Origin of the sequence: Pelagibacterium sediminicola, from assembly GCF_003390885.1 — a bacterium.
Taxonomy (GTDB): Bacteria; Pseudomonadota; Alphaproteobacteria; order Rhizobiales; family Devosiaceae; genus Pelagibacterium; species Pelagibacterium sediminicola.
In genome coordinates, this window is the sequence record NZ_QMEL01000002.1 from 451,319 (window position 1) to 506,372 (window position 55,054).

The 55,054-nt window shown below is 63.4% G+C and carries 55 protein-coding genes, 1 tRNA gene and 1 riboswitch (2 of these 57 cut by a window edge); of the genes, 17 read left to right on the forward strand and 39 right to left on the reverse strand.

Translation table 11 applies throughout. The annotated features are described in order from the left end of the window. Positions 1-273, reverse strand: partial view of a glucosamine kinase nucleotide-binding domain-containing protein gene (locus DQG18_RS05370; protein WP_157970012.1) — the 5' portion only. It extends 606 nt beyond the left edge of the window; the window shows 273 of its 879 coding nt (coding positions 1-273); the start codon lies at positions 271-273; its stop codon lies beyond the left edge, outside the window. A 157-nt stretch (positions 274-430) separates the two neighbouring features. Here DQG18_RS05370 and cobU point away from each other — a divergent pair, with 157 nt between their 5' ends. Continuing rightward, positions 431-961 carry a bifunctional adenosylcobinamide kinase/adenosylcobinamide-phosphate guanylyltransferase gene (gene cobU, locus DQG18_RS05375; RefSeq protein WP_116653197.1) on the forward strand — a complete coding sequence of 177 codons (531 nt, stop codon included), beginning with the start codon at positions 431-433 and terminating at the stop codon, positions 959-961. 147 nt (positions 962-1,108) lie between these two features. Here the strand turns inward: cobU and cbiB are convergent, their stop codons facing one another. From cbiB to cobA, 4 genes are all read right to left on the reverse strand, one after another. Further along, positions 1,109-2,068: an adenosylcobinamide-phosphate synthase CbiB gene (cbiB, locus tag DQG18_RS05380; RefSeq protein ID WP_116653198.1), complete on the reverse strand. Its 960-nt coding sequence runs from the start codon at positions 2,066-2,068 to the stop codon at positions 1,109-1,111. Next, positions 2,065-3,537: a cobyric acid synthase gene (locus DQG18_RS05385; protein WP_116653386.1), complete on the reverse strand. Its 1,473-nt coding sequence runs from the start codon at positions 3,535-3,537 to the stop codon at positions 2,065-2,067. The genes cbiB and DQG18_RS05385 overlap by 4 nt, the downstream gene beginning before the upstream one ends. A gap of 193 nt (positions 3,538-3,730) precedes the next feature. After that, positions 3,731-5,029: a cobyrinic acid a,c-diamide synthase CobB gene (locus DQG18_RS05390; RefSeq protein WP_116653199.1), complete on the reverse strand. Its 1,299-nt coding sequence runs from the start codon at positions 5,027-5,029 to the stop codon at positions 3,731-3,733. A gap of 173 nt (positions 5,030-5,202) precedes the next feature. Continuing rightward, positions 5,203-6,033: a uroporphyrinogen-III C-methyltransferase gene (gene cobA / locus DQG18_RS05395; protein ID WP_116653200.1), complete on the reverse strand. Its 831-nt coding sequence runs from the start codon at positions 6,031-6,033 to the stop codon at positions 5,203-5,205. Positions 6,034-6,113: 80 nt separating this feature from the next. Between cobA and DQG18_RS05400 the strand changes: the two genes are divergently transcribed. Further along, the gene (locus DQG18_RS05400) at positions 6,114-6,842 is read left to right on the forward strand and encodes a cobalt-precorrin-6A reductase (protein ID WP_198669666.1); all 729 of its coding nucleotides are present in this window, start codon (positions 6,114-6,116) and stop codon (positions 6,840-6,842) included. 204 nt (positions 6,843-7,046) lie between these two features. Here DQG18_RS05400 and DQG18_RS05405 read toward each other — a convergent pair whose 3' ends face one another. Both DQG18_RS05405 and DQG18_RS05410 read right to left on the reverse strand, forming a co-directional pair. Continuing rightward, the gene (locus tag DQG18_RS05405) at positions 7,047-8,036 is read right to left on the reverse strand and encodes a cobalamin biosynthesis protein (protein WP_157970013.1); all 990 of its coding nucleotides are present in this window, start codon (positions 8,034-8,036) and stop codon (positions 7,047-7,049) included. A gap of 81 nt (positions 8,037-8,117) precedes the next feature. Next, positions 8,118-9,140, reverse strand: coding sequence for a LacI family DNA-binding transcriptional regulator (locus DQG18_RS05410; protein ID WP_116653202.1), 1,023 nt, complete (start codon positions 9,138-9,140; stop codon positions 8,118-8,120). Positions 9,141-9,255: 115 nt separating this feature from the next. Between DQG18_RS05410 and DQG18_RS05415 the strand changes: the two genes are divergently transcribed. Further along, positions 9,256-9,738, forward strand: a complete 483-nt coding sequence (locus tag DQG18_RS05415) for a hypothetical protein (protein ID WP_157970014.1) — start codon at positions 9,256-9,258, stop codon at positions 9,736-9,738. Between the two features lie 85 nt (positions 9,739-9,823). Continuing rightward, positions 9,824-10,117 carry a DUF4282 domain-containing protein gene (locus tag DQG18_RS05420; protein ID WP_116653204.1) on the forward strand — a complete coding sequence of 98 codons (294 nt, stop codon included), beginning with the start codon at positions 9,824-9,826 and terminating at the stop codon, positions 10,115-10,117. A gap of 84 nt (positions 10,118-10,201) precedes the next feature. Here the strand turns inward: DQG18_RS05420 and cobO are convergent, their stop codons facing one another. From cobO to cobW, 3 genes are read right to left on the reverse strand one after another with little or no spacing between them, the layout of a single operon-like run. After that, positions 10,202-10,846: a cob(I)yrinic acid a,c-diamide adenosyltransferase gene (cobO, locus tag DQG18_RS05425; protein ID WP_116653205.1), complete on the reverse strand. Its 645-nt coding sequence runs from the start codon at positions 10,844-10,846 to the stop codon at positions 10,202-10,204. A gap of 16 nt (positions 10,847-10,862) precedes the next feature. Next, entirely contained in the window at positions 10,863-14,855 is a 3,993-nt protein-coding gene (gene cobN, locus DQG18_RS05430; protein ID WP_245958372.1) for a cobaltochelatase subunit CobN, read from the reverse strand. 4 nt (positions 14,856-14,859) lie between these two features. After that, a complete protein-coding gene (gene cobW, locus DQG18_RS05435) occupies positions 14,860-15,915 on the reverse strand; it encodes a cobalamin biosynthesis protein CobW (protein WP_116653206.1) in 1,056 nt (351 codons plus the stop codon). Positions 15,916-15,976: 61 nt separating this feature from the next. Beyond that, a riboswitch (cobalamin riboswitch) is annotated at positions 15,977-16,209 on the reverse strand. A gap of 92 nt (positions 16,210-16,301) precedes the next feature. On the opposite strand from cobW, the gene DQG18_RS05440 reads away from it, so the two are divergent. After that, a complete protein-coding gene (locus tag DQG18_RS05440) occupies positions 16,302-17,279 on the forward strand; it encodes an aldo/keto reductase (protein ID WP_116653389.1) in 978 nt (325 codons plus the stop codon). A gap of 77 nt (positions 17,280-17,356) precedes the next feature. Continuing rightward, the gene (locus DQG18_RS05445) at positions 17,357-18,082 is read left to right on the forward strand and encodes an SIMPL domain-containing protein (protein WP_116653207.1); all 726 of its coding nucleotides are present in this window, start codon (positions 17,357-17,359) and stop codon (positions 18,080-18,082) included. A gap of 24 nt (positions 18,083-18,106) precedes the next feature. Here DQG18_RS05445 and DQG18_RS05450 read toward each other — a convergent pair whose 3' ends face one another. From DQG18_RS05450 to DQG18_RS05460, 3 genes are read right to left on the reverse strand one after another with little or no spacing between them, the layout of a single operon-like run. Then, a complete protein-coding gene (locus tag DQG18_RS05450; RefSeq protein WP_116653208.1) occupies positions 18,107-18,502 on the reverse strand; it encodes a Fur family transcriptional regulator in 396 nt (131 codons plus the stop codon). Further along, positions 18,499-19,302: a metal ABC transporter permease gene (locus tag DQG18_RS05455; RefSeq protein ID WP_116653209.1), complete on the reverse strand. Its 804-nt coding sequence runs from the start codon at positions 19,300-19,302 to the stop codon at positions 18,499-18,501. Before DQG18_RS05455 ends, DQG18_RS05450 begins: the two co-directional genes overlap by 4 nt. Further along, entirely contained in the window at positions 19,295-20,134 is an 840-nt protein-coding gene (locus tag DQG18_RS05460) for an ATP-binding cassette domain-containing protein (RefSeq protein WP_116653210.1), read from the reverse strand. Before DQG18_RS05460 ends, DQG18_RS05455 begins: the two co-directional genes overlap by 8 nt. A gap of 97 nt (positions 20,135-20,231) precedes the next feature. On the opposite strand from DQG18_RS05460, the gene DQG18_RS05465 reads away from it, so the two are divergent. Then, entirely contained in the window at positions 20,232-21,272 is a 1,041-nt protein-coding gene (locus DQG18_RS05465) for a zinc ABC transporter substrate-binding protein (RefSeq protein WP_116653211.1), read from the forward strand. Between the two features lie 142 nt (positions 21,273-21,414). On the opposite strand, the gene DQG18_RS05470 is transcribed toward DQG18_RS05465, so the two are convergent. The 6 genes from DQG18_RS05470 to DQG18_RS05495 form a co-directional block, all read right to left on the reverse strand. After that, positions 21,415-23,076, reverse strand: a complete 1,662-nt coding sequence (locus DQG18_RS05470) for an ABC transporter ATP-binding protein (protein ID WP_116653212.1) — start codon at positions 23,074-23,076, stop codon at positions 21,415-21,417. Then, the gene (locus DQG18_RS05475) at positions 23,076-24,017 is read right to left on the reverse strand and encodes an ABC transporter permease (RefSeq protein WP_116653213.1); all 942 of its coding nucleotides are present in this window, start codon (positions 24,015-24,017) and stop codon (positions 23,076-23,078) included. The genes DQG18_RS05470 and DQG18_RS05475 overlap by 1 nt, the downstream gene beginning before the upstream one ends. Positions 24,018-24,020: 3 nt before the next feature. Further along, positions 24,021-24,995 carry an ABC transporter permease gene (locus DQG18_RS05480; protein ID WP_116653214.1) on the reverse strand — a complete coding sequence of 325 codons (975 nt, stop codon included), beginning with the start codon at positions 24,993-24,995 and terminating at the stop codon, positions 24,021-24,023. 76 nt (positions 24,996-25,071) lie between these two features. Further along, complete coding sequence (locus DQG18_RS05485) at positions 25,072-26,664, reverse strand: ABC transporter substrate-binding protein (protein WP_116653215.1); 1,593 nt, start codon at positions 26,662-26,664, stop codon at positions 25,072-25,074. Positions 26,665-27,176: 512 nt separating this feature from the next. After that, positions 27,177-27,920, reverse strand: coding sequence for a J domain-containing protein (locus tag DQG18_RS05490; RefSeq protein WP_116653216.1), 744 nt, complete (start codon positions 27,918-27,920; stop codon positions 27,177-27,179). Next, positions 27,917-28,642, reverse strand: a complete 726-nt coding sequence (locus DQG18_RS05495) for a VWA domain-containing protein (protein ID WP_116653217.1) — start codon at positions 28,640-28,642, stop codon at positions 27,917-27,919. Before DQG18_RS05495 ends, DQG18_RS05490 begins: the two co-directional genes overlap by 4 nt. 205 nt (positions 28,643-28,847) lie before the next feature. Between DQG18_RS05495 and DQG18_RS05500 the strand changes: the two genes are divergently transcribed. The 3 genes from DQG18_RS05500 to DQG18_RS05510 are packed head-to-tail and all read left to right on the forward strand — an operon-like array spanning position 28,848 to position 31,774. Then, positions 28,848-30,284 (forward strand): sensor histidine kinase, encoded by a 1,437-nt coding sequence (locus DQG18_RS05500; RefSeq protein WP_245958373.1) that lies wholly within the window; start codon positions 28,848-28,850, stop codon positions 30,282-30,284. Between the two features lie 3 nt (positions 30,285-30,287). Beyond that, a complete protein-coding gene (locus DQG18_RS05505; RefSeq protein ID WP_116653219.1) occupies positions 30,288-30,734 on the forward strand; it encodes a response regulator in 447 nt (148 codons plus the stop codon). Positions 30,735-30,736: 2 nt separating this feature from the next. Next, the gene (locus DQG18_RS05510) at positions 30,737-31,774 is read left to right on the forward strand and encodes a histidine kinase dimerization/phosphoacceptor domain -containing protein (RefSeq protein WP_116653220.1); all 1,038 of its coding nucleotides are present in this window, start codon (positions 30,737-30,739) and stop codon (positions 31,772-31,774) included. 257 nt (positions 31,775-32,031) lie between these two features. Here the strand turns inward: DQG18_RS05510 and DQG18_RS05515 are convergent, their stop codons facing one another. Beyond that, the gene (locus tag DQG18_RS05515; RefSeq protein WP_116653221.1) at positions 32,032-32,391 is read right to left on the reverse strand and encodes a YegP family protein; all 360 of its coding nucleotides are present in this window, start codon (positions 32,389-32,391) and stop codon (positions 32,032-32,034) included. Positions 32,392-32,507: 116 nt separating this feature from the next. Here DQG18_RS05515 and DQG18_RS05520 point away from each other — a divergent pair, with 116 nt between their 5' ends. Together DQG18_RS05520 and DQG18_RS05525 are read left to right on the forward strand one after the other, a co-directional pair. Continuing rightward, entirely contained in the window at positions 32,508-32,786 is a 279-nt protein-coding gene (locus DQG18_RS05520; protein ID WP_116653222.1) for an Rdx family protein, read from the forward strand. Between the two features lie 174 nt (positions 32,787-32,960). Beyond that, positions 32,961-33,593: a peroxiredoxin gene (locus DQG18_RS05525; RefSeq protein ID WP_116653223.1), complete on the forward strand. Its 633-nt coding sequence runs from the start codon at positions 32,961-32,963 to the stop codon at positions 33,591-33,593. 85 nt (positions 33,594-33,678) lie between these two features. Here the strand turns inward: DQG18_RS05525 and msrA are convergent, their stop codons facing one another. Together msrA and DQG18_RS05535 are read right to left on the reverse strand one after the other, a co-directional pair. Continuing rightward, positions 33,679-34,332, reverse strand: coding sequence for a peptide-methionine (S)-S-oxide reductase MsrA (msrA, locus tag DQG18_RS05530; protein WP_116653224.1), 654 nt, complete (start codon positions 34,330-34,332; stop codon positions 33,679-33,681). Positions 34,333-34,365: 33 nt separating this feature from the next. Beyond that, the gene (locus DQG18_RS05535; protein WP_157970015.1) at positions 34,366-34,689 is read right to left on the reverse strand and encodes a hypothetical protein; all 324 of its coding nucleotides are present in this window, start codon (positions 34,687-34,689) and stop codon (positions 34,366-34,368) included. Between the two features lie 212 nt (positions 34,690-34,901). Between DQG18_RS05535 and DQG18_RS05540 the strand changes: the two genes are divergently transcribed. The 3 genes from DQG18_RS05540 (at position 34,902) to DQG18_RS05550 (ending at position 36,959) form a co-directional block, all read left to right on the forward strand. Next, positions 34,902-34,991: transfer RNA gene (locus tag DQG18_RS05540), tRNA-Ser, on the forward strand. Positions 34,992-35,352: 361 nt separating this feature from the next. Continuing rightward, complete coding sequence (locus DQG18_RS05545) at positions 35,353-35,823, forward strand: MarR family winged helix-turn-helix transcriptional regulator (RefSeq protein ID WP_116653226.1); 471 nt, start codon at positions 35,353-35,355, stop codon at positions 35,821-35,823. Continuing rightward, positions 35,820-36,959, forward strand: a complete 1,140-nt coding sequence (locus DQG18_RS05550) for an FUSC family protein (protein ID WP_116653227.1) — start codon at positions 35,820-35,822, stop codon at positions 36,957-36,959. Before DQG18_RS05545 ends, DQG18_RS05550 begins: the two co-directional genes overlap by 4 nt. Before the next feature lie 7 nt (positions 36,960-36,966). Here the strand turns inward: DQG18_RS05550 and DQG18_RS05555 are convergent, their stop codons facing one another. From DQG18_RS05555 to DQG18_RS05570, 4 genes are read right to left on the reverse strand one after another with little or no spacing between them, the layout of a single operon-like run. Further along, positions 36,967-38,178, reverse strand: coding sequence for an NnrS family protein (locus DQG18_RS05555; protein WP_116653228.1), 1,212 nt, complete (start codon positions 38,176-38,178; stop codon positions 36,967-36,969). Then, positions 38,175-38,924: an ABC transporter ATP-binding protein gene (locus DQG18_RS05560; RefSeq protein ID WP_116653229.1), complete on the reverse strand. Its 750-nt coding sequence runs from the start codon at positions 38,922-38,924 to the stop codon at positions 38,175-38,177. Before DQG18_RS05560 ends, DQG18_RS05555 begins: the two co-directional genes overlap by 4 nt. Further along, complete coding sequence (locus DQG18_RS05565) at positions 38,921-39,718, reverse strand: ABC transporter permease (RefSeq protein ID WP_116653390.1); 798 nt, start codon at positions 39,716-39,718, stop codon at positions 38,921-38,923. The genes DQG18_RS05560 and DQG18_RS05565 overlap by 4 nt, the downstream gene beginning before the upstream one ends. A 41-nt stretch (positions 39,719-39,759) precedes the next feature. Next, positions 39,760-40,752: an ABC transporter substrate-binding protein gene (locus DQG18_RS05570; protein ID WP_116653230.1), complete on the reverse strand. Its 993-nt coding sequence runs from the start codon at positions 40,750-40,752 to the stop codon at positions 39,760-39,762. A 203-nt stretch (positions 40,753-40,955) separates the two neighbouring features. Between DQG18_RS05570 and DQG18_RS05575 the strand changes: the two genes are divergently transcribed. Next, positions 40,956-41,807 carry a LysR family transcriptional regulator gene (locus DQG18_RS05575; protein ID WP_116653231.1) on the forward strand — a complete coding sequence of 284 codons (852 nt, stop codon included), beginning with the start codon at positions 40,956-40,958 and terminating at the stop codon, positions 41,805-41,807. A 4-nt stretch (positions 41,808-41,811) separates the two neighbouring features. Here the strand turns inward: DQG18_RS05575 and DQG18_RS05580 are convergent, their stop codons facing one another. The 12 genes from DQG18_RS05580 to DQG18_RS15985 form a co-directional block, all read right to left on the reverse strand. Then, a complete protein-coding gene (locus DQG18_RS05580) occupies positions 41,812-43,194 on the reverse strand; it encodes an NAD(P)H-dependent flavin oxidoreductase (protein WP_116653232.1) in 1,383 nt (460 codons plus the stop codon). Next, positions 43,191-43,547, reverse strand: coding sequence for a DUF488 domain-containing protein (locus DQG18_RS05585; protein ID WP_116653233.1), 357 nt, complete (start codon positions 43,545-43,547; stop codon positions 43,191-43,193). The genes DQG18_RS05580 and DQG18_RS05585 overlap by 4 nt, the downstream gene beginning before the upstream one ends. Next, positions 43,544-44,164: a Tim44/TimA family putative adaptor protein gene (locus DQG18_RS05590; protein WP_157970016.1), complete on the reverse strand. Its 621-nt coding sequence runs from the start codon at positions 44,162-44,164 to the stop codon at positions 43,544-43,546. Before DQG18_RS05590 ends, DQG18_RS05585 begins: the two co-directional genes overlap by 4 nt. Beyond that, the gene (gene ctaD / locus DQG18_RS05595) at positions 44,164-45,765 is read right to left on the reverse strand and encodes a cytochrome c oxidase subunit I (RefSeq protein ID WP_116653235.1); all 1,602 of its coding nucleotides are present in this window, start codon (positions 45,763-45,765) and stop codon (positions 44,164-44,166) included. Before ctaD ends, DQG18_RS05590 begins: the two co-directional genes overlap by 1 nt. Positions 45,766-45,901: 136 nt before the next feature. Next, a complete protein-coding gene (locus DQG18_RS05600; RefSeq protein ID WP_116653236.1) occupies positions 45,902-47,092 on the reverse strand; it encodes an MFS transporter in 1,191 nt (396 codons plus the stop codon). 126 nt (positions 47,093-47,218) lie between these two features. Continuing rightward, positions 47,219-47,353, reverse strand: a complete 135-nt coding sequence (locus DQG18_RS16625; RefSeq protein ID WP_281270396.1) for a hypothetical protein — start codon at positions 47,351-47,353, stop codon at positions 47,219-47,221. 138 nt (positions 47,354-47,491) lie between these two features. Next, positions 47,492-48,544, reverse strand: coding sequence for a sn-glycerol-3-phosphate ABC transporter ATP-binding protein UgpC (ugpC, locus tag DQG18_RS05605; RefSeq protein ID WP_116653237.1), 1,053 nt, complete (start codon positions 48,542-48,544; stop codon positions 47,492-47,494). Positions 48,545-48,549: 5 nt separating this feature from the next. Next, positions 48,550-49,389, reverse strand: a complete 840-nt coding sequence (gene ugpE, locus DQG18_RS05610; RefSeq protein WP_116653238.1) for a sn-glycerol-3-phosphate ABC transporter permease UgpE — start codon at positions 49,387-49,389, stop codon at positions 48,550-48,552. Between the two features lie 14 nt (positions 49,390-49,403). Continuing rightward, a complete protein-coding gene (ugpA, locus tag DQG18_RS05615) occupies positions 49,404-50,288 on the reverse strand; it encodes a sn-glycerol-3-phosphate ABC transporter permease UgpA (protein ID WP_116653239.1) in 885 nt (294 codons plus the stop codon). A gap of 68 nt (positions 50,289-50,356) precedes the next feature. Beyond that, the gene (gene ugpB / locus DQG18_RS05620) at positions 50,357-51,688 is read right to left on the reverse strand and encodes a sn-glycerol-3-phosphate ABC transporter substrate-binding protein UgpB (protein WP_116653240.1); all 1,332 of its coding nucleotides are present in this window, start codon (positions 51,686-51,688) and stop codon (positions 50,357-50,359) included. Between the two features lie 196 nt (positions 51,689-51,884). After that, on the reverse strand, positions 51,885-52,790 hold the full coding sequence (locus tag DQG18_RS05625) for a ribokinase (protein WP_116653241.1): 906 nt from the start codon (positions 52,788-52,790) through the stop codon (positions 51,885-51,887). A 70-nt stretch (positions 52,791-52,860) separates the two neighbouring features. Continuing rightward, the gene (locus DQG18_RS15985; protein WP_157970017.1) at positions 52,861-54,024 is read right to left on the reverse strand and encodes a hypothetical protein; all 1,164 of its coding nucleotides are present in this window, start codon (positions 54,022-54,024) and stop codon (positions 52,861-52,863) included. A gap of 90 nt (positions 54,025-54,114) precedes the next feature. On the opposite strand from DQG18_RS15985, the gene DQG18_RS15990 reads away from it, so the two are divergent. Beyond that, complete coding sequence (locus tag DQG18_RS15990) at positions 54,115-54,702, forward strand: helix-turn-helix domain-containing protein (protein WP_157970018.1); 588 nt, start codon at positions 54,115-54,117, stop codon at positions 54,700-54,702. A gap of 84 nt (positions 54,703-54,786) precedes the next feature. Here the strand turns inward: DQG18_RS15990 and DQG18_RS05640 are convergent, their stop codons facing one another. Continuing rightward, a protein-coding gene (locus DQG18_RS05640; RefSeq protein ID WP_157970019.1) for a hypothetical protein crosses the window boundary here: on the reverse strand, positions 54,787-55,054 show its 3' portion. 176 nt of this gene lie beyond the right edge of the window; 268 of the gene's 444 nt are visible here — the last part of the coding sequence; its start codon lies beyond the right edge, outside the window — the gene reads right to left on this strand; it ends in the stop codon at positions 54,787-54,789.

Here is a 55,054-nt window from a genome sequence, read left to right on the forward strand (position 1 = left end):
GCGCTGCGTGAACGCTTCACGCGCCGATATCAGCCGCCCCCCGGCCATGCCGAAGCAGGCATGGGTCCTCGCCGTCTCGGCAAGGTCGAGCCCGGCCTTTGCGAACACCTCGCGCGTGCCGTCGGTGATCGAGCGATAAGCCATCTCGCCCCCTTCGAGCTGAAGGTTGGCGCGCCCGCCGGACACTTCGGCGATGATATTGAGTTCGGTATCGGCGAGGCGCACGCGGCAGTTGGTGCCGCCGCCGTCAACTCCGAGATAATAGTGCGGCAATCGCGATGGCTCCCCTGATGGCGGTCGCGGACATGACACGGGACTAAGACAAAAGTATTATATGGTCAAATCGTAATTGCGCGAACACCTTGAACCCAAGCGCAGGAACGGGCAAGCCTGCCGGGCGTTTACCTTGGAATCTGGAGCGGATTTGACCATGAGCCAACACATTCTGGTGCTGGGCGGCGCGCGGTCCGGCAAGACGACGCTGGCCGAGCGCCTTGCCATGCGGCTGGGCTCACACCCGGCCTATCTCGCCACCGCCGAGGCGCTGGACGACGAGATGGCCGAACGCGTCGCCGCCCATCAGCGCCAGCGCGAGGGCCGGTTCGCGACCATCGAGGAGCCGATGGAGCTTGCCCAGAGCCTGTTCGCCGCCGCCCAGACCCATGACGTGATCCTCGTCGACTGCCTGACGCTGTGGATCACCAATCTCTTGAGCATGGAACGCGACGTTGCCGACGAGGTCGAAAGCCTTGTCGAAATGCTCGAAGGGATCGAATCGAGCCGGGTGATCCTCGTTTCCAACGAGGTGGGCCTGGGCATCGTCCCCGACAACCCCCTCGCCCGCTCCTTCCGCGACCTCGCCGGCACGGCCCACCAGCGGCTCGCCGAAACCTGCGGGTCGGTCTATTTCGTGGTGGCGGGGATTCCCGTGGTGGTCAAGGGAACCGCGCCCGAGATCTGAGGGAGACATGCGATTGGCCCGGGTGGATCGGTGCCCCTGTTATGCGCCCCCGGCTCCATTGCCCTTAAGATATGTCCTGAGGCCGCCAAACCTCAACCCGCAAAAAATAACTGAACGAATTGAACGCAATCCGTACAATTCGTTCAGTTATGAGGCCAAAAGCCACCACCAGACGAGCGAGGCCCCGCCCAACAGAGTCCAAACAGCGAACAATGCCCGCTTATAGAGCCCGATTGCGCGAACAATATCTTCTGCGCCAAGGTCGCGCCGCCCGCGTCCCATCGGCGCAAGATCGAGCATTCGGCCCTGATAGGCGCGCGGCCCGCCCAGCCCGATACCGAGCGCGCCCGCCATCGCCGCTTCAGGCCAGCCCGCATTGGGGGAGGCGTGATGGCGCGCATCGCGCCTTGCAGCTTCAAATGCGATGGTCTTGTCCCGGGCCATGACGATCAGGAAGCCGGCGGTCAGGCGGGCGGGGAGGAAATTGACCAGATCGTCGAGCCTTGCCGCCGCCCAGCCAAAGGCTTCGTAGCGTTCCGAGCGGTGCCCGATCATCGAATCGGCGGTGTTGATGGCCTTGTAGAGCGCAGCGCCGGGCAGGCCGAAAAGGACGAGATAAAAGAGCGGCGCGATGCCCCCGTCCGATGCGTTTTCCGCCAGCGTCTCGATGGCCGCCCTTGCCACACCGGCCTCGTCAAGCGTTGAGGTATCGCGCCCTACGATATGGGAAACCGCCTCGCGCGCGGCGGCGATGTCGCCTGCCCGAAGCGGGGCAACGACGCGCAGCACCGCGTCATGCAGGCCCTTGTGCGCCAGCAGCGCGGAGGCCAGCACCGCCTCCCCGATCCAGCCGAACGGCAGGGAACGCAAAAGCACGGTGATCGCCCCACTCGCAGCCAGCACGGCCAGCAGGACAACGCCCAGCGCGATCATCCCTCCCCTTCTGCGGGTGGCAAAGTCGCGTTCGGGGTCGTTGAAACGAGCCTCCAGCCGGTCGATCAGCCAGCCCATCCACATCACCGGATGGCCGATGGCGGCGACCAGCCTTTGCGGGTAGCCGAACAGCCATTCGCACCCCATCGCGATGAGTGCCACCCACAAATTCATGCGATAACCGGCTCCCGCGCCATCGCCAGCAGCGCGTCGAGATCGAGATGGGTTTCGATATGGGCCGCGAGCGCATCGAGCGTTGCATCGATATCGGCCTCGAAATCCAATAGCGGATCGGTGGCGATGCCCAGACGGGCCAGAAAATCGCGCCGGAACGCATCGGAGGCGAAAAGACCGTGGAGATAGGTACCCATCACCCGCCCCGATGGCCCGCGCGCGCCCTCGGCCTCTCCCGCGACATGGGCGAAGGGGCGGGCGGTGTCGGGGCCCGATGTCGTGCCCATATGCATGTGGTAGCCGGCAAGCGGCAGACCGGAGATCGCATCGATGGCGTTTTCGGGCCGCAACTGCTTTTGCGGACCGAGCACGGTTTGTACATCGAGAAGGCCCAGCCCTTCGCTGACGCCGGAAGCGCTTTCCAGCCCCCCGGGATCGGCCACGGTCCGCCCCAGCATCTGATAGCCTCCGCAAATGCCCAGCACGTGTCCGCTGGCTCGCACATGGGCCGCGATATCGATGTCCCACCCTTGCGCCCGCATGAACGCAAGGTCGGCGCGCGTTGCTTTCGAGCCGGGCAGGATGACCAGCCTTGCCTCGCGCGGAATGGGCTGGCCGGGCTGGACGATAACCAGCCTTGCCCCCGGCTCGCGCTTGAGCGGATCGAGATCGTCGAAATTGGCGATGCGTTCGAGCCGGGGCACGGCGATCACCGTTTCGCCCCCCGCTGCCCCAAACGTTTCCAGCCCCAGCACGTCCTCGGCAGGGAGGCGGTGGGCGCGGTCGAAATGGGGAATCGGGCCGAGGCAGGGTTGACCGGTCCACCCGGCGATCAGCTTCCTGCCGTCATCGAAAAGGGAAGGATCGCCGTGGAACTTGTTGATGAGCGTAGCGGCGACGAGTTCTGCATCCTCCGGATCGATCACCGCAAACGTCCCGATCAGCGAGGCGATGACCCCGCCGCGGTGAATATCCCCGATGAGGACAACCGGTACGCCTGCCGCGCGCGCGAAGCCGAAATTGGCGATGTCGGTCTCGCGCAGATTGACCTCGGACGCGCTGCCCGCGCCTTCGACAAGCACGAGATCGTTTTTCCCCGCCAGTTCGGAAAAGGCCGCCAGCACGTCGGGCATGAATGTCTGGCGTTTGCTGAAATAATCCCGCGCGCTCATCGAGGCGACGCGCCTGCCCCGCACTACCACCTGCGAGCCGGTTTCGCGCTCTGGCTTGAGCAGCACCGGGTTCATCGCCGTCACCGGCTCCCGCCGCGCCGCCCGCGCCTGCAAGGCCTGCGCCCGCCCGATCTCCCCGCCATCGGCGGTAACGGCGGCGTTGTTGGACATGTTCTGTGGCTTGAAGGGCGCGACCCTCAGCCCGCGATTGGCAAAGGCGCGGCACAACCCGGCAACGATCAGCGATTTGCCGACATCGGAACCCGTGCCCATGAACATCAGTGCGCGGGCGGTCATGGCGCCCCCCCCCCTCCCCTTGCTGCGCTCGCAGGGCTCCACTGGAGCCCTGCGTTCCGGCGTTGCCGGAACCGCTTGCAAGTCCCCCACAAGGGGGGAGGTGCTGGTCTTGTGCGTAGGAGAGACCCAGGCAAAGGAAACACCCTCCCCTTGATGGGGAGGGTTGGGGAGGGGTGAAGCCAAGAGCACGGGATCATCGGAACGTCTCCCCTGCAATCACATGCGCATAAGACCCCATCACCCGCCCCGATTGCACGCCCATCGGCGCCAGCGCCTCTCCTGCCGCGTCTCTTGCCTCGAACAACACAGGCAAACCGGAAGGCCCGGCGGAGGAATAATGAAACTCGTGTCCGTTGAGCCTTTCCGGCCATGGCAAGGGTGATGCGTGGGTGAGCCTGCGATAGCCCAGCACGCGTTTCGGCCGGTCGATGCGGGAGTGGACGGGTAAAAGGCCGGACATCGGGTGCACCTTGCCATCGCGGTCGGCAAGGGTTTCGCCCAGCACCATGAAGCCCCCGCATTCGCCGTAGATCAGCGCCCCGCTATCCTTTGCCGCCCGGAGGCTAGGCGTGAATTTTTTCGCATGGCCGAGCGTTTCGGCGTGCAGTTCGGGATAGCCGCCGGGAAGGAATATGGCGTCGGCATCCCCGGGGACCGGTTCGTCGGCCAGCGGGGAAAAGAGGCGGATCGATGCGCCCGCCTCGTGCCAGCCCGAAAGGATATGCGGGTAGGCAAAGGCGAAGGCCGCGTCGTGCGCGACCGCGATGGTCTGGCCCAGCGGCGGCAGGGCCTGCATGGTGCCGGAACCATCGAGCGGTTCGGCGATGGCGTCCAGAAGCTCGAAGTTGATATGGGTTTCGGCCACCGCTCCGGCGCGGGCGAGATAGTCTTCGATCCCCTCGATGTCACCGGGCAGGACCAGCCCCAGATGGCGCGCGGGCAATTCGAGATCGGCGCGGCGCGGGATGACGCCGAGAACCGGCAGTCCGGTCTCCCCGATAGCCGCGCGCAGCATGGTCTCGTGGCGGTCGGAAGCGACCTTGTTGAGAACGACCCCCGCCACCCGCACGTCCTCGCGCCAGGTCGCGAACCCCCTCGCCAGCGCGCCGACCGACTGGGCCTGCCGTTCGCAATCGATGACGAGGATGACGGGCAGAGCGAGCGTGGCGGCAAGATCGGCGGTCGATCCTCCGCCCGAAATCGCCCCGTCGAACAGTCCCATCACGCCCTCGATCAGCACGAGATCGTGCCCCTTCCCATGCGCCTTTGCCAGCCCCCGGAGCATGGCGGGAGGCATGGCCCAGGGGTCGAGATTGATGGCCGGCGAGCCTGCGGCGGCGGCGAGAAAGGCGGGGTCGATATAGTCCGGGCCTGTCTTGGCGGGCGCCACCGCCCTGCCCCTTTCCGCCAGTGCGCGCGCCACGCCGAGGGTGATGGCGGTCTTGCCCGATCCCGAGCGCGGGGCGGCGATGATGAGGGCTTTAGCGGGCATGGCTGCGCCCGGCGTTGTGGGGTTGGCATCGCGGCCCCCTCATCCGACCCGGCTTCGCCGGGCCACCTTCTCCCACGAGGGGAGAAGGGGATTCGGTGGATATATCGACTCTTGAGCCCCCCTCTCCCCTCGGGGGGGAGGGGTTGGGGGTGAAGGGGCCAGCGATGGTGCAGCTATCCAAAATCGTTCTCCCGCCTTGCGCCGAGATACCAGTCGAGCTGCTCGCGATATTTCGAGACCGGCCCCAGGACGACGATCGCCGGCGTCGGCAACTCTTGCGCCTGCACCAGCCCGCCCGCTTCACCGAGCGTTGTTTCGATAACCGTCTGATCGGGCCCGGTGGCGCGGGCGACGATGGCGAGGCGGTCCTGCGGGTCGCGGCCGGCGGCGAGCAATTTGGCGGCGATCGAGGCGAGGTGCTTGACCGCCATGTACATGACGATGACCGGCGCGGCGTTGGCGATCGCCGCCCAGTCGACGCCCTGCGGCACGTCGCCGGTGTCGTCATGACCGGTAAGGAAGATCACCGCATGATTGGTGTCGCGATGCGTTGCGGGAATGCCCGCGTAAGCCAGCCCGCCGATTCCGGCCGTAACGCCGGGCACGATGCGGAACGGGATGCCCGCTTTTGCCAGCGTTCCCGCTTCCTCCCCGCCGCGCCCGAACATGAACGGATCGCCGCCCTTCAGGCGCAGCACGCGCCTGCCCGAGCGGGCGAGTTCCACCAGCCGCAGGGAGATATCGGCCTGTCTGGGTGAGGGCTTGCCGCCGCGCTTGCCCGCATAGATCAGCTCCGCTTCCGGGTTGGCCATGTCCAGAAGACCCTGGGCGACCAGCGCGTCATAAACGATGGCGTCCGCCTGCCCCAGCGCGTGATAGCCCAGAAGCGTGATCAGCCCCGGCGCCCCCGGCCCCGCGCCCACGAGCCACACATGGCCGGGCTCGAACGCTGGGAAACCGGCGGCATCGAGGCGGGCGAAATGGGCTGGGCCGGAACCGGACATGGATTCTCCATTTGGCGAAGGGGCCGCCCATGTATAGTTCTTGCCGGGCAAATGTGGATACCCCTTTTGGGCCGGAACCCATGAACGAACGCAAGACCATCCTGATCCTTGGCGGCACGGGCGAAGCGCGGCAACTGGCCGGTCGGCTCGTGGCGCTGGGCCATGACGTGACCAGTTCGCTGGCCGGGCGTACGGCTACGCCACGCCTGCCCGCCGGCAAGGTGCGCATCGGCGGCTTCGGAGGAGCAGAAGGGCTGGCGGCCTTTCTCCGCGCGGGCGGCTTTACGCTGCTGATCGACGCCACCCATCCCTTCGCCGCACGAATCTCGGCCAACGCGGTAGCCGCCAGCGCGGAAGCGGGCGTGCCACTGATCCGGCTCGAACGCCCGGCCTGGGTGGCGCCCGCCGGTACGGCGTGGATCGAGGTCGATACGATTGCGGAAGCCGCCAGAGCGTTGCCGGATGGCGCGCGGGCTCTCTTGACTATCGGACGGCAGGAAATCGGCGCGTTCGCCGGGCGCACCGATTGCCACTTCATCGCGCGCGTCATCGATGTGCCAGACGATGTTCCCTTGGGATGGGAGATAGTTGCGACACGAGGGCCATTTTCAGTGGCCGGGGAAACGGAACTGATGGCGACGCGCGGCATCACGCATCTGGTGAGCAAGAACTCGGGCGGCGATCAGGCCGCCGCGAAACTGGAGGCGGCGGCGGCGCTTGGGGTGAAGGTGGTGATGGTGAGGCGGCCTATATTGCCGGAGGCGGAGACGGTTGCCGGTATCGAGGAGGTGCTGAACGGCTTTAGATGACTTCCGGTCCTGACAATAAACGGCACGCCTAAAGTTTTTAGGCCGGATCGCACTAGATTCCGGGAATAAATCCCGGAATGACAATGGTGATTTTTGCCCGATCCTGCACTACCTGCAATGTCACCCCGGTATTCATTGCCGGGGCCCAGTCTGACGCTTCCTCAACCGCCGGACCTTCGGTGGTTCCATCAAATGGGAAATGCCTTAAACCGGCCTGCCGAACCTGGCCGCATCGATCGGGCTCTCCGCCTTGCCGATGGCGCAGGTGGCCTGTGCGGAATTCTGCTTGGCAACGAGCAATTGCCCCGCCTTGAGCGCTACGGCCTCGCAGACCCCGGCGACACCGATCGCCGCGTCGACCGCGTCGGAAGGGGTCTGGAGCCGGGGGCGTTCCTTTTCGATCTCGCGCTTTGAAAAGACGCGGAGCGGGACGCCGAAATGCTCCGCTGCGGCAGCGAGGGCGGGGTGGGATTTTTTCGTTTCCAGCGTTGCCAGCACCGAGAGCGCCTGCGGGGCGAGGCGGTGGTCGGCGAGGGTTTTCTCGATCAGCGAAATCACCTCCTCCGCCCCCACGGCGCTGGTGCAGCCCACCCCGGCAACAAGGGTTCTGGGGTGAACGTGGAGCGTGGCTTCCTCCGCCACCTCTTCGCTCACGACAATCCTTAGCGCACCGTCCCCGGCAATGGGATAGCCGGCCAGTTCAAGCCAGCCCGAGGGCCCCTCGACCTTTAGCTTTTCGCCCTTCAGGAGCGCGGCCATGGCCGGCTTGACCAGATCCGGGGTTGCAACGACATAGCCCGGTGGAGGATCGGCGAGGGAAAAATCGTAGAGCGTATCGGAGGTCGACGTGACGGCGGCGGTGCCGCGCATCATGTCGGCGATCCAGCGCGCAAGGGCGTTGGCCCCGCGATGGATCCCCAGCAGCGGCACGGCGACCTTGCCATCGGCGGAAACAGCCAGCACCGGGGGCTCGTCCGCCTTTTCGCCGATATCGGGCCCGATCAGCCGGATCATCAGCCCGGCGGCGCACACCCCGACGATCGGCACCCGGCCCGCGTAAGCGGTGCGCACCATCTCGCCCGCGCTGCCGCGCCCCGGCCCCAGGAAATGGACGGGCGAGCCGAGCAACTGAGCCACGTGACGGGCGATCTCGTCGCCCTTTGGCGACATCGAGAAGACGAGCGGGGTTTTCACGTGGGACGGCTGAAAGTTGAGTGGACAGGGCAGCTTATCTGCCGTTTACACCAAGCACGACCCATGGGCAACGATGGGCAGCTAGCGCGCGATGCGCTTGATGCTGTCGCGAGGGATGAGGTGCACGGGCACCTCGACGGTGGGGATGGGATCGGTGTTGCGCTTTTCGATGATGTCGAGCAGCAGGTTCATCGCCCGGCGGCCGATTTCGTCGCGGGGCTGGTGGATGGTGGAGAGCGCGGGGATGTAGCTGTCTGCCAGAACAATGTCGTCGAAACCGAGAATGGAGACGTCCTCGGGGATGGAGAGCCCATGCTTGTGCACCTCGCTCATGAACCCCATCGCGGCAAGATCGTTTGCGCAAAAAACGGCGGTGGGCCGCTGGGGGAGCGAGAGAAAGGCACGCGCCGCGTTCCGGCCCAGACCTGCCTCGAACCCGCACTCGAAGAAAAATTCCGGCCTTATGGGCAGGCCCGCCTCGGTCAGCGCGCGGCGCAGTCCGTTGGCGCGCGCCCGGCGCACGGGCGTATTGTGGGAGGCATAGGTGTGCCCGATCAGGGTATGCCCCATCTCGATCAGGTGCCGTCCCGCAATGTAGCCAGCGTGCTCATTATCGATCAGCAATTGGGGGATCTTGAGGTTGCCCCGTTCCTCGCCCAGCGCGACGACGGGCGGGGTGCCCGCATACAGCTTTTTCATCAGCGCGAAATCGTCGGCCGAAATGCGGTGGCCCGACAGGAGTATCACCCCGTCGACCTTGGCGGTGCGCAGATTGGATAGGATCAGGTCCTGGGTGCCGCCGGGGCTGGGATTGGTGATCGAGACGGTGAAATTCGAGCTTTGCGCGCGGCGCTGGATACCCCGGAAAAGTTCGGAATAGTAGATCGAGCCCACGTCATGAGCGACGACCAGAACGGCGTTGGCACGCTGGAGCTTGAAATTGCGCGCGGTCTCGCTCTGGACGTAATGAAGCTCGTCCACGGCCTCCTGCACTTTGCGGCGCGTCTTTTCGGTAACGGCATCGGGGGCATTGAGAGCGCGGCTGACCGTTGCGGTCGAAACCCCCGCATGCCGGGCGACGTCACCGATAGATGGTCTTTTCACGTTTTCCAGCGTCCCAGCATTTTCGAGGGCGTCAATCTTCTAGCCATTTTGTCGCGGCTGGCAAGCCGAAGGGATGCCTTGCATGCGCCGCAATGGCGGGCAAATTGATAGGATCATGATTCGATGCGCCCTGTGTGCCCTCCTTGCCGCATGTCTTGCAGCGCCCGCGTTCGGCGCGGACTGGACACGCTATGTCAATCCGCGTTTCGGGGCCGGCGTCGACATTCCACCCGGCTACGGGGCGAGCGGGACGACGCCCGATGGCGAGGGCAGGATATTCCGCGCGGCGAACGGACGTTCGACGATCATGGCCTGGGGCGCTCCGCTGGGGGGCGACTTTTCCGGCGAGATGGCCCGCCGCATCGGCGCCGAGGAAGGCGAAGGATGGGCGCTGACCTACCGCTCGGTCACGCCCGATTGGGCTGCCTGGGGCGGAACGCGCAAGGGGCACGTCTTTTACGCCAAGACCATCCTCACCTGCGGCGGCAGACAGACCGCCAATGTCCGGCTCCAATATCCGGCAGCCGACATCCCCGATTTCGACCCCATCGCCCTCAGACTCGGCCGGTCCATAGGGCAGGACGGCGGGTGTTTCTGACAAAGCCGGCGCTTGCTTCATGGCGCTGTTTTCATCACAGTGACGATGCTTTTCGATTCGTTCAGGGTGGGGGGAGTTGCCCGATATGCTGAAAGCTTTTCTGAATTTCGATAATTTCGTTTTTCCCAAGCTGGTGACCGTTATCTACTGGATCGGCATCGTGCTGATCACGCTGGGCACGATTCTTGGCTTTTTCGGTGCCCTGATCGGGATGTCCAATCCCTATGGCTCGCCGGGCATGGGGCTGGGCGGGGCACTGGTTGCACTTGTCGGCGGCGTCATCGGCCTCGTTCTCTGGCGGCTCGTCGTCGAGTTCTGGCTGGTGATCTTCTCGATCCGCGACCTCTTGCGCGACATTCGCGACCAGCGCAGCGCCTGACAGCGCCACCCAATTCTATTTTTTCCGTCGTTGCCCGGCGTGTCCGGGTGATGGCGGGGAGGATTGATGGAAGGGGGGCCGATTCTAAAATTCGATTCCAGCCTGCGCCTTTATGCCCTGCTCGCGGAAGGGGTGTTTGATCAGCGTCATTTCGGTGACGAGATCGGCGATTTCGATCAACTCGTCCTTGGCGTTGCGGCCGGTGACGATGACGTGCTTGTCGGCGGGCTTGTTCCGTAGCGTTTCGATCACCTCGTCGAGCGGCAGGTAGTCGTAGCGCAGGCAGATGTTGAGTTCATCAAGCAGGACCATTTTGTAATCGGGATCGGCAATCAGTTCCCTTGCCCGGTCCCAGGCCTGCCGCGCCGCGGCCAGATCGCGCTGGCGGTCCTGAGTGTCCCAGGTAAAGCCGTCGCCCATGGCGTTGATCGAGACCTGATCGGGGAATTTTTCCAGAATGTCGCGCTCGCCGGTGCCCCACTTGCCCTTGACGAACTGGACGATACCGACGTTGAAGCCGTGGGCGATGGCGCGAAAGACCATCCCGAATGCGGCGGTCGACTTGCCCTTGCCCTTGCCGGTATGAACGATCAGCAGGCCCTTTTCCTTGTCGTTGGCCGCAACGAGCTTGTCGCGTGCCACCTTCTTTTTTTTCATTTTCTCGGCGTGATAGGCATCGCGCTCGGCCTCGGTCATGCGGTCGATTTTCTTGGTGCGTTCTTCGGTCATCGGTCCATCCTTTGGCTTACCCCAGAAATTCGTACGCCGCGTTCGATCGCGGGGTCCAGAAGCCGCGCTCGCGAGCTTCGTTGAAACGGTCGATGAGTTCGTCATAGCCGAAGCGGTTGGCTGTCTTGAGGAAATCCCGCGTCGCCTCGTCCATGACGAACGCCTCGAAGGCGAGGTCGAAATGATGCGTCTTGACCGCGCCGGTGGTGGCGGCGAAGCCGAACATGAAATCGAGCGTTGCGACGATCTCAAAGGCCCCGCGATAGCCGTGGCGCTTCATGGCCCCGATCCATTTGGGGTTGACGACGCGGGCGCGCATGACGCGGGCGATCTCTTCTTCGAGCGTGCGGACCTTGAGGTTTTCAGGCCGCGAGGTATCGAAGTGCCAGACGGCGGGCTTTACGCCAGAAAGGGTTTCGACGGCAGCCGAAAGCCCGCCCTCGAACTGGTAATACTGGTCGGAATCGAGCAGATCGTGCTCGGCGTTGTCCTGGGTGTGGAGAACGGCCTCGGCGGATTTGAGGCGCTGCGCGAAGGCCGCTTTTTCGGGACTGCCCTCAGCGTGCGCGCCGTAAGCATATTGGCCGGTCGCAAGAACGGCCTCGGCCAGATCGGCCTTGTCCTGCCACTTGCCGGTTTCGACCATTTTTCCGACCCCTGCGCCATAAGCTCCCGGCGCGGTGCCGAAGATGCGGTGTCCGGCGCGCAGCGCGGCCTCGGGCTCGCTCTGACCTTCGTTCATCAGTGCCAGCGCGTCGGTGCGCATGCGGGCTGCAATGGGGTTGTCCTCCACCGGTTCGTCAAGCGCGCCGATGGCGCGGACGGCGCGATCGAACAGCGCGATCTGGGCGGGGAACGCGTCACGAAACAGGCCAGAAATGCGCAAAGTCACATCGACGCGCGGACGGTCCAGCTTTGCCAGCGGAACGATCTCGTAGCCCATGACCGAGAGCGATGCGCCCTGCCAGACCGGCTTGGCGCCGATCAGCGCGAGGGCCTGCGCAATGTCGTCGCCCCCGGTGCGCATGTTGGCGGTGCCCCAGACGCTCATGGCGATGGACTGGGGATAGGTGCCGTGGTCCTGGAAATGGCGTTTCAAAAGCTGTTCGGCGGCGCGCTGGCCGAGCGCCCACGCCGTCTGGGTGGGAACGGCGCGGTTGTCGACGGAATAGAAATTGCGCCCCGTGGGCAGCGTATCGATGCGTCCGCGCGTCGGCGCACCGGAGGGGCCGGGGGCGACGAACCTGCCGTCGAGGCCATCGAGGAGCGCCTTTATCTCGTTGGGCCCGGAGGCTTCGAGACGGGGGCGGATGGCGGTTTCGATCTGGGCGAGGACGGCGCTCGTGGCCGTCCATTCGGGATCGGGCGCGCGGCCTGTCACGAGTTGGGCGGCAAGCGCTTCGAGCCGCTCGATGGTATCGCCGCCCGAGCGCCAGACGCCGCCGGTATCGAGAACTTCGGGTTTGGGCCCGGTCCATTCAGCCGCCATATCGAGGGCGAGCGGGTCGGTGCCGAGTTTCAAGTCATCGGCCAGCGCGCGAATGAGCGAGGCGTCGCCCCCCTGCCCTTCTCCGCGCGGCACACGGGCAAAGGCCACCAGAAGATCGCGCTTGAAATCGCCGGCGGGAGACCGGCCAAAGACGTGCAGCCCGTCGCGTATCTGGGCTTCCTTTAGTTCGCAGAGGAAATTATCGATGCGGTTGAGGGCTTCGGCGTCGTCCTCGGGAATGCCGATATCGGCGTCGAGGCGCGTGTCACGGGTGAAATCGAGGATGCGGCGCTTGAGGGTATCGAGCCTGCGCTGGTCCATGCCCATGGCGAGATAATATTCATCGAGCAGCGCTTCGAGATCCTTTAGAGGCCCATAGGTTTCCGCGCGGGTAAGCGGGGGCACCAGATGATCGATGATGGTCGCGCCGGTGCGGCGCTTGGCCTGGGTGCCTTCGCCGGGATCGTTGACGATGAAGGGATAAAAATGTGGCACCTGCCCCCAGAGTACCAAAGGATAGGATTCGCTGTCGAGCGCATTGGCCTTGCCCGGCAGCCATTCGAGATTGCCGTGCTTGCCATTGTGGATCAGCGCATGGATGCCGAAGGCGCGATGCAGCCAGAGGTAGGACGCGATATAGGCGTGGGGCGGCACGAGATTGGGATCGTGAAAGCTCACCTCTTCCGCCATGTCGTAGGCGCGGGCGGGCTGGAGGAGGATGGCGGCGTTGCCGAAAATCTTTATGGGCAGATGGAAGGCATCGCCGCGCACGAAGGGATCGGCCTCCGGGGCGCCCCAGCGAGCCGGGACGTCCTCGCTTATGCAGGGGTGAAGGTCGGCGAGCCAGGCCTTGTAGGTTTCAAGCGGCAGGACGGCATCGGAGACGCCGTGTTGGGGGCGGGCGTTGGTGGGGCCGGTCTGGAGATGGGTGATGAGGGCGATGCCGGATGGAAAATCTTGCGGCTTTGGCTGGCTCCGCGCACCCCTCACCCCCAGCCCCTCTCCCTCAAGGGGAGAGGGGGGCTCGCAAGCCGAGACATCCGCAGGGTTCCCCTTCTCCCCTTGAGGGAGAAGGGGGCCCGGCGCAGCCGGGTCGGATGAGGGGTGCGCGATGCCAGCCTCACCCACATCATACCCAACCTCCCCCAGCACCCGCAAAATCTCCACCGTCGATTGCGGCGCGTCGTAGCCAACGCCGTTGGCCAGTCGCCCGTCACGCAAGGGATAGTTGGCCAGAACAAAACCTATCTTGCGCCCGGCGCGGGGTGTCGTGCGCAGGCGGGCGTAGTTCCTTGCGAGGTTTGCCGCGCGGGAAATGCCGTCGGGTTCGGCGGCGAAGGATGTAAGCGGGCATTGCGTGCGCGCGTGCCAGACCGCTTCGGCCTTGTGCCCGACGATCAGGCCGCCGACGCGCCCGTCGAGTTCGGGCAGCACCACCTGCATGGCCAGATCCTTGCTCGTCAGCCCGCGCGGGTCGGCCTCCCACATCACCGGGGGGCGCGAGCCCTGGACGAGCTGGATGACCGGGGCGTCGGTGAGCGCGAAGGGGTTCTCTTGCGCATCGAGATCATTGATGCCCAGCGCAAAGCCGGTGAGGTTGAGGATGGCGGCGGGGTGGAGATCGCCCAGCGCCTGCCGGACGAAGGCGGCGCAGTCTTTGGCCTTGAGCGAGGAAATGACGATGGGGACGGGGTTGAGGCCGTTCGCTTCGAGGGCTTCGACAAGGGCTTCGAGGGTGGCTGTTCCGGCGCCTTCGATGAGGGCGCGGTAGAAGAGGATGGGGATGTGAGGCGCCGAATCCCCCCTCCCAACCTCCCCCACAAGGGGGGAGGTGTTGGCCTTGTGCGTAGGAACGTGCCCAGAAAAAGGAAGCCCCCTCCCCTTGATGGGGAGGGCTGGGGTGGGGTGAAGCCACACCGGCAGATCTATCTGCGATTCCTCTCCCGGGCTGGGGGTGGGGGTATTCAAAGTGATCCCTTTTTCCCGATCCCAAAATCCGAACGCCGGGAAAGGTTCTGCTTCCTGCGGCACCGGCTTTCCCTCGGCCAATGCCTGGAATGCCCCAAGGATCGCGTCGGCATTGTCCGGGCCGCCTGCGAGGAACAGTTTGTGCAATGCGTGCCAGTCGGCCTCGGGGATTGTCGAGCGGGCGAGAAGCACCGGGTCGGGGTTGGCGTCGCCGGGGAGGAAGGCAAGGGCGATTTTTTTCTCGCGGGCGAGCAGTTCGATCTCCTCGCAGCCATAGGGCCAATAGGCCGCGCCGCCGATGAGGCGGATGACGATGAGCCTTGCGCTCGAAAGCGTGTTCGCGCACCAGAGGTCAACCGAATAATTGTGCGCCAGCCGCATGAGGCTTGCGAGCCGCAGCCCATCCTCGCCGGCCCGGTCGGCGGCGGCGGCGAGCATGGCCAGTTCGCTGTCGGCGGACGAGGCAAAGGCGTAGCGGCCCGGGGTCTGAGCGAGGTCGATCGCCTCGCCTTCCTGCTGCAATGCACCGGCCTGCGCGGCGAGAAGGTGCATGGCGTCAGGCCGCTTGCGCGACCTTCCTCAAGCTTTGTTCGATCAGCTCGCGGCTGAGGGGACTTTCCCCGATGACGACGAGACGTGTCACCTGCTCCTCGCCATCCTGCCACGGGCGGTCGAAATAGGCGCTGATGCGCGGGCCGACGGCCTGGATGGCAAGGCGGGCCGTTGCGCCGGGGATGGCGGCAAAGCCTTTGAGGCGCAGGATATCGTGGGTGGCGATGGTGTCGCCGAGACACGAGAGAAGCTGGTCGCGGCTCGGCCCGGAAGGCAGGGTCAGCGAGAAGCTGTCGAAATCGTCGTGCTCGTGGCCTTCCCCATCGTGCTCCAGCTCGTGATGGCTTTCGCGGCCCTCGAGGTGATCTTCGGAGCCGATGCCGAGGCCCAGCAGGGCGCGGGTGTCGACATGGCCGTTGGCGGCGCGCACGATGCCGGTGCCGGGGCGCATGTGTTCGCGCAGCTCGTTTTCGACGGCGGCCAGCGCGGCCTCGTCGATCAGATCGGTCTTGTTGAGGACGATCATGTCGGCGGCGACGAGCTGGTCCTCGAACAGTTCGCCGAGCGGCGTTTCGTGGTCGAGCATTTCGTCGGCCCGGCGCTGGGCGTCGACGGCGTCCTCGTTGGAGGCGAAACGGCCTTCGGCAAGTGCTGCGGCATCGGCGACTGTCACTACGCCGTCGATGGTCACCTCGGCCTTGATCTCGGGCCAGTTGAAGGCACGGATGAGGGGCTGGGGCAGCGCAAGGCCAGAGGTTTCGATGACGATGTGGTCGGGCCGGTCGGGGCGCGCCAGAAGCGCGGTCATGGTGGGGATGAAATCGTCGGCCACGGTGCAGCAGATGCAGCCATTGGCAAGCTCGATCATATCCTCCTCGCGGCAGGTTTCGTCACCACATCCGGCAAGGATATCGCGGTCCACCCCGATATCGCCGAATTCGTTGATGATGAGCGCGATGCGCTTGCCGCCCGCGTGAGCCAGAAGGTGGCGCACGAGGGTCGTCTTGCCCGCGCCGAGAAAACCGGTGATGACGGTGGTGGGTATTCTGGTCTGTGCCATATCAAACTGCTCCGATGCGTCCGCCCGACGCGCCTGGGTTGAAGCCTTGGGCAAGCGCCCGGGCCTGAGGGTCGTGCTGGCAGGTCTCCTGGCTCGCCGCTCTCCCTGGAATCGGCTCTCGCGCACCTTCCCGGCGATCGATATCGCCAGTGGCACCGCGCGAGATCCATCGCGGCTTACAGTTGCGGGGGCAGCCACGGTTTTGGTCCCTTTTGGGTCGTCCGCACCGTGTTCCCTTTTGCTTCCCCAACCGACTCTTGCAACGAATGGGGAACCAACACGATTAGATGAGTGGCACGTGGCGCAAGGGCGAGTCAATCGCGCTTGCCGGTTTGCATCGGTGCGGTCACTCGCCTATCAATTTGGCGACGGCATGGAGGATGAAGATGAAGACGCGGCGACTGGGTAAAACCGGGTATGAGGTTTCCGAGATCGGGCTGGGCTGCTGGCAGCTCGGGGGAGATTTCGGGCCGATGGGGGATGACGAAGCCTCCACCATCCTTGCCACCGCCGCGCAGGCGGGGATCAATTTCTGGGATACGGCCGATGTCTATGGAAACGGGCTTTCCGAGCACCGAATCGGCGCCTTTTACGGCAAGCCCGAGGAACTGGTGATCGCGACCAAGGTGGGGCGGTCGGACACGCTTTATCCCGACAAATATACCAAGGCCGGCATGCGCGAGAGCCTTGAAGAATCGGCAAGGCGGTTGGGCGTCGAAACACTCGATCTCGCCCAGCTTCATTGCGTGCCGCCGCACGTCCTCAAGGAAGGCGAGATTTTCGGCTGGCTCAACGATCTCGTCGAGGAGGGGCTCATCCGCCATTACGGGGCCAGCGTCGAGACGATGGAAGAGGCGTTCGTGTGCCTCGAGCACGAGCGGCTGGCGAGCCTGCAGATCATTTTCAACCTCTTCCGCCAGGACGCCAACGAAAAACTGCTCGACGCGGCAAGGGCGAAAGACGTGGGCATCGTCGTGCGCCTGCCGCTCGCCTCGGGGCTTTTATCGGGCAAGTTCAGCGCCGATACGACGTTCGCCCCGACCGACCAGCGCCATTATAATCGCGACGGGGAAGCGTTCTCGGTCTGCGAGACATTCGGCGGCATTCCGTTCGGCAAGGGGGTGGAACTGGCCGAGGGACTGCGGGCGTTGATGCCCGAGGGGATGAACATGGCGCAGTTGGCGCTGCGCTGGATTCTCGACCACGAGGCCGTTTCCTCGATCATCGCGGGAGCATCGCGGCCCGAGCAGGTGACGGTCAACGCCGAGGCGAGCGATCTGCCGCCGCTTTCCGCGGGCCTGCACGAAAAGCTCAAGGACTATTACCGGACCGGGGTGCGGCCGCATATCCGTGGGCCGATCTGACAGCATCCGCCGTAAACCCACCACAATCGCCATGCTCAATCGGCGGGCGGCAGGGCGTCGATCATGGGGATATCACAATGGATTTTCTGGGCAGGATTGTTGCTGCGGCACTGATTGCCGTTGGCCTTGCGGGCGCGGGGTGGCTTGGCGGGCAGGCGCTGATCGAAAGCCGCCAGCCGATCAGGACCGTGACGGTCAAAGGGCTTTCCGAGCGACCGGTGATGGCCGATCTTGGTTTCTGGCCCATCAAGTTCGTCGCGACCGGGCCAACGCTCGAAGATGCGCGGGCCGAACTGGAACGGGCCGACGCGGCGGTGCGGCGGTTCCTTGAGGGCCAGGGCTTTACCAACGACGCGATGCGCGTGCAGAACATCCTCGTCGAGGACCGGCTGGCGGGCTACAACGCCTCCAACACGCCGGACCTTGCCCGGTTCGTGCTGACCGAAGAATTTCTCGTCACCTCGAACGAGGTCGAGATGATCGCCGAGGCGGCGCGCAATGTCGGCGAGATGCTGCGCGAGGGGGTGGTGTTTTCATCCGACAGCTACAATGCCGGGCCATCCTACGTCTTTACCGGGATCAACGATCTCAAGACCGACATGCTCGCCGAGGCAACCCAACGGGCCCGCGAGGCGGCAGAAGAGTTCGCACGCGAAGCCGGGGCGAGCGTGGGGACGATCCAGACCGCCAATCAGGGGGTTTTCGAGATTCTTGCGGCGGTGGAAATTCCCGACCAGCGCAGCGAAAAGCAGATCGACAAGAAGGTGCGGGTCGTAACGACGATCACGTATTTTCTGGAGTAGCCGGGGCTTACAAAGACAACGACTTCACGCCGCGCATTTGCGGCATTGGCCTTTTATTTCCATCGTGGTGCGCGAGGGCCTGAAATCCTGCGCTTGAGTCCAGGCGATGAGGCGTTCGCGGACCGTGTCGTCGGAAAACTCCCAGACCTGCCGGCACGTCTCGCAGATGGCGAAGGCGATGATTTCTGAGGTGTGCTCGTGAGGGTGGGCGCAGAGGATGAAGGCGTTGAGGGTTTCGAGGCGATGGGCGAGACCCATGTCGAGGAGCTTGTCGAGCGCGCGATAGACCTGGAGTGGGGCGCGCAGGCCGTCGGTGCGCAGTTCATCGAGAATCGCATAGGCGCTGATCGGACCTTCGGCCCTTTCCAGCGCGCCAAGAACGAGCGACTGGTTGCGGGTTAGATCGGTATGTAGGGTCATGTGGATGGTCCTTTCCCACCCATGGGCAAAAGCGAGGTGAGCGTGAAAACGCCAAGCGCGGCGACGACGATCGAGGGGCCTGAGGGCGTATCGAAATGGAGCGAGGCCCAAAGCCCCGCAAGGACGGCGGCGACCCCGCCGAGGGCGGCGTAAAGCGCCATCTGCTCGGGAGTTCTGGCCAGCCGCCGGGCCGCTGTCGCCGGGATGATGAGCATGGCGGTGATCAGCATGACGCCGAGGATCTTCATGGCGATGGCGATGAGCCCGGCCAGCAGCACCATGAAGACAAGGCGCGTGCGTTCGGGGTTGAGCCCTTCGGCCTGCGCGATTTCCTCCGAGACGGTGCCCGCGAGCATGGGCCGCCACAGCCAGGCGAGCGCGGCGAGCACAACCGCCCCGCCCCCATAGATCACGATGAGGTCCACCGCCGAGACGGCGAGGATATCGCCAAACAACAGCCCCATGAGATCGATGCGGACATTGGGCATCAGCGAGACCAGCACCAGCCCAAGCGCTAGCGCGGAATGGCTTAAAAGGCCGAGCAGGGAATCTGCGGAAAGCGTGCCCCGGCGCTGCAGGAACGCCAGGATCAGCGCAACGACCACCGCAATGGCAAAAACGCCGATGATCGGTGAAATGGAAAAGAACAGCGCCAGCGCGACGCCCAGAATGGCCGAATGGGCCATGGTATCGCCGAAATAGGCCATGCGGCGCCAGACGATGAAGCTGCCCAGCGGCCCGGTGACCAGCGCAACGCCAACGCCGGCAAGAATGGCGCGGGTGAAAAAGCTCTCAAGCATCCTGGTGTTTTTCCCCGTGCTCGTGTCCACAATGGGGGCCGTGGGCGTGATGATCGAAATGGAGCCTGCCCGCCGCATCGCGCACGGTGCCATCGGGCAGATGCGCGTGGTCGTGATCGTGGCGGTAGATGGCGAGCGTTTCGGCGCCCCGGGGACCGAAAAGGGCAGCATATTCGGAAGTCAGCGACACCGCTTCGGGCGTGCCCGAGCAGCAGACATGGCCATTGAGGCAGATGACCGTATCGGTGCGCGCCATCACCACGTGCAGATCATGGGAGATGAGCAGCACGCCACAGCCGGTGTCGTCGCGGATACGGCCGATGAGATCGTAAAGGGCGACCTCGCCGGAAAAGTCGACCCCCTGCACCGGCTCATCGAGCACCAGAAGGTCGGGTCTGCCGATGATGGCGCGGGCAATGAGGGCGCGCTGGAACTCGCCGCCGGACAGCGAATGGATCTGGGCGCCGGCGAGATGGGCGATGCCGACGCTGGCGAGCGTTGCGGCGATTTCGGATCTCGAACGGCGCCCGGTCAGCGCGAGCAAGCGGCTGACCGTCATCGGCAGCGAACGGTCCATGGCTACTTTTTGCGGAACATAACCCACGCGCAGCCCCCGCGCGCGCCAGACCTCACCCTCATCGGCGGGGACGATGCCGAGCGCGATCTTTACGGTTGTCGACTTGCCCGAACCGTTGGGGCCGATGAGCGTCACGATCTCGCCCCGGGCGATCGACATATCGACGCCGCGCACCAGCCAACGCCCGTCGCGGTGCACGCCCGCGCCGGCGACCCTGACGATCTCGTCGCGTAAGGAGGGCTTTGAATTTTCCATGATCTTGTTCGTCGAAGGTGTTGACATGGATATAAATGTTATAGCATTACATGGCGAACGTTATGACATAACATAGATTGCCGGAGCGCCATATACAATGTCGAAAACCACCATGGCGCTCGTTGCGCCTGCCATCATCGCCCTTTTTGCAGCCAGCCCCGCGCTTGGCGCGCCCAATGTGGTGGCGAGCGTCAAACCGCTGCATTCGCTTGTTGCCGCCGTCATGGACGGCGTGGGGACGCCGGAGCTTCTGGTCGAGGGGGCGGCGAGCCCCCACGGCTTTTCGCTGCGGCCCTCGGATGCCGCCAAGCTTGAAAGCGCCGATATCGTTTTCTGGATCGGCGAAGATCTCGAGACCTTCCTGCCCGGTCCGCTAAGCTCGCTTGCGGGCGATGCGAAGATCGTCGAGATGATGGACCAGGAGGGCATGACCATTCTGGGCCTGCGCGAAGGCGGACTGTTCGAGGCTCACAGCCACGATCACGAAGATCGTGAAGAGCATGACCACGCAGACCATGACGGGCATGATCATGGGCATGAGGGGCATAACCACGAGCACGAGCATGACCACGGGCACGACGATCATGGCCATGATCATTCGCATGACGATCATCCCCATGAGCACGGAGACGGACATATCTGGCTCGATCCGCAGAACGCCCGGCTGATGGTTGCAGTCATCACCGATACGCTGATTGCCGCCGATCCCGACAATGGAGAAACCTACAACGCCAACGGCCAGGCGGTTGCGGCGCGGATCGACGCGCTTCAGACAGAGATCGATGCGGCCCTCGCCCCGGTTCGCGGCAAGCCGTTCTTCGTCTTTCACGACGCCTACCACTATTTCGAGGCGCGGTTCGACATCGAGGCGACGGGGACATTTACCGTCAACCCCGAAATCGCGCCCGGTGCTGCGCGGTTGACGGAGATCCGCGAAAGGGTCGAGGCGAGCGCGGCGGCATGCCTTTTCGCCGAGCCGCAGTTCAGCCCGGCGGTGATCGAAACCATCGCGGAAGGGACCTCGGCGCGCGTGGGCGTGCTCGATCCACTGGGCGCGGAAATCGAGAACGGGCCCGGACTTTATCCGACCCTGCTCAGCGCGCTGGCCGACAGCCTTATCGACTGTCTTGCCGATTGAGTCGGCCTGCCATTTCAGGGGGCCCTTGAAGATGAAGAAGGCACCAAGGGGAGAAGGACAACTCCTTGGATGTATCGGCTTTCGAGCCCCCCCTCTCTCCCTGAGGGAGAGGGGGGCTGCGGTGCTCGCGCAAATCGCGGGATCAAGCCACCTTGGAAATATCGGGCACCGCCTCGAGCAGCATTTTTGTATAGTCCGCTTGCGGATTGCCGAAAATCTCCTCGACGGGGCCGCTTTCGACCAGCACCCCGTTATGGAGCACGCCGACCGCATCGGCCATCTGGCGCACGACCGCCAGGTTGTGGCTGATAAGAAGGTAGGTGAGGCCGAATTCTTCCTGCAGCGCCGTCATCAGTTCGAGCACCTGCGCCTGCACCGAAACGTCGAGGGCCGAGGTGGGCTCGTCGCAGATGATGATTTCGGGCTGGCTCGAGAGAGCGCGCGCGATGGCGACACGCTGGCGCTGACCGCCGGAAAATTCGTGCGGATATTTATTCATCACGCCCGGATCGAGCCGGACCTTGTCGAGCAGATCGGCCACGCGGTCGTTGATCTCGGCGCGGCTGGAGGTGAGGCCCAGCGCGCGGATCGGCTCTGCGATGATCTCCCCCACCCGCCAACGCGGATTGAGGCTGGCGTAGGGGTCCTGGAAGATCATCTGGATCGAACGGCGACGCTTGGCAGAGGCGCCCTTGTCCTTCCAGATGTCGGTGCCTTCGAGCTTGACGCTGCCGGCGGTGGGTGGCTGGAGGCCGACCATCATGCGGGCGCAGGTCGATTTGCCCGACCCCGATTCACCCACGAGGCCATAGGTCGAGCCGCGCCCGATGGTAAAGCTCACGTCGTTGACGGCCTTGACGATCTTGCGGTTGCCGCCAAAGAGGCGCGAAAAGACCGATGGCGAAAGATCGAACTCGCAAAAAAGGTTCTCGACGCTGACGAGGGGAGCGGTATCGTCATTGGCGGCGACGACTTCGCCCCGGGCGGCAGCGGCGGCGTAGCGCGGATTTTGCGACTTGATCGAGGGAATGGCCTCGATCAGCTTGATCGTATAGGGCTCCCTGGGGCGTTTGATGATGTCGCCCACCGTTCCGGTTTCGACGATCTCGCCCTTGTTCATGACGATCATGCGGTCGGCCGCTTCGGCGATGACGCCCATGTCGTGGGTGATGAGCATGACGCCTACCCCGCGCGAGGCGCAAAGGTCTTTGAGGACCTTGATGATCTGGGCCTGCACCGAAACGTCGAGCGCCGAGGTGGGTTCGTCCGCGATGACGAGATCGGGCTCGGCGGCGAGCGCGAGCGAAATCACAACGCGCTGGCGCATGCCGCCCGAGAACTGGTGCGGATAGGCGTCGATCCGCTCCTCGGGGCTCGGGATGCCGGCTTCCGCCAGAAGCTTGATGGCGCGTTCGCGGGCCTGGGCATTGTTGAGCGGTAAATGGCGCTGGATGGTTTCGACGAGTTGCTCGCCCACCGTATAGAGGGGGTTGAGGCTGGTCAGCGGGTCCTGCATCACCATGCCGATGCGCTTGCCGCGAATCTTGCGGAAACCCTCTTCATCGAGGCCATCGATACGCTCGCCCATCAGCCGGATTTCGCTTGCGGAGACTTCGCCGGGCGGATCGACGAGCCCCATGATGGCGGTGCCGGTCATGGATTTTCCAGCGCCCGATTCCCCCACCACGCCCAGCACTTCGCCGGGCATGATATCAAAGGAGATACCGTTGACGGCGGTGAAGTCACCGCGCCGGAGGTGGAAGACGACCTTGAGGTCGCGAACCGAAAGAAGCGGCTCAGTCATCAGCGAAGCCTTGGATTGAGCGCGTCGCGCAGCCAGTCGCCCAGAAGGTTGACCGAAAGCGCAAGCAGAATGAGCGTGAAGGCGGGAAAGGCGAGAATCCACCATTCACCCGAGAACAGGAACTGCTGGCCGATGCGGATGAGCGTGCCCAGCGAGGGCTGGGTGGGCGGCACTCCGACCCCGAGATAGGAAAGGGTCGCTTCCTCGATGATGGCCAGCGCAAGACCGATGGTCGCAATGACCAGCACCGGCCCGATGACGTTGGGCAGGATGTGCTTGATGAGGATGAAGAACGGAGGCACGCCCATGATGCGGGCCGCCGAAACGTAATCCTTTTGCCGTTCCACCATGGTGGCGCCGCGCACGGTGCGGGCGAACTGCGCCCAGTTGGAAAGCCCGATGGCCAGCACCAGCACCCAGAGCACGACATTTTCCTGCTGGCTGGCCGGAATGAGCCCCCGCGCCACACCAAAGATCAGGAGCGCGATGAGGATGGCGGGAAAGGAAAGCTGGATATCGGCGATGCGCATGATCACCGTATCGAGCAGGCCGCCCCGATAGCCCGCGACAAGGCCCAGCCCGACGCCCAGCGTCATGGCGAAAAGGGTTGCGGAAAGCCCCACGAGCAACGAGACGCGCGAACCATAAAGAATGGTCGAAAGCACGTCGCGGCCCTGATGATCCGAACCGAGCAGGAAGTAATTGCCGGCAAACGAGGAGGACATGGGCTTGGTAAAGCCGTCCATCAGGTTGAGCGTACGCGGGTTGAACGGGTCGTAAGGCGCGATCCATGGCGCAAGGACGGCGGCAAGGATCAGCCCCAGAGCCACGATCGAGGCGAGGATCGCGATGGGGGAACGGCGATACGAAAAAACGATGTCGGAATCGAAAAACCTTGCGATCCTGCCCTGGCGCCCTTCGGGAGTTGCGATGTCTGTCACGGCTTATCTCCCACCCGCAACGCGAAGGCGCGGGTCCACGATGTAGTAGAGAACGTCGACGATCAGGTTGATGGCGACGAAGATGAAGGCGACAAACATCAGGTAGGCCGCCATGACGGGCACGTCGACCACCGCGACCGAGTTGACAAAGAGCGAGCCGACGCCGGGCCACTGGAAGACGGTTTCGGTGACGATGGCGAACGCAATCACCGAGCCCAGTTGCAGGCCCGTGATGGTGATGACCGGAACCAGCGTATTCTTGAGCGCGTGACCGAAGTTGATGGCGCGCTTGGAAAGGCCGCGCGCGCGGGCGAACTTGATGTAGTCCTGGCGCAACACCTCAAGCATCTCGGCGCGCACCAGCCGCATGATGAGCGTCATCTGGAACAGTGAGAGCGTGATGGCAGGCAGGATGATCGAGCGCAGGCCGGATTCGGTGAGGAAACCGGTGCGCCACCAGCCCAGATTGACCACTTCCCCGCGCCCAAAGGAAGGCAGCCATTTGAGTTCGACGGCAAAGATGTAGATAAGGCCGATGCCGATGAGGAAGGTGGGCAGCGACACGCCGACCAGCGAAGCGGACATGATCGCGCCGGTCGACCAACTCCTGGGACGGAGCGCGGTAAAGACACCCAACACCAGCCCCACGGCCAGCGCCATCGTCGCCGAGACGAGCGCCAGCTCGATCGTTGCGGGCAGACGCGACAGGATAAGTTCGGTCACCGGCTGCTGCAGGCGGTAGGAAATGCCGAACTGCCCCTGGAGAGCGTTTGTGATGAAGCGGAAGAACTGGACATAGAAGGGATCGTTGAGGCCCAGACGGTCCCGCAACGCTTCCTGATCGGCGATCGAGGCTTCCTGCCCGACCATGGAGATGATGGGATCGCCCACATAGCGGAACATCAGGAAGGATACGACTGCAACTACGAGCATCACGACGATGGACTGCCCGAGCCGCCTCAGTATGAAGGCCAGCATTGTGTGGTCTCCGGTAGAGAAGCGCCGCGCCGCAACCTCAAAAGGTCATGGCGCGGCGTTTCAAGCGCGTAGCGGGTTACTCGAACGTCACCGTGGTCAACATCGGCTGGTTTTCCGGATGAACCGGCAGCGTGATGTCGGAACGCATCGCGTAAGCGAGAACCTGATTGTGGACCGGCAGCAGGACGCGATCCTCCTGAACCGTGGTCCAGATTTCATGGACCAGCGCGTCACGGGCCTCCAGATCGGTCATGGTGCCCAGTGACCGGATTTTTTCGTCCAGCTCGGGGTTTTCATAAAGACCGATATTGTAGGTGCCGTAATTGTCGAACTCGGCGGTCTTGGAGTGGATCAGGTCGTTGAAGATATAGGCCGAGTCAAAGGTCGGCACGCCCCAGCCAAGGAGATAGAAGTCTGTCTCATTGTTGAGAATGAGCGGGGAGTGCTGGGCGACGGGACGCGAACCGAGAGACACCTCGATGCCGATCTGTCCGAGCATGCCCACGACGGCCTGCGAAATGGCCTCGTCGTTGACATAGCGGTCGTTCGGGGTGTCGAGGGTCACCGAGAAGCCATCGGCGTAGCCTGCTTCGGCCATCAGTTCACGCGCACGCTCGACATCGGTCGGCGGGCAGGCGTCGAATTCGGGCGCCCAGCCGGCAACGAACGGCGGGTTGGCGACACAGGTGGGGATCGACTGGCCGCGCATCACGACCTGGCGGATCGCATCACGGTCGATGGCAAGGCTCATGGCTTCGAGCACCCGCACATCGTCGAACGGATTGGCGCCATCGGTGCCCGAGATGGAAGTACCATCACGCAGGTCGCCGAAGCGGTAGCCGAAATAGATGATACGGTTCTCAGGGCCGGTTTCGACCTTCACGCCATCGGTGGACGCCAGACGCTCGATGTCCTGGACGGGAACGTCCTGAACGATGTCGACTTCGCCCGAAAGCAGCGCGGCGACGCGAGTCGCGGCATCGGCGATGGGCGTATAGACGATCTCGGTGACTGCGGGGGCGTCGGCCCAATGGTCCTCAAAGACCCGCAGCACGGAACGCACGTCCGGATCGCGCTCGACCAGAACATAGGGACCGGTGCCGTTGGTGTTGCGGACGGCGTAGTTGTCCTCGCCGGCGCCGAAATCCTGCACCTCGACGACGTCGTTTTCCTCGGACCAGTCCTTGTCCATCATGAACGTGTTGGTCACGTTGTTGGGATAGAGCGGGGACGGCCCGGCCATCTGCACTTCAACGGTGTGGTCGTCGACCGCGCGGATCTCGACCACATCAGCGTGAAGCTGGCGCATGTTCGAGCCTTCGGACTTGGCGCGATCGAGCGAGAACACGACGTCCTCGGCGGTGAAGTCGGCACCGTTGTGGAACTTGACGCCTTCGCGCAGTTCAAAGATCCAGACCGTCTCATCGCCTTCCTTGACGTACCAGTCGGTGGCGAGGCGCGGCGTGAGTGTGCCTTCCGCGTCGCGATCCATCAGCGTTTCATAGATGTGGTGGTTGAAGTTGTGGGTCACGCCCTGGTTCTGGGAGTGCGGGTCCAGGGTCAGCGCATCGGAAGCGCGAGCCCAACGGACTGTTTCCGCGCTGGCGGCGCTAACGAGCACGGAGGAGGCCAGCAAGGCCACCGCGATGCCGGTCAGTGTCTTTTTCATGTCTGTTCATTCCCCTTGATATGCCTCACCGCCGGGAACGAGGCCCGGCGGTGAAGACTTATGCAAACAGAATACACCAAACGACACGGGCAGATCGAACAACCGACTCCCTCCTGGAGATCATCGCTGTCGAACGTGTCCGGTTAACTCGTATGGCGTTCTCTCTTTTTTGATATGCAGGGAACATCTTGCATGACGATCCCTCCCTGCGACTTGGGGCCCGCAACACGGAAAACGCATTGCATGCCGAGATCGCAACAAAGCGTCTTTTGTTTGATCGCGCAATGGGTATCTGGCACCCCTTTACGTCAATCAAACTGACCCTTCTTGACCTAATGGTCACAAAATCGAGGATTTACAGTGACTAAGGTGCGTACCGCAGAGTACTATCTTACTGGAAATACAGTAAAAAAATTTTGGTATTGCGATAGAACCGGATAGTCCGGCCCGGGTGACTTGCGGGCCATGCCGGTAAACCACCGGCGGCAGGGCGAATCTGCCCCTCGCACCGTTCAACGCGCCGATTTGCGTATATGGTCGAGAAGGACGTCCTTGGCCTCGTTAATGCGGGCGGCAAGAAAGGCCGAACCGCCATGGTCGGGATGGACTTTTTTCATCAACGTCCGGTGCGCCTTGCGGATATCGTCGGCGGTGGCGTCGGGCGTAAGACCGAGAATTTCGTAGGCGTCCTCGATGGCGGTCACGCCCGATGCGGCGCTGTGCATCTTCTCGCTGTCCGCCGCCCCATCGGTATCCATGCCGAACTGCTCGGCGAACCACTCGCGCCAGCCCGAGCGATTGGCGTCCAGCCAGCTCTCGAACAGGGCAAGGGAATCGGGGTCCCCATCCACCTCGTCATAAAGCGCCCAGCATTCTTCTGCGGAAAGCGAAGCCAGATCGCGGCCGGTGAACAGGCCCTCGCCGACCGTGCCCGAAACCGTTCCGGTTTCGTGATCAAGCCGCATGGACAGATACCGGCTTCTGACCGTGGAGACATTGCCGGGACTCGACATGCCCGCCCCGAAATCGATGGGACCAAGCCGTCCGCGTGTAAGGACCCCCGCTGCGGCAAATCCGATCATCGAGCCGATCATCATGTTCCCGCGTAGGGCAACGAACGATGCGACGACGGCAAGCATGCCGCCCACGACCCAGCGCAATGCGCGCACCAGCTTGCGGATTTCGCCCTGCACATAGAGAGAGTAAAGATAGATGGCCACAATGAGCACAGCCCCGCCGAGCAACACCCAGGTCATTTAAGTTGCTCGAGCAGCTTTTTTGCCTGCCCGCTCCCTTGAAGCCTGAGAGCCTGTCGTCCGCCGGCGGCGTAGGCAGCCACGGCCCGCAAAAGCGCGGCAAGCTCGCGCGGGGCGCTGGCATCGAAACGCGCATGGGCGCCTTTCGAGAGCCGGGCAAATTCCCGGAATGCGGTCTCGGCAGTCGGGTCGCGGCCTTCCTGGAACAGGAAGATCGGACACCCCAGAAGCCCGATCTCGCCCGCCTTCTGGGCAAGCTTGTCGATGTCTTCCTCCATGGCGTCCCCGACATAGACGATGGCGTTGATCCTTTTCTTTTTGTGCTCGGCGCGAGCATGGGAAAGGACCTTGGAGATCTGGGTGTGCCCGCCGCGGCATTCGATGCCGGTCATAAGGTTCGCCAGCGCGCGCGGATCGGCAACCCATTTGGAGGCGCGGCACTCGCCAAATCCTCGGAAATAGATGAGTTGAACGTTGAGCCCGCCGGAATCGGCGACCGCCTCGAACATTTCGGCCTGAAGCTGGCAGGCAAGATCCCAGGTGGGCTGGCGGCTCATTGTGGCATCGAGTGCAAAAAGCAGCCGGCCCTTGTCGCCCTCGCCGGTCTTCGATACGGCCATGGTGCCGACCTGTGCGATGAAATCGGCAACCGCACCCGATTGCGCGCGCGACCGGCGCGCCGAAAGAGCGTCATCGCGCTTGCTCGGTTGCTTTGTCTTCATGGCCCTTCCTGACTGGCTAGCAATATGGTCGCCATACGTCTGCATCGCAAGTGCAGACAAAAAGGCATTTCAATTCAGAAACTTGCTCTCGTTTTATTTTTGCGCCAAATTCCGGGTACGTTTCTTCACCCCGGCTGCGTAGAGTAAAATGCCCATATCCTCTCGGGGTTTCGCCCGAACCAGCCTGATTTTCATCTTAGTCGGCATGATCGCACTTGTGGGGATTGTCGCCACCTCGGTCTGGCTGGTGGAACGCACGCAGGTCTATTTCGAGGACGTGGTGGAGGCGCGCGATGCCCGTCAGGCTGCCGTCCAGTTGCGCAATCTGCTCCAGGACGCACAAAGCGGGCAGCGCGGCTACCTCTTGACCCGCGATGAAACCTATCTCGTTCCCTACCGCGCCGCCCTTGCGAGCATCCCGGGCGCCCTCATCCGGCTTGAAGCCGTTCTGACCCCCCACCCGCAGGCGACCGGGCCGCTGGTCGAGTTCCGGGCGCAACTGGACGCCAAGCTGGCCGAACTGACCCATACCGTCGAGCTGGGACAGACCGGCCAGTTCGTCGAGGCGATCGCGATCGTGAGGACCGATGAAGGCTTTGCGCTGATGGAGCAAATGCGGACTCTTCTCGATGCGGTGATCGCTGCAGCCGATGCCCTTTCGTTTGAAGGGGTGGTCGATCAGCGTGCGGCATGGAACAATCTACGGCTCGTTTCAGTCGTGGGCGGACTCGTCATCCTCGGCGTGGTCGGCGCGGCAGCGCTGACGGTGATCCGCTATACACGCGATCTCGAGACCGCGCGGGTCGAGGTTGAAACGCTCAATGCCGATCTCGAGGGGCGCGTTGCCGAGCGCACCACCGAATTGATGCGCGCCAATGAGGAGGTGCAGCGCTTCGCCTATATCGTGACGCACGACCTCAGGGCACCCCTGGTCAACATCATGGGGTTCACGAGCGAGCTGGAGGCGGCCATCGAACCGATCGGCAAGCTCATCGACCGGCATCCCGAAGACGCCGGCGATCCCGAGTTGGAAGCGGCCAAACTGGCGGCACGAGAGGATCTGCCCGAAGCAGTCGGGTTCATCCGCTCATCGACCCGCAAGATGGACGGACTGATCAACGCCATCCTCAAGATCTCGCGCGAGGGGCAGAGGCAGTTGAAGGCCGAACGGGTCGACCTTGCGGAAACCATCGAAACGGCCCTTGGTTCGGTCCGTCACCAGATCGATGAGCAGGACGGCCGGGTCGAGGTTTCGGTCAAGACCCCTCCGGTCTTCACCGACAAGCTGGCCCTCGAACAAATATTGGGCAATCTCCTCGACAATGCCATAAAGTACCATCAACCGGGACGGCCGACCGTGCTGGGCATCGAAGGCTGGCAGGAAGCGAATGGCCGCATCGTCATATCGGTCGCTGACAACGGGCGAGGCATCACCCCAGAAGACCATGAAAGAGTATTCGAGTTGTTTCGCCGCTCCGGCACCCAGAACATATCGGGCGAGGGAATCGGGCTTGCCCATGTTCGGATCATGGCCCGCAACCTCGGCGGGGATATCACTCTCACATCGACACCGGGCGAAGGCACGCGTTTCAACGTAACGCTGGCCCCCGATCTGCGCACAATCGTCAGGAACAAGGGATAGGAAATGGCCCAGGAATCCAGACCCGTCACCATCGTCATGATCGAGGATGACGCAGGTCATGCAAGGCTGATCGAAAAGAACATCAGGCGCGCGGGCGTAAACAACCCTATCGTGGCGTTCGGGACCGGAACCGACGCACTCGTCCATCTGTTCGGCGCGGACGGCTCGGGCGAGGTAAGTGCCGGACGCCATCTTCTCATCCTGCTCGATCTCAACCTGCCCGACATGACGGGGGTATCGATCCTCGAAAAGGTCAAGGCCAACGCCCATACCAAGCGCACGCCGGTGATCGTGCTCACGACCACCGACGACGAGCGCGAGATCCAGCGCTGCTACGATCTGGGCGCCAATGTCTATATCACCAAGCCCGTGGATTATGAGGGGTTCGCCAATGCGATCCGGCAGCTCGGGTTGTTCTTTTCAGTCATGCAGGTTCCGGAGACCGCATAGAATTGCCAAAAGGTCCCGCCAAGATTCTTTATATCGACGACGATCCCGCGCTGGGGCGCCTGGTCCAGAAGGCGTTGGGGCGGCAGGGCCGCGATGTCGAGCATATCACCTGCCCTGACGACGGGCTCGAGCGCATCCTGGCCGGCGTGTTCGACGTGGTGGTTCTCGATCACCAGTTCAGCAACGGGACGGGGCTCGAAATCCTCGAGGCCCTGGGCAAGCACCCCGAGGCGCCGCCGGTGGTTTACGTCACCGCCTCGACAGAGGCCGCAATTGCCGTGGCGGCGCTCAAGGCGGGCGCGGCGGATTACGTGCTGAAGGCGGTGGGGGAGGATTTCACCGCCCTGCTCCATACCGCCGTCGAACAGGCGATCGAAACCTCGCGGCTGCGTAAGGCCCGCGAGCAGGCCGAGCAGGAAATCCACGACGCCAAGGAGCGCGCCGAGCTTGCACTGGCCGAGGTCAACCATCGCGTCGCGAACTCTCTGGCGCTGGTCGCGGCGCTCGTACGGCTCCAGACCTCGGCGGTCGCGGACCCCGCGGCCAAGGAAGCTCTTCTTGAAACCCAGGGGCGCATCTCGGCAATCGCAGGCATCCACAAAAGGCTCTATACGACCGACGATGTACGGTTCGTCGATATGGACGCCTATCTCGCCAACCTCGCCCATGACATCCAGTCGACCATGTCGCTGGATGGGTCGAACGCGGAGATCCGGCTCGTTGCCGATCCCGTACGCCTGCCAACCGACAAGGCGGTGTCAGTCGCGGTGATCGTCAACGAGCTGGTGACCAATGCGGTCAAGTACGCCTACGTCCAGAGCGCGGGCGGCGAAATCCGCATCCTCGCCCATCAGCCGGCACCCGGCACTATCGATATCATCGTCGAGGACGACGGGGTAGGCTGGTCGGGTGAAGGCCCAGTCAAAGGCACCGGGGTCGGCTCCCGCGTCATTGCCGCAACCGCCAACGGGCTGGGCGCCACGCTCTCTTATGACGTTGTGGACAAGGGCACCCGGGCACGGCTCACGATCTCGATCTAGATCGAGATCGTTTCAGGTTCTTACCGAATCGTCGAGCTTCCCTAATTGCCGCGGGTTCGGCTGGACCCCGGGAATAAATCCCGGAGTGACAAGCGGGAATGGGGCAGGCATCGGCCAAAGCCGCCAATGCCATTCCGGGTCTCGTTCCCGGCATCCTGTCCAATGCAACCCCAACCGCCGCGGCAGGCTGTTCCCATCAAAACCTGAAACATTCCGGGGGCCATACTCAATCCAGCGCGGTCCTGCTGAAACGGCGACTATTCTTCGGTCGGCGCGCCAGGGGCATTCTTCTGGATCGACTGGGCGCAGTTGATGGCGTTACGCTTGTCGGTGTAGGTCTCTGAGATGACCATTGTTTCCCCGTTCGATGCAACGAAGCGTACAAAGAACTGGTCGTTCTTGGATTTTACGATCTCAAAGCGATAGCCCTTGCCCTCTTCGTCTTTCGTGAGATCCGCGATGGCGGCGGAGGGTGCATTTTTCTTGATGGAGTCGATACAGTTGATGGCGCTGGATTTCTGTTTGTAGCTTTCCGACCAGACCATGATCTCGGTGTTGTAAAGAAACTGGACGCCGAACTGGTCATCCTTGCGATCGACAATCTTGAATTTATGCATGGCCTCTTTACCCTCGAATCGGTTGCATTACAGCGGGTTTCAATTTCCCGCACAGCGACAAATGTGTACCGGCCAGAACGTGTTGGCAAGCAGAGGCGCGCCTCAAGGATATCTCAATGGGTAAAAAACCGCAGATCACCATTACCTATTGTACCCAATGCAACTGGCTGCTGCGCGCGGCCTGGATGGGTCAGGAACTGCTTTCGACCTTCGGCACCGGCCTGGGTGCCGTGACGCTTGTGCCCGAAACGGGCGGGGCCTTCGAGATAGATTGCAATGACGAGGCCATATGGGAGCGCACCCGCGATGGCGGGTTTCCCGACATAAAAACGCTCAAGCAGCGCGTACGGGACGCGATTGATCCCGGGCGTGACCTCGGGCATATAGACCGGTAGGCAGCCCGTTTCTTCCAATCGCGCCCATCGCGCAATCCCATGCTGGCCCGGCCATACAAAAGGCCAAACCGTTCCGCTTGCCCACGGTGCCCAAGCAGGGGCCGGACCCCATATTATGGTTCAAGAATTCATCGTCCTGGCATTTGGGGCCAGGAACCGGAAAGGAGACTGATCATGTCCGTTCTCATCGGCGATATCGCGCCCGATTTCACCGCGCAGACCACCGAAGGCGAAATTCGCTTCCACGATTATATCGATGGAAGCTGGGCGGTACTGTTCTCGCACCCCAAAAATTACACGCCAGTGTGCACAACCGAACTGGGCTATACCGCAAAGCTCAAGCCCGAGTTCGAGAAGCGCGGCGTAAAGGTGCTCGGCCTTTCGGTCGACAAGATCGAGGATCATACGGGCTGGGCGCGCGACATCGAGGAAACGCAAGGCTCGGCGCTCAACTTTCCGCTGATCGCCGATGACGGCACCGTTGCCCGGCTCTATGACATGATCCACCCCAAGGCCGACGATACGCTGACCGTGCGCTCGGTGTTCGTCGTAGGGCCGGACAAGAAGATCAAGCTCAAGATCGAATATCCCGCCTCGACCGGCCGGAATTTCGACGAGATTCTGCGCGTGATCGATAGCCTGCAACTGACCGCAAAGCACCAGGTGGCGACCCCGGTCAACTGGCAGAACGGCGAGGATGTGATCATCGTGCCCGCCGTTTCCAATGAGCAGGCCAAGGAAAAATATCCCGGTGGCTGGAATGAACTCAAGCCCTATCTGCGCATCGTGCCACAGCCGCGGGACTGACCCTCGACACAACGAGTCAAAAAAGAAGGCGGCCAATACGGGCCGCCTTTTTTCTTTGGCCGCATCAGTGTGCGCCGGGAACGGCTCAGGAAGCCGCTGGGAGGGGACAGGTGACGCCGGTGCCCTTCAGGCCGCAGTAGCCATCAGGATTTTTGGCCAGATATTGCTGGTGATAGGTTTCGGCGAAATAGAACGGGCCCGCGGGCGCGATTTCGGTCGTGATCGTGCCGGCACCGGCTTCATCCAGACGGGCCTGATAGCGCTCGCGACTGGCCGCGACGGCGGCGGACTGGGCCGCGTTGGTGGTATAGATCGCCGAACGGTACTGGGTGCCCACATCATTGCCCTGCCGCATGCCCTGGGTGGGATCGTGCTCTTCCCAGAAGGTCTTGAGCAGGGTTTCGAGCGGGACGAGAGCGGGATCGTAAACGACCATGACCGCTTCGGCATGCCCGGTGCGGCCCGAGCAAACTTCCTCATAGCTGGGATTGGGCGTCAACCCGCCCTGATACCCCGAGGCCGTTACCCAGACGCCGGGAAGCTGCCAGAAGAGGCGCTCGGCGCCCCAGAAGCAGCCCAGCCCGAAATAAATCGTTTCCGCGCCGTCGGGATAAGGGCCCTTGAGCGGGCGGCCGGAGACGAAATGGGTCTCGGCGACATCGAGCGGCTGGTCGCGGCCCGGCAGGGCCTCTGCAGCCGAGGGCAACGTTTCGGGTTTTGAAAACAGGGAAAAGATCATCGGCACAGCTTTCTTACTGACCGCCCTGCCCGTTCAAAGCTGATCGATGCTGACGAGGCGGCGGCGGTTCGGCGTACGGCCAGCGAGCGCCAGGACAACCCCAAGGCCGCCCAGCACGGCCCAACCGGGCCAGGACAATAACGTGGTAACAACCGGCTCCCAAAGCAAGGGATGCACAGAGGTTTCGATGAAGGTCCGGGCCGGTTCGAGCGTGCCGGGGAAAAAGCCGGACCATGCGCCGCCAAGCGGGGTGACGACAAGAGCGCTCGACGCCAGCGTGTGGGTGCCGTCCATAACCAGCAAAACCATCGCCACCGCGAGCAGCAAGGCGCCCAATATCCGCAAAATCCGTCTCATCGCCGCCATTCCGCACTCTGGCCGATATCACAACACACAAGTCATATCGTGTCCGGGCCCCAAGCAGCACATTAATCGCAAACATAGTAAAATTATCGAGGATTCGGGACGCAGAACCCGGCGTTTGTCATGGCCGGAGCGCAATGTCCCCAAAAACTGGCCTTACCCTCTTGGCATAAGCGCCAAAGCCGGATAATCGAGCACTCGCAAGCGGAGAGATGGCCGAGTGGTCGAAGGCGCACGCCTGGAACGCGTGTAGGCGGGTAACCGTCTCGAGGGTTCGAATCCCTCTCTCTCCGCCACAATTCTTCTACGACATATCGATTTTACAGATCTTTGACCGACCATTGCGGCAGTACGGTGCCCAATATGGCCGTTGGAAGCCTATGTCGAGAATAACAGTGTGGCCTCAACTCTTGAGAGCTCCCGGCATCGGCGAGCCAAAGCTCCCATTTTGATGGAAATGGCCTGCCGGGGCGGCTGGGGGCTAGATCGTACTGGATGCCCGTGTATCCCGGAATGGCATTGGTGTTTGTTTGACCAATACCTGCCCCATTCTGCTTGTCACTCCGGAATTCATTCCCGGGGTCCAGGCTAAGCTCGCCATAAATCTCAAAATATAATTTGAATTGCAAATCAATTTATATTCCCTATAATCAATGTATGAACACGTTTAGCCCCCTCCGCTCCCGTTTCGGGATAAAGTTCTCGCTGCTCGCCCGGCGCTGGCGGCGAGCGATCGATGCGCATCTGTCGGCCTCCGGGCTCACTGACACCACATGGGTTCCGCTGGTGCATCTCAGGCAAACCGGTGGCGGCATCACGCAAAAGGAACTGGCCGCGCTTGTGGGCGTCGATGGATCCAGCCTCGTCCGAGTCCTCGACATTCTCGCCCGTGAAGGCCTGATCGAACGGCGGCGCGACGAAAATGATGGCCGGGCAAACCTCATCCATCTGACGCCCGAGGGCGAAGATCGGGTGGGCGAAATCCGCCGGGAACTGGCAAGAGTCGAGCGCGTCATGCTTTCCGAGCTTTCCGATGACGACATCGCCGCGATGCTCACCCATTTCGAGGCCATCGAGCGGCGCATGCCTGAGCTGGAGGGCATGGCCAGCAAGACGGAACACCCATGAGCGGCGGCAATCTCATATCGCCACGGGGAGCGATCCCAAAGCCGCCGGCGCGGCGGCGCGATGCGGCCCGCCATTTGCTGCATCCGCGCCAGTTGAGGGACAGCCTGACGCTGGCCAGGCAGCCTTCCTTACGCAACGCCACACTGGCCGGCCTTCAAGCCGGGACTACGGCAGGTATCGCCCTGCCGCTCTTTTACCTTTCGCCATGGCCCCACCTTATCGGCTTTGCAGCGCTCGGTGCGCTGGTTGCCCTTTTTGGACGCTTTGCACCCTCCCGCAGCCGCCTGATCATCCTGCTCTTGTGCGGATTCTGGCAGACCTTCGCGGTTTTCAGCATGTCGATTGCGGTATGGCTTGGCACTCCGATCGAGGGTCAACTACTGTTGCTTGCGCTATTGTGCGGTCTGTTCCTGTTCGTCAGCGTCACTGGCCGGTTCGGGGCGCCCGGCCCGCTGATCTTCGTTTTTGCCGCCGGGGCGTCCATGTCACAGAGCCTTGGGTTCGAGCAGGTGCTCGAGCGCACCACCGCCACGGCAATCGTTGCAGCGCTGGCGTGGGCCATCTGCGCGGCAAGCGATATCTTCCGCCATTCCCCCTCCGAGGAACGCCCATTGCCTGTAGAATCGCTACGCCCGCTCGACCATCGGCTGATCGCGGCGGGGCGCAGCGCGGTCGGCGCCGGGGCCGCTATTTTTGCAAGCTACGCATTCGGCGCGAACCATCCCGCCTGGGCTGCGATGGGTGCGCTGGCGGTGATGCAGGGCGCGCACCTTCATATCAGCATGAACCGGGCCTTGCAGCGCATGGCGGGGACGCTGGTCGGCGCGGTGCTGGCGTGGGCACTTTTGATGCAGGACCCGTCCGTCTGGATGCTGATCACCGTTCTGGTCGGTCTGCAACTCCTTACCGAGATGGTGATCGGCATCAATTACGCTTTTGGCCAGATACTGGTCACGCCCATGGCGTTGCTGATGACCTATATGGGGGCGGCCCAGACCGTTGGGCCGGAAATGGCGCCTGAACGCGTATTCGACACCATCCTGGGCGCAACGATCGGCGTCGCCATAGCAGTGCTGTTCTCCACTCTCGACGACCGGCTCCATCTAGCCGAACGCCACTGGAGATCCGGCGGATAGCGGCCTCTCAGGCGCGGCGTCCGCGACGATAGTGCCGGTCCAGCGTTTCGGGATCGCTGAGGGCGGGCCAGTAATCATGTAGCCAGAGCAGGAAGGACGTCGCCCAGAAAAGCGCGGAGAAAAGATGCAGCGGACCCGGAGGCCACGGCATCCAGCCCATCTCCGGCAGCACCCGCAACAACGCCGCGGCCCCGGCGAGCACGAAAGCCAGGCTGGTCTGCCAGTGCAGGCCCAGCCCCTGCCCGGTATGGAACCGCCCTGCAATGGCCAGCACGGCCAGAACACCCAGGCCGAGCCCACCCATTAACGCCAGATGCAAGGGCGCAACCTCGCCCCATGGCGCACCGAGGCGGGAAGCGCCCAAAAGCATAAGCCCGGCGCCAGCAAGGCCGCTTGCCGCCATCAGAACGAGGATTTCCGCCCGGAACGCCTCGCGCCCGACAAAGCCTTCGGCCACACGATCCATGAAGCCCGCACCCGCCGCGATCCAGAGAAATCCCGTTACCCCGCGGGACAGGCCGAGAAGGTCTCCCGCAAGCGCCAGCGCCACAAGACCGGGGCCAAGGTTCAGCCGGCCGGGGTGGGGCCGAAAAGGGGACGTGGTTTCGCTGGGATCGAGCACCACATTGGTGACCGGCACGGTGATCCGCGCCAGGGCCAGGCCCAGCAGGCCCAGAAAGAGCAGGCCCGCCACCCGCAGCGCTTCGGAGGCGAGCGCCGCATCTGCCGTCATCATGCCCCAGCGCGCAATGGCGCCGGCCAGCCCCAGCGCGATGATCCAGCCTATGAAAGAAAGGACACGCCTCGTGCACCCGGTAAGGGAAATCCGGCCCAGCCAGACCGCCAACGCGGCAATCCACAAGAGATCGGCAAGACCCGAAAGGGGCAGCAGCACATCCGCGCCGGCCAGCCCGGCAATGCGCCCAAGGCCCCAAAGCCCCGCGAAAAGCCATAGGGCGCGCCCTCTTGGGCGCGGGGAATTGGTCCATTCGGGCGCCGCCGTGGTCATGAAGCCGATCAGCGCCGCGCCCCAGCTCCCAAAGATCATCTCGTGGGCATGCCAAATGCCCGGCGAAACATTGCGGGCCAGCGGCAGGTCGAACGACCAGACCGCCACCCAGAGAAACGGCCAGAACGCGACATGGAGCGCCGCGAGCGGGAAAAAGATGCGGAAGCCCTCATCGGAAAGCACGCGATGGAGCGGCAGCGGCGCCGTCATGGCCGCGCCCTTTCGTCGATCTCGTGGATATGGGCGAAAAGCGGGTCGCGATCCAGAAACGCCTGCCGCAGCGCAAAGCTCTTCTCCTCGCTCCGCTTGCCCGGCTCGTCGGCCATGCGGCGCTCGCCCGCGATACCCTGTCCGTCATGGGCAAGCACGAGGATGCGATGGCTGATGCGGATCGCTTCCATGATGTCATGGGTGATGAACAGCGCGCCAAACCGTTCCCCGGCCGAGGACGCAATGACAAGGTCCTGCATGCGGCGCTTGAGCGCGACATCAAGGGCCGAAAATGGCTCATCGAAGTATATGAAGTCCGGCTCGTTGACGAGAGCCCGCGCGATGGCGGCGCGCTGGCGCATGCCGCCGGAAAGCTCGACGGGGAATTTTTCCAGGTCCTCGGGCAGCAAGCCCGCACGGATGGCCGCCGCTTCGATCCGCTGCGCGCGGTGGCGGCGCGGGGTGCCCATGAGCCGCAGGGGAAAGCCGATATTTTCCCCGACCGTCGCCCAGTACATGAGTCGCGGTTCCTGAAACACCATGGCGTGGCGCTGGTAACAGCGCGCGACGCGGCCCTCCTTCTGGTCGATCAGCCCGGCGGCGATATGGGCGATGGTCGATTTTCCCGATCCCGAGGGGCCCAGAAGCGAGACGATCTCTCCTGGTCCGACGGCCAGATCGATGCCCTCGAGAATGGTACGCCCGAAAAAGGCGTGACCGATATCGTGCAACGTCAGAAGGGTCATCGCTTTACGCCCCAGGGCGCAGCGGCTTCGCGCCAGCGCTCGAACTCGGCCTTGGCGGGACGAACCAGACCATATTCCACGGTGAGCAACGCTATGACGGCAAGCGTGACCCAGGCCATGGCGCTGGAAATGTCGAGCATGGACCGGGATCGGGCCAGCGCACCCCCGACCCCGCCCGCATTGGCCAAAAGCTCAGCCATCACTGCGACCTTGAAGGCGGTGCCCAGGGCGAGAATGAGCGCGGGAAGCAGGTGCACGCCTATCTGGCGCAAGGCCACATGGGTAAACCGGCGGACCGGACCGGCGCCGAACACCTGTGCCATGGAATCGAGCCCCCGGTCTCGGGTAACGACACCCTCCACCGCGCCGGCAAAAACGATGGGCAACGCCGATATGAGGATGGTCACGGCGACGGTCGTGCTTCCTGTCCCGAACCAGATCATGGCCAGAACGATCCATGCAATGGGCGGGACGCCCAATAATATGGTCACGATGGGTTGTGCGACGCGGAGCGTAGCGGGCGAATAGCCCGCCGCGATTCCCGAAAGCCCGCCCACAAGGGTGCAGGCGATAAAGCCTTGCAAGGCTCGCCCGCTGGTGAGCAGCAGCAGGTCCCGTGCCGAAGCATCCCTGAGCAGCGTGATGGCTGCGGAAAGGGTCGCCAGCGGCGCGGGGAGGATGAAATCGCCATAGGCCTCGTGCCCCGCCTGCCAGAACGCGGCAAGAAGGCAAACCCCGGCCAGCCCCGCCCAGCCTGACCAGATAAACCGGCCGAGCCGGGCGAGACGATCCATCGCCCATCCGGAGGACCGGGCAAGCCCCGGAGCGCTCATCGTCAGCTCAACGCGTAAAATCCGTCATCGGGCAGTTGTCCGCCGATGATCGCCGCATCGCTTTGGGCCATCAGCGACAGCATCGCCTCGATCTCGGCCCTGATGGACCCGGCAGGCCGGGCAACCAGTGCCGAATGGGGGATCGATGTGGCAAGGACCGGCGCGGGCAATTCGAGCGGACCGCTGGCATTGGCGGCGGCGGCCGCCGGATCGGCGATGACCGCATCGGTCGTCTGGGCCAGAAGCTCGTGCAGCGGGGCGATGAGATCGGCATTGTTGTCCGAAAAGCCCTTGGTGACCGCGAGCCCCGCCTGGGGCACGATCGCGCCGAGCCCGGTTTGCCCGCCCCATTCCTTCTGGATATCGATCACCCGCGCAAGCTCGAGCCCGGCTTCCTTGCCGCGCGAAATGGCGACGGTGGAGAAAGGTTCGCTCAGCAGTGCGACCTCGATCTGTCCCGCCAGCAGCAATTGCGCGGATTCGGCGGGTGAGCCGGTGGCAACAATCTCGACACTGCCGGAGAGCCCCTCCTTATCGAGCAGGGCGCGCAGGATCAGGTCGGGCGTATCGTTGACGAAGTGCACCGCGATCTGCTTGCCCTCCAGATCGGCCAGCCCGCCGATGCTTCCCGCCGCGGCAACGATATTGATGAGCCCGTCGGTCATCACATTGACCAGCCGCAGCCCCATGCCCCGATTGTAGAGATTGGCCGCCGCCTGCACCGGCACGACCGAAAGGTCGATCTGGCCCGAGGTCAGCCCGGCGCGCAATTCGTCGGGATTGCGCCAGACCGTCAACGAGATGTCCTGGGCCAGTTCCGCCAGCGCCCCGGTGGCTACCGCATGGGCAAGCGTGATGGTGGGCGAGGCCGGCGGGCCGTAAAGCGCCAGCCGGGCAATGGGGGCCGCGCGTACGATCGCGGGCGCGGCAAGGCTTAGGGCCAGCCCGGCGGACCCGGCCAGGACCGCGCGGCGGCTAAGAGTTGAAGTGGACATGACGCCTCCGTGAGAAAGGTTGGTCGCAAGGGCGCGGACCAGCCATCATCCACTGCACGACGCCCCCGACAGCGGCATGATATTATAATGTGACTTAAAGAGTCATCTTTTTTATTTCCCCCGCGCAGGTCAAGTTGCCGCATCTGGTCACATGAAGCGATGGCATGGTATTGAGGGTTGATAGCAAAAAACCTCATCTGACCATGGACATCGCCCAAGCCAGGACGTTCCTTGAAATCGCGGAGACCGGAAGTTTCGTTGCGGCGGCCTCGCGGCTCAATGTGACCCAGACCGCCGTCAGCGCGCGTATTCGCACTCTCGAGGATCAGATCGGGCGCCGCCTGTTCGTGCGCAACAAGGCGGGCGCGCGACTGACGCCGGCGGGCGAGCGTTTTCTGCGCCATGCGCGCACGCTGGTTCAGGCCTGGGACCGCGCCCGCGCACAAGTGGCGTTGCCCGAGGGCCATACCGATATCGTCAGCGTTGGCGCCGAACTAAGCCTCTGGAATCCATTGCTTGTCGACTGGCTGGGCTGGATGAAGCGCGAAGCGCCGGGCATTGCGTTGCGCGTCGAGGTGGATGTGGCCGCCCGGCTGCTCGAGGCGGTGCATAGCGGCCTGCTCGATCTCACCGTGCTCTATGATCCTCCACCGCAGGGTCCCGGCATCGTCGTCGAACTGTTGCACGAGGAAAAGCTCGTCCTCGTCACCACCGGAACGGGCGACGGGCTGGACGATTATATCGACATCGATTGGGGACCATCGTTCCAGGCAAGCCTTCACGCGGCCTTTCCACACCTTTCGGCGCCGGGCATTTCGGTATCGCACGGACCGCTGGCCTTCGCCTATCTCACCGGGACCGGCGGAACGGGTTATTTCCGCCAGAGCGCGGTGCAGCCACTACTCGATGAGCGCCGCCTGCGCCGGGTTCCAGACGCGCCCGAATTCTCCCATTCGATGTACATGGTCTATTCGAGCCGCGTCGAGCAGGGGCTCACCGACCTCGTGCGTTACGGGTTTCGCATGAGCGCTACCGGCCCCACCCCGGCGCATTGAGCATTCAGGGCAGGACCGGCTCGGGCGCTTCCTCCATGGCGAGCCAACGCCGCAGCACGGCCAGATCGGCGGCGGGCGGCGCGTTGAAAAGGCGGGGCACGAACAGGCCAAGGCGATCAACCGCCGCCCGGCGCGCTGCATCCATGCCGATAGCCGCGCGCCTCGGGATCGGGGCATCACCGGTGACAGGAGCCAGCCGCACGATCCAGCGGGCCAGCGCATCACCATCGCGCGAAAAAGGCGGACCATTGCCGTCTTTGGATGCACCATCGGCGAGGGAGGCGGCGAGCATAGCTTTCAGATCGGCGAGCAGGGCCGCGATCTCGGCAGCGACTTCGTCGGGTTCGGGCTGGCCCATATAGGCCCCGCCCATCTCATGAGCATAGCAGGCAGGCGAGCTTTGCTCGATGCCGGTATCGGGAGAGACAGGCCCGGTCGCGGCCCCGACCACGATCTCGAGCAGGATTTCGGCGGCGGGTCGCACGGCATCGATGCTTCCCACCCCGGTCCCGGCATAAAGCGCCATGGATTCAAAATCCCCCGTCATCGATTGCAGCGGAGAATCGGTGCTGAAAAGATAGATCGGGCGCGTTCCCTCCGCCCCGATCACCCTGGACGCCTCGGCAGGCCTTGGCCCGCCCTCAGTCACCGCACTCGCAAGCACCCGCACCGGCGCACCCGGCGGCCAGTTGATGTGGAACATTTCGGTCAGAAGAGTGTCGCCGGGCCGTGCCTCGACCAACCGCTGCTTGTGATGTGAATGGGCAAAGGATTCGCTTGCCGCGAGAAATGCCGTGCCGAACACCGCCCCCTCCGCGCCCAGCGCCTGCGCGATCAGCAGGTCGCCGCCCGTCGCAAGCCCGCCCGCTGCAAGGACAGGAACGGTGACGGCATCGACCACTTGGGGAAGCAGGACATGCAGCGGCGTCGTTCCCCTGACGTGCCCGCCGGCCTCGCATCCTTGCGCGATGATGATCTGCGCGCCCGCGCGTTCGGCGGCCAGCGCCTCATCGACAGAGCCCACCTGATAGATGACGATGATCCCAGCCGCGCGCAATCGCGCGACGACCGCGGGATCGAGATCCCAGAAAAGGCACACCACCGGCACGCCCAGCGCGATGATCGTTTCGATCTGCGCGTCGAGCAGGCCCGGATCGGTCGCGGCGGGGATGATGTTGACGCCGAAGCGCTCGCAGCCAGCCGCGCGCAGCTTTTCCACCTCCGCGCTGATCAGTTCGGGCGGCTCGCGCACCATGCCCAGAAAACCGAAACCGCCGGCCCTGGTCACCGCCGCGACCAGTTCAGCGCGCGATGGCCCGCCCATGCCTGCAAGGACGATGGGGCGCGCGCAGCCCAAAAGGGCGCATGCCCGATTTTTCACGGTCATGATTTGCCCTTGAGATAATCGAGCAGCACCAGTGCGTGGTTATGCTTTTCGTCCTTTGCCGCGTAGATGAGCGTCACCTTCTGCTCGCGGGCCAGTTCCCTTATCTGGCCGACGGCGGAATTATCGGCCAGTTCCTCGCGGTAACGGCGGCGAAACTCCTCCCAGCGCGCCGGGTCGTGCCCGAACCATTTGCGCAAGTTGGGGCTGGGGGCGGCGTCCTTGATCCATTCCCCGATCGCCGCGCGGTGCTTTTCGAGCCCGCGCGGCCAGAGCCTGTCGACCAGCACGCGCAACCCGTCGCCATCGTCGGGGGGCGTATAGGCCCGCTTGAGCGTCAGTTGGGCTTTCGTCATGCCTCTTCTCCCGTCGCCACCAGCACCCAGTTGGGGTCGCGCGAACCAAGGGCGCGCGCAAAGGCCCATGTCTCGGCCACCTCGTCGACGCGGCGCGGATGGCCGTCGATGACGTTGCCGTCCCGGTCGGTGGTTGCGGAAACCCTTTGGGCGATGAACCGCACGGAAATCCAGCAGCGCCCCTCCTCCATTCCCGCGTCGACCGGGGTTGCCGAGACAAGGCCGATGAAGATCATGGTCAGCGTTTCTCCGCGTGCGGCCCGTCCGGCAATCGCCTCGTCGAACGCCTCGTGGACGTCGGGCGCGAGCATCCCCGCCAGTGAGGCAGTTTCCCCTGCCCCATAGGCGGTCACCACCGCCTCATAGGCGTACCGCGCGCCGCGTACGAAATCCTCGATACTGCCAAAGCCGCCCGCATCGCGGACACGCTGAAGCTTGCGCTGGACCGGGCCGCTCTTTGCATCCCTTGGGCCCGATACCGCTCCTGGCGGTTCTGCCTCGCCGGGTACGTGAGATTGGGGCTGGATCGTGTCGTACATCCGCCAGACGGCCGCAACCAGCGCCATGGTCAATATCCAATCTATCAGGCTGATGGTCTGCACGACATCCTCCGCCATCACTCTGTCTCGCTGAAGCGCGGCAGCGTCTCGAACTGGTGGAAGGGCGGCGGCGAGGACAGCGTCCATTCCAAAGTGGTTGCGCCTTCACCCCACGGGTTGTCTCCCGCCACCCGCTTGCGCGCGAACGCCTCGGCGACGACGACCAGAAAGAGCAGAACGCCCGCAGTCGAGAAATAAGCGCCGACCGAAGACACGAAATTCCAGAGCGCAAAGCCGTCGGGATAGTCCACATAGCGCCGGGGCATCCCGGCAAGGCCGAGGAAATGCTGGGGGAAGAACACGACGTTCACCCCCACGAAGGTGAGCCAGAACTGGGTCTTGGCCAGCGTCTCGTTGTACAGGTAGCCGCTCATCTTGGGGAACCAGTAGTAAAAGCCCGCAAAGATGGCGAAGGCCGAGCCCAGCGAGAGAACGTAGTGAAAGTGCGCGATGACGTAATAGGTGTCATGCAGGACATGGTCGAGCCCGGCACTGGCCACCACCACCCCGGTCACGCCGCCGATGGTGAACAGCAGGATAAAGCCGATTGCCCAGAGCATGGGCGTCGTGAAGCGCACCGAGCCGCCCCACATGGTGGCCAGCCAGGAAAAGATTTTCACGCCCGTGGGCACCGCGATGATCATCGAGGCCACCATGAAATAGCTCTGGGTGTTGAGCGAAATGCCGGTGGTGAACATGTGGTGCGCCCAGACCAGAAAGCCGATGAGCCCGATGGCGATCATGGCGTAGACCATGCCCAGATAACCAAAGATGGGCTTGCGCGAAAAGGTCGACACCACGTGGCTGACGATCCCGAAGGCGGGCAAGATCATGATGTAGACTTCCGGGTGCCCAAAAAACCAGAACAGGTGCTGGTAAAGGACCGGGTCGCCCCCGCCCGAGGGTACAAAGAAGGTCGTGCCGAAATTGCGGTCGGTCAAGAGCATGGTGATGGCACCCGCCAGCACCGGCAGGGCCATGAGCAGCATGAAGGCGGTGACGAGCATCGCCCAGGCGAACAGGGGCAAGCGGTGCATGCCCATGCCGGGCGCGCGCATGTTGAAGATCGTCGTGATGAAGTTTATCGCGCCAAGGATCGAGGATGCGCCCGCGATGTGGATCGAAAGGATAACGAAATCCACCGCCGGTCCGGGTTGGCCGATGGCCGAATAGGGCGGATAGAGCGTCCAACCCCCGCTATGGCCGGTCGATCCCGGAGGTCCGGCCATGAACAGCGAGACGATGAACAGCGCGAACGCGGCGACCAGCAACCAGAACGAGATATTGTTCATGCGCGGGAATGCCATGTCCGGCGCCCCGATCATCAGGGGTACGAACCAGTTGCCGAACCCTCCGATCAGCGCCGGCATCAGGACAAAGAAGATCATCACCAGCCCGTGGGCGGAAACGACCGCGTTATAAAGGTCGGTGTTGTGAAAGATCTGGACGCCGGGGAACTGCAATTCCATGCGGATCGCCAGCGACAGGCCGGTGCCCACGAGCCCCGCAAAGATCGAAAAGACCAGATAAAGCGTCCCGATATCCTTGTGGTTGGTCGAATAGAGCCAGCGCCGGAGACCAGAAACCGGTGGGTGGGTTGCGGATATGTCCATCGCCATGCGTCCCTGAGTGATCGGCGCAGGACGAACCCCGCGCCCAACGATCAGGCTAAGCCGGAGACTTCAATCACGCAAATGAGTATAATTGGACATTGAGCGCAAAATAATTGCATTCATTTTGTCTAAGGGCTGTCCTCTATGAGCTTGCCCCGACCGGGCTCTCACGCCGCCCCAGCACTACAGCGATGGCGAGGCCGCCGATGGCGATGGCCGCAAACAGGTACGGCACCCCGCCCCAGCCCTGCCATTCGATGCAGAGCGCCAGCAGGGCCGGTCCGGCGAGCTGCCCGATGGAGGACGCCTGCTGCACCATGCCCATCGCGAGCGCAAGCTGCTGGTTGGACGCCAGGAGGCGCGGCATGGTGACGATGATCGAGGAGGGCAAAAGCGCGGCGAGCCCCAGGCACACGCCCGCCGCCGCAACAGCCAGCACCAGGGGACTGCCGGCGTGGAAGATGGCAAAGCTCGAAAGACCGATGGTGGAAAAAACCACCACGAACAGCGCCCAGAGCGGGGCGCCCATGCGCAGGATAAAGCCCGCAGCGATGTTGCCGGCGATATTTACGGCCAGCGCGAGCGCGGAAACGGTGCCTGCCGTTGCCAGCGGCAGCCCCATCCGGTCAACGAGAAAGGTCGGCAGGAACGTGGTCAGCGCGAAATACTGGATCGTATAAAGGGTAAAGGCCAACGCCAGCAATACCGGGGTGCCTGCCCGTACGACGGCGAGAATGTCCTTTACGCTGGGGTTCACGCGCTTGCCCGCCACCGGCTGGCCGCGCCGGCCGAGCGTCAGGACCAATATGGCATGCCCGGCCGCCAGAAGCCCGTTGAGAATCCACAGCAAGCGCCAGTCGCCCTGCATCAGCCAGGGGCCCGCCAGCATGATCGCCACCGTGCCGACCGGCATATAGGAGGCCCAAAGCGCAAACACCACGTGCTGGGAACGCGGGGTCACCATGGAGCGCAAAAGTGTGGGACAGGCGATGACCATGGCGAGAAAGCCGATGCCCTCGATGACACGGCTCACGATCAGCAGCGTCGCATCGGGAGCCCAGGCCCCCAGGAAATTGCCGCATGCGATCAGGCCCAGTCCGAAGACGATAACGAGGCGGAGCGGAAAATAGGAAAAGACAAAGCCCGCCGCCACGCCACCCACGACGCCAAGCGTCGCGTAGGCGCCCGCAATCCAGGAGACCGCGAAAAGGCTCAGCCCCAGATCCTCGCGCAAAAGCGGGATGGCGATCGCCACCTTGCCGATCTGGAAGGAACCGATGATCCCGGCAATGATAATCAGCGCGGCCTGCGTCCAGTTGGTCCGTTCCTGCAAAGCGTCTCCCGCTCACACTGCCTTCGATTTGTCGCGTATCCGACCCGGATCAGTAATGTATACATGAGAGGCAGCGCAAGGGCTTGATTGGGAGAGCGAACCAAGGTCAGACTCGCTCCACTTTGGCTATCTGGCGATCTCGCAGAACCTGAATCGGCCGGCGTCGTGGTTGAAGACCATGAGATGGCGGCCCGACCCGGGCTTGTAGATGATGGCCGTTGCGTCCATGGCGGGGTCGGCATCGGCGCAGGGGGCCACCATATGGGTGCTATGCTTGCGCGGTTGCTCATAGCCGTAATAGAGGGCGCCGGCGAAAAATAAACTGCACGCGTATGATGTTTCCTCCTTGACGCAGGAAGGAAACAGCCGAGTCCGGCAACGCTGCGATTTATGGCCCGTTCAGGCGGCGGCCTTGCGGCCCGTCTCGCGCAGGAAGCTATGCAGAACCTCGTGACGGATATGGAGCGTGAGGGGATCGCCTGGATTGCCGCGATGGATGCCCTGTGACCTCAGAACCACGTCCTCGCTGAGCCCTTGCGCGTTGGCATAGATGAGGCTTTCCGAGCCCACGAGTTCCACCGCTTCCAGCGTTGCGGAAATGGTGAAATGGGGCGTTGCGGGTTCATCGAGCGCGATGTCCTCGGGCCGGATACCGATGGTGCCGGTGCCCGAGGGAATGGAGGCGGGCAGATCGGCCACGAGCCCGCGCAGCCGCTCGATATCGACAAGGTTCATGCCCGGCGATCCCATGAAAGCGGCAACGAAAAGCGATTGCGGGTCGGCATAGATATCGAGCGGCCTGCCGATCTGCTCGATGACGCCAGCGTTCATCACCACCAGCTTGTCGGCGAGCGTCATTGCTTCGAGCTGATCGTGGGTGACATAGACCGAGGTAGTGCCCAGCGTGCGCTGCAGGCGCCGGATCTCGACGCGCATCTGACCGCGCAGCTTGGCATCGAGGTTGGAGAGCGGTTCATCGAACAGGAACGCCTTGGGCTGGCGCACGATGGCGCGGCCCATGGCGACGCGCTGGCGCTGACCACCCGAGAGCTGGCGGGGTTTCCTGTCGAGGAACGGCTCGATTTCGAGGATGCGGGCGGCTTCGAGAACGCGGCGATCGATCTCGGGGCGCGGGGTGCCGCGGTTCTTGAGACCGTATTCGAGATTTCCGCGCACGCTCATATGGGGGTAGAGCGCATAATTCTGGAAAACCATGGCGATATCGCGCTCGGCGGGTTCGAGCCTGTTGACCACCGTATTGCCGATACGCACTTCGCCGGTGGTGATGGTTTCGAGCCCGGCGATCATGCGCAGGAGGGTGGATTTCCCGCATCCCGAGGGTCCGACGAGGACAACGAACTCGCCATCCTCGATCGAAAGGTCGAGCCCGTGAATGGCCGTCACGTTGCCATGATAGGTCTTCTTGACGGACGTAAGCGTGATGGACGCCATTGGTGTTATTTCTCCGTTTCCACGAGGCCTTTGACGAACAGGCGTTGCATGGCGATGACGATGACGACGGGGGGCAGCATGGCGAGCACCACGGCCGTCATGATGATGTTCCACTGGGGATCAACCTTCTGGGCACCGGCCATCTGGCGCACGCCCATCATGAGGGTGAAGTGCTCCTCGCGGGTGGTGACCAGCAGCGGCCAGAGGTACTGCACCCAACCATAGATGAAGAGGATGATGCACAGCGCCGCGATGTTGGTGCGCGAAAGCGGCAACAGGATATCGCGGAAGAATTTGAGCGGGCCCGCCCCATCGACGCGCGCCGCCTCCATCATCTCGTCGGGGATGGTCATGAAGAACTGCCGGAACAGGAAGGTGGCGGTGGCTGACGCAATCAGCGGGACGGTGAGCCCGGCATAGGAATTGAGCATGCCAAGGTTCGCGACGACCTCATAGGTGGGAATGATGCGCACTTCGACCGGCAGCATCAGGGTGATGAAGATCACCCAGAAAGCGAGCGTGCGGAAGGGAAAGCGGAAATAGACGATGGCATAGGCCGATACGATCGAGATGACGATCTTGCCGATCATGATGATCAGCGCCATCAGCGTCGAGTTCCACACCATCAGCCAGAAGGGTGGCGCGCCCGGCGGATCGAAGGTCCAGACGGCGATGAGATTGGCGACGAGTTCGCCCCCGGGCAACAGCGGGGCGCCGCTGTTGAGCGTCACGTCGGTATGGGTCATGGCGATAATCGCCACATAGACCGGGAAGGCGACGATTATGACGCCGGCGATCAGCACCGCGTGGGTGAGGATGCTGAGAAAGGGCCTGTTTTCAACCACGGAACCGTTTCCCCTCAGTAGTTTACGCGGCGTTCCACGTAGCGGAACTGGATGAAGGTGAGCGCGATGACGAACAGCATCAAGACGACCGACTGGGCCGAGGACGAGCCGATGTTGAGCCCGATGAAGCCGTCGGAATAGACCTTGTAGACGAGGATGTTGGTCGCCTGATTGGGTCCGCCATTGGTGGTGGCGGCGATGATCCCGAAGGTATCGAACATCACGTAATTGATGTTGATTATGAACAGGAAAAAGGTCGTTGGCGACAGGAGCGGGAAGACGATGGTCCAGAACCGCTTGAAGGGCCCCGCGCCGTCGATGGCGGCGGCCTCGGTCAGCGAATGGGGGACCGACTGCATGCCGGCCAGAAAGAACAGGAAATTATAAGAAATCTGCTTCCAGGCGGCGGCGGCGATGATGAGGATCATCGCATGTGTGCCGTTGAGGTTGGCATTCCAGATCACGCCGAAATAGCGCAGCATATAGGCTAGAATGCCGGTGGATGAGTTGAACAGGAACCACCACAATATGCCCGCAACGACCGGTGCGACCGCATAGGGCCATACAAGCAGCGTCGTATAGAATTGCGAGGAGCGTATCAGGCGCGAGACGGCGGCGGCAAACAGCAGCGCCAGCCCCATCGAGATGGCGGTGACAGCGATAGCAAACATCACCGTGCGCCCGATGGAATTGAGATAGAGCGGGTCCTGAAACAGGCGGATATAATGGGTGAGCCCCACGAACTGGGTCGAAAACCCGAAGGGGTCGGCCCGCTCGAACGAGGATTTGACCGCCTGGGTGGCCGGCCAGATGAAGAACACGAGGGTAATGATCAACTGCGGCGCCACGAACAGGTAAGGCAGCACCTTGTTGGGAAAGACTGTGCGTTTGGTTTCCATCGTCCGCCCGTCGTAAAAAAAGGCGAAGGGCCGGGTGCGACCGGCCCTTCTGTACTTATGGCCAAGGCTTACTGATTGGCAGCTTCAAACTCGCGCAGGATCTGGTTGCCACGCTCGACAGCCGAATCCAGAGCCTGCTGGGCGGTCTTGTCGCCCGAGAGAACAGCCTGGAATTCCTCATCGAGAACGGTGCGGATCTGCGGCATGTTACCGAAGCGCAGGCCCTTCGAGTTCTCGGTGGGAGCATTGAGGTTGATCTGGCGAATGGCGATATCAGAACCCGGATTGGCGTCGTAATAGCCCTGCTCCTGGCTCAACTCGTAAGCGGCAAGGGTCACCGGGAGATAACCGGTCGCCTGGTGCCATGCAGCCTGCACTTCAGCCGAAGAGAGGTAGTTGAGGAATTCGGCAACCCCTTCATATTCGACATCTTCGTGACCGGCGAGCGTCCAGAGGGTCGCGCCACCGATGATCGAGTTCTGCGGAGCGCCATCGACGTCGGCAAAGACCGGCAACATGCCGAAGCCGACCTCAAAACCATCGGCGTTGGCCAGAACGCCGGCGCGCGACGCCGAGGAGTTCATGTACATGGCGCATTCGCCCGAATAGAACTTGGGCGCGTTGTCCGGGCCACCGGCGGTGCCGCCATAGTTGTAGATGCCGGCATCCTGCCACTCGGCCAGCTTGGTCCAGAGGCGCTCGGCGATTTCATGATTGAAGGTCAATTCGCTCGAAAGACCGCCAAAGCCGTTCTCGAGTGTGCCGTAGGGCAGGTTATGAAGCGCCGAAAGGTTCTCGGTGCCCAGCCACGTGGCGGTATAGGCCATGGTGAAACCGCACTGAGCCGCACCGGAGTCGATGATCTGCTGGCTGAAGGTTTCGATGTCTCCCCAAGTTGCGGGAGCGGTTTCGGGGTCGAGGCCCGCGGCCGCAAACGCGTCCTTGTTGTAGTAAAGGATCGGGGTCGAGGAGTTGAACGGCATCGAAAGCATGTTGCCGTCGGTGTCGGTGTAATAGCCTGTGACGACCGGGAGATAGGCGGAGGGGTCGAAGTTCGAGCCGTGGTCGGCCATGAGCTGATAGACCGGATAGACGGCGCCCCTGGCGGCCATCATGGTACCGGTACCCACTTCATAGACCTGCACGATATGGGGCTGTTCGCCAGCGCGGAAGGCCGCGATGGTGTTGACCAGCGATTCCTCGTATTCGCCGCGATAGGAGGGAACGACGACATAGTCGGACTGGCTGGCGTTGAAATCGTCAGCGATCTCGACGAGACGCTCACCAAGCGCGCCGCCCATGGAGTGCCACCAATGGATTTCAGTCTGCGCGAACGCGGCCGGGGCGCTTGCAAGAAGTGCGAGGCCAGCGGTACCGCCGGCAAGAAGTGCTTTGAGCATGAAAGTATCCAGATCCTGAATGGTTTCTCCGGCATGCGGATCGCAAGCCGTTGCAGCGAGGAGACCTATTCGGGTGACTTGAAGCTGACATGACGGAACGATGTCGATTGGATGACTGTGCAAAGCGCCTGTGGCCGGAGAAGTGCGCCGTGGCCGTCAATGTCAGCGATGCTGGATGATAAGGTCGGCCTTTGGCTCAGGCCATCCCGGCCATGTGGGCCTCGACCTCGTCGCGTTCGGGGATCGAGGGCTGGGCGCCGGGCTTGAGGCAGGCAAGGCCAGCGGCGACCGTCGCGCGCCGCAGCGCCGTATCGAGCGCCGCCCCTTGCGCGAGGCCGGCGGCGAGATAGCCCACGAAGGTGTCGCCCGCGCCCACGGTATCGACCGGCGTTACGGCAATGGCAGCCACGCGGACTTCCTTGCCATCGGCACAAGATATCGCCCCCTCGCCGCCCAGCGTTGCGACCACTATGTTCCCCAGCCTTTCGGCCAGCCAGCCCACACCCTGCCTTACATCGTCGACGGGCGCGCCGAGCATTTCGAGAACGCCCCCAAGCTCGGTTTCGTTGACGACAAGCAGGTCGATCTCATCGAGCAGTTCGGGCGGGAAGGCCATGAAGGGGGCAAGGTTGAGGATGGTTTTTGCGCCCATGCGCCGCGCGTAGCGGGCGGCGGCGAGAATACCCTCGAGCGGGGTTTCCAGTTGCAGGAGCAGCCAGTCCCCAGCTTTGAGCCCCGCCCGTTCGAGGACGGCCGGAGAAAGGCGCGAATTGGCGCCCGGCAGGACGGTGATCATATTTTCTCCCGCGTCATCGACGACGATCAGCGCGGTGCCGGTGTGCCGGTCCATGCGGCGCACGAAGTCAAGGTCCATCCCCGACTCCGAAAGAAGCGCCAGCGCCTGGGTGGCGAAATCGTCATGCCCCACGCACCCGATCATCCGCACCTCGCCCCCCGCGCGCGCAGCGGCCAGCGCCTGATTGGCGCCCTTGCCGCCGGGGGCGATCTCAAGGGTCGTGCCCAGAACGGTCTCGCCAGGCCGCATCAGGGACGGCGCATGGCCGATGACGTCGATATTGATGGACCCGTAAACAACGATCATGCCGGCAACCCTTCTCTCAAGTTCACCCCTTGTGCCAGAGGCTTGCCTGCCGGTTCAACGGAAATCAGCCTCAGATCGCGGCGGCAAGCGTCAGGCCCAGCCGGGTCTCCTCATGGGATGGGGCAAGACCCGAATGGACCGCCTGGGAAAGGGCGGCGCGGACCGAAAGATTGTCGCCCAGCGCCGTCCGCGCCGAAAGCTCCGCACCGAGCGTATTCTTGTGCTCGATGTCAAAGCCCAGCGAGCGGGCAGCCGAGGCAAAAAGCGCCGCTTCGAGCCGTGCGGATAGCCCGATGGCCCGGCCGATCGCCGCGCGCCCTTCGAGCACCCAGTCGGCGAGCCCGTCGGCCGGGTTTTCGAGATCGAGCCGGGTGCCCAGCATCGTGCGCAGATCAAATCCCGCCGCAAGGGCAAGGGTGGTTTCCGAGCGCATGTAGGGAACGATGAAGGGCCCGGGTTCCGCGCGCTCCATCCAGACGATGTCGGCACCCGCTTCGAGCGTAAAGCTCGAGCGCAGGGGAAGGACTGCCTCGATTCCCCCCGCAAGACGCAGGGCGCGGAGGGGGATGCGCCCGTAATCGCGCCGGTCGGCTTCGGGAATCATATGGGCAAAGCCCATCACGAGCCCGGTAAGCGCGGCGTGCTCGTCGAGGCGATGGGAGAGGCGCAAATCGCCCTGGATCGTCGTTGTATCGGCGCGGGTGCGAAACGGGACAAGAGCCGGGTGATCGAATGCCGTCTCCCCGTGGCGGGTCGTGCCATAGCGCAGCCCGAATACCGCCAGGGCTTCGCCAAGCCCGGCGTGGAATTCGAGTTCCGCCCGGCCTTTGAGGTAGGGCGTTTGCGCGGCGAGGAACCCTACCGAAGTCCAAATGGCCTGCCCGTCTTCATGGAGCGTGAGCGCCAGCTCGGCGCGCATCAGGCTTTCCGGGGAGAGCGCGGTTTCGAGCACCAGTTCGGCGCCAGCCTGCCGGTCGTTTTCCTGCCAGAGCCGCCGGTAGCGGGTTTCGGCAAAGTTGAGCGCGCCGCGCAATGCGAAACCCTTGCCGGAATGGGTGAACCCGGCGGAATGGGAATGCTCGACGACCATGTCGCTTCCCCCGCCCGCCATGGCTTCCGCGTTGGATGTCCAGCCGAGCGTTGCTTCGGACCCAAGGTTAAAGCCCGCTCCCGATTCCTCTCCAACAGCGGCGGCCGGCAGAAGCGCCGCGGCCAGAGCCAGTCTAAGCAACATTCCCTATCGCCTCCCCAAACCGTCCTTCACCCGTGCCGTGGCCTGCTTGGGGAAGTGTGGAGAAAACGTCGTGAACAAAGGTCATGGACAATGCTGCGTAGTGATACCGATATTGGCCTCGCGCTGCGGCGATACCGGATCGCGGCAAGGCTCAACCAGGCCGACATCGCGCAATCGCTGGGCGTGTCGCAAAGCCGGGTATCGCGCTGGGAAAGCGGGCGCGAAATGCCCCGCGCGCGCAATCTGGAGATGCTGAGGGCTCTGGTCTGGGGGCGGAACGAACCGGTGCTGGACGCGCTGATCCATCAGGTGCGCGAATCGAACCTGCCGCTGGTGCTGGTCGATGCGCGGCTCGACCTTCTGGCCACCAGCCGGTTCCTGCGGCTTGCCGGCGGCCCCTCGAGCCAGTTCGGCACGGTTTTCGAGCGCCGGTTCAACCCCCGCATCGTCGAGCTTGCCGCCGCGTTCCGGGCCTGCGCCGAGAATGGGGCCACCGCCGCACGGGTAGTGCTTCCGTTCATATATGAAGGGGGACGCTGGCTCTGCACGGCGCATTTGACCTTCTGCCCGATCGGGCCGCGCCTTTATGGGATGGGCGAGATGGGTTTCAAAAAGGACCGCACCGAGCGCACGCGGGAGGCACGGGTCGTGCCGATTCATTCCGGACGCCCGATCTGAAACAGAACCGCGCGGAACAACTCGGGGTCGTGTTCCGCGCGGCGGTCGCCCGATCAGGGCAACCCTCTCACCTGGTTCGGGGTTTTACCAGGAACGAGAGTTGAACGAGCCGTGGTAGAAGTTACTTCCCCACTGGTTGCCGATCATGTTGCCGGCACCAACGACGTTGCCCTTGCCCACGACATTGCCGTGCCCCGGAACCACGGTATTCCCGTTACCGGGGACCACGGTGTTTCCACGGCCCGAAACGATCGAGCCCGAATTGCCGGGGATCACGGCGTGTCCCGAGCCGGTCGTGTTGGTGGAGGAGTTACCGGCGTAGGCGGCCGAACCGAGCCCAATGCCGGACAGA

What these genes read in the sequence shown, in the direction of transcription:
- cobU (WP_116653197.1), top strand. Translation starts at nt 431, where the DNA reads ATGAGCCAACACATTCTGGTGCTGGGCGGCGCGCGGTCCGGCAAGACG.
- cbiB (WP_116653198.1), bottom strand. Translation starts at nt 2,068, where the DNA reads ATGAATTTGTGGGTGGCACTCATCGCGATGGGGTGCGAATGGCTGTTC.
- DQG18_RS05385 (WP_116653386.1), bottom strand. Translation starts at nt 3,537, where the DNA reads ATGACCGCCCGCGCACTGATGTTCATGGGCACGGGTTCCGATGTCGGC.
- DQG18_RS05390 (WP_116653199.1), bottom strand. Translation starts at nt 5,029, where the DNA reads ATGCCCGCTAAAGCCCTCATCATCGCCGCCCCGCGCTCGGGATCGGGC.
- cobA (WP_116653200.1), bottom strand. Translation starts at nt 6,033, where the DNA reads ATGTCCGGTTCCGGCCCAGCCCATTTCGCCCGCCTCGATGCCGCCGGT.
- DQG18_RS05400 (WP_198669666.1), top strand. Translation starts at nt 6,114, where the DNA reads ATGAACGAACGCAAGACCATCCTGATCCTTGGCGGCACGGGCGAAGCG.
- DQG18_RS05415 (WP_157970014.1), top strand. Translation starts at nt 9,256, where the DNA reads ATGATTCGATGCGCCCTGTGTGCCCTCCTTGCCGCATGTCTTGCAGCG.
- DQG18_RS05420 (WP_116653204.1), top strand. Translation starts at nt 9,824, where the DNA reads ATGCTGAAAGCTTTTCTGAATTTCGATAATTTCGTTTTTCCCAAGCTG.
- cobO (WP_116653205.1), bottom strand. Translation starts at nt 10,846, where the DNA reads ATGACCGAAGAACGCACCAAGAAAATCGACCGCATGACCGAGGCCGAG.
- cobN (WP_245958372.1), bottom strand. Translation starts at nt 14,855, where the DNA reads ATGCACCTTCTCGCCGCGCAGGCCGGTGCATTGCAGCAGGAAGGCGAG.
- cobW (WP_116653206.1), bottom strand. Translation starts at nt 15,915, where the DNA reads ATGGCACAGACCAGAATACCCACCACCGTCATCACCGGTTTTCTCGGC.
- DQG18_RS05440 (WP_116653389.1), top strand. Translation starts at nt 16,302, where the DNA reads ATGAAGACGCGGCGACTGGGTAAAACCGGGTATGAGGTTTCCGAGATC.
- DQG18_RS05445 (WP_116653207.1), top strand. Translation starts at nt 17,357, where the DNA reads ATGGATTTTCTGGGCAGGATTGTTGCTGCGGCACTGATTGCCGTTGGC.
- DQG18_RS05450 (WP_116653208.1), bottom strand. Translation starts at nt 18,502, where the DNA reads ATGACCCTACATACCGATCTAACCCGCAACCAGTCGCTCGTTCTTGGC.
- DQG18_RS05455 (WP_116653209.1), bottom strand. Translation starts at nt 19,302, where the DNA reads ATGCTTGAGAGCTTTTTCACCCGCGCCATTCTTGCCGGCGTTGGCGTT.
- DQG18_RS05460 (WP_116653210.1), bottom strand. Translation starts at nt 20,134, where the DNA reads ATGGAAAATTCAAAGCCCTCCTTACGCGACGAGATCGTCAGGGTCGCC.
- DQG18_RS05465 (WP_116653211.1), top strand. Translation starts at nt 20,232, where the DNA reads ATGTCGAAAACCACCATGGCGCTCGTTGCGCCTGCCATCATCGCCCTT.
- DQG18_RS05470 (WP_116653212.1), bottom strand. Translation starts at nt 23,076, where the DNA reads ATGACTGAGCCGCTTCTTTCGGTTCGCGACCTCAAGGTCGTCTTCCAC.
- DQG18_RS05480 (WP_116653214.1), bottom strand. Translation starts at nt 24,995, where the DNA reads ATGCTGGCCTTCATACTGAGGCGGCTCGGGCAGTCCATCGTCGTGATG.
- DQG18_RS05485 (WP_116653215.1), bottom strand. Translation starts at nt 26,664, where the DNA reads ATGAAAAAGACACTGACCGGCATCGCGGTGGCCTTGCTGGCCTCCTCC.
- DQG18_RS05490 (WP_116653216.1), bottom strand. Translation starts at nt 27,920, where the DNA reads ATGACCTGGGTGTTGCTCGGCGGGGCTGTGCTCATTGTGGCCATCTAT.
- DQG18_RS05495 (WP_116653217.1), bottom strand. Translation starts at nt 28,642, where the DNA reads ATGAAGACAAAGCAACCGAGCAAGCGCGATGACGCTCTTTCGGCGCGC.
- DQG18_RS05500 (WP_245958373.1), top strand. Translation starts at nt 28,848, where the DNA reads ATGATCGCACTTGTGGGGATTGTCGCCACCTCGGTCTGGCTGGTGGAA.
- DQG18_RS05505 (WP_116653219.1), top strand. Translation starts at nt 30,288, where the DNA reads ATGGCCCAGGAATCCAGACCCGTCACCATCGTCATGATCGAGGATGAC.
- DQG18_RS05515 (WP_116653221.1), bottom strand. Translation starts at nt 32,391, where the DNA reads ATGCATAAATTCAAGATTGTCGATCGCAAGGATGACCAGTTCGGCGTC.
- DQG18_RS05520 (WP_116653222.1), top strand. Translation starts at nt 32,508, where the DNA reads ATGGGTAAAAAACCGCAGATCACCATTACCTATTGTACCCAATGCAAC.
- DQG18_RS05525 (WP_116653223.1), top strand. Translation starts at nt 32,961, where the DNA reads ATGTCCGTTCTCATCGGCGATATCGCGCCCGATTTCACCGCGCAGACC.
- msrA (WP_116653224.1), bottom strand. Translation starts at nt 34,332, where the DNA reads ATGATCTTTTCCCTGTTTTCAAAACCCGAAACGTTGCCCTCGGCTGCA.
- DQG18_RS05535 (WP_157970015.1), bottom strand. Translation starts at nt 34,689, where the DNA reads ATGAGACGGATTTTGCGGATATTGGGCGCCTTGCTGCTCGCGGTGGCG.
- DQG18_RS05545 (WP_116653226.1), top strand. Translation starts at nt 35,353, where the DNA reads ATGAACACGTTTAGCCCCCTCCGCTCCCGTTTCGGGATAAAGTTCTCG.
- DQG18_RS05550 (WP_116653227.1), top strand. Translation starts at nt 35,820, where the DNA reads ATGAGCGGCGGCAATCTCATATCGCCACGGGGAGCGATCCCAAAGCCG.
- DQG18_RS05555 (WP_116653228.1), bottom strand. Translation starts at nt 38,178, where the DNA reads ATGACGGCGCCGCTGCCGCTCCATCGCGTGCTTTCCGATGAGGGCTTC.
- DQG18_RS05560 (WP_116653229.1), bottom strand. Translation starts at nt 38,924, where the DNA reads ATGACCCTTCTGACGTTGCACGATATCGGTCACGCCTTTTTCGGGCGT.
- DQG18_RS05565 (WP_116653390.1), bottom strand. Translation starts at nt 39,718, where the DNA reads ATGGATCGTCTCGCCCGGCTCGGCCGGTTTATCTGGTCAGGCTGGGCG.
- DQG18_RS05570 (WP_116653230.1), bottom strand. Translation starts at nt 40,752, where the DNA reads ATGTCCACTTCAACTCTTAGCCGCCGCGCGGTCCTGGCCGGGTCCGCC.
- DQG18_RS05575 (WP_116653231.1), top strand. Translation starts at nt 40,956, where the DNA reads ATGGACATCGCCCAAGCCAGGACGTTCCTTGAAATCGCGGAGACCGGA.
- DQG18_RS05580 (WP_116653232.1), bottom strand. Translation starts at nt 43,194, where the DNA reads ATGACCGTGAAAAATCGGGCATGCGCCCTTTTGGGCTGCGCGCGCCCC.
- DQG18_RS05585 (WP_116653233.1), bottom strand. Translation starts at nt 43,547, where the DNA reads ATGACGAAAGCCCAACTGACGCTCAAGCGGGCCTATACGCCCCCCGAC.
- DQG18_RS05590 (WP_157970016.1), bottom strand. Translation starts at nt 44,164, where the DNA reads ATGGCGGAGGATGTCGTGCAGACCATCAGCCTGATAGATTGGATATTG.
- ctaD (WP_116653235.1), bottom strand. Translation starts at nt 45,765, where the DNA reads ATGGCGATGGACATATCCGCAACCCACCCACCGGTTTCTGGTCTCCGG.
- DQG18_RS16625 (WP_281270396.1), bottom strand. Translation starts at nt 47,353, where the DNA reads ATGGTGGCCCCCTGCGCCGATGCCGACCCCGCCATGGACGCAACGGCC.
- ugpC (WP_116653237.1), bottom strand. Translation starts at nt 48,544, where the DNA reads ATGGCGTCCATCACGCTTACGTCCGTCAAGAAGACCTATCATGGCAAC.
- ugpA (WP_116653239.1), bottom strand. Translation starts at nt 50,288, where the DNA reads ATGGAAACCAAACGCACAGTCTTTCCCAACAAGGTGCTGCCTTACCTG.
- ugpB (WP_116653240.1), bottom strand. Translation starts at nt 51,688, where the DNA reads ATGCTCAAAGCACTTCTTGCCGGCGGTACCGCTGGCCTCGCACTTCTT.
- DQG18_RS05625 (WP_116653241.1), bottom strand. Translation starts at nt 52,790, where the DNA reads ATGATCGTTGTTTACGGGTCCATCAATATCGACGTCATCGGCCATGCG.
- DQG18_RS15985 (WP_157970017.1), bottom strand. Translation starts at nt 54,024, where the DNA reads ATGTTGCTTAGACTGGCTCTGGCCGCGGCGCTTCTGCCGGCCGCCGCT.
- DQG18_RS15990 (WP_157970018.1), top strand. Translation starts at nt 54,115, where the DNA reads ATGCTGCGTAGTGATACCGATATTGGCCTCGCGCTGCGGCGATACCGG.